General features: G+C 56.9%; 42 protein-coding genes and 1 tRNA gene (1 of these 43 running past the window's edge). 16 read left to right on the forward strand and 27 right to left on the reverse strand.

Annotated features, from left to right (window positions below; all coding sequences use genetic code 11):
- On the forward strand, positions 1-192 hold the end of the coding sequence (locus OHL16_RS14725) for a peroxiredoxin (RefSeq protein WP_263367930.1). Its footprint begins 273 nt before the window's first position; 192 of the gene's 465 nt are visible here — the last part of the coding sequence; its start codon lies beyond the left edge, outside the window; its stop codon occupies positions 190-192.
- A 6-nt stretch (positions 193-198) separates the two neighbouring features.
- On the forward strand, positions 199-852 hold the full coding sequence (locus OHL16_RS14730; protein WP_263367931.1) for a class I SAM-dependent methyltransferase: 654 nt from the start codon (positions 199-201) through the stop codon (positions 850-852).
- Positions 853-946: 94 nt separating this feature from the next.
- On the opposite strand, the gene OHL16_RS14735 is transcribed toward OHL16_RS14730, so the two are convergent.
- Positions 947-1,636 (reverse strand): DsbA family protein, encoded by a 690-nt coding sequence (locus tag OHL16_RS14735; protein WP_263367932.1) that lies wholly within the window; start codon positions 1,634-1,636, stop codon positions 947-949.
- A 155-nt stretch (positions 1,637-1,791) separates the two neighbouring features.
- On the opposite strand from OHL16_RS14735, the gene OHL16_RS14740 reads away from it, so the two are divergent.
- Positions 1,792-3,270: a TolC family protein gene (locus OHL16_RS14740; protein WP_263367933.1), complete on the forward strand. Its 1,479-nt coding sequence runs from the start codon at positions 1,792-1,794 to the stop codon at positions 3,268-3,270.
- 6 nt (positions 3,271-3,276) lie between these two features.
- Here OHL16_RS14740 and OHL16_RS14745 read toward each other — a convergent pair whose 3' ends face one another.
- Positions 3,277-3,681, reverse strand: coding sequence for a hypothetical protein (locus OHL16_RS14745; RefSeq protein WP_263367934.1), 405 nt, complete (start codon positions 3,679-3,681; stop codon positions 3,277-3,279).
- A 90-nt stretch (positions 3,682-3,771) separates the two neighbouring features.
- Between OHL16_RS14745 and OHL16_RS14750 the strand changes: the two genes are divergently transcribed.
- From OHL16_RS14750 to OHL16_RS14765, 4 genes are all read left to right on the forward strand, one after another.
- Positions 3,772-5,106: an MFS transporter gene (locus tag OHL16_RS14750; RefSeq protein ID WP_263367935.1), complete on the forward strand. Its 1,335-nt coding sequence runs from the start codon at positions 3,772-3,774 to the stop codon at positions 5,104-5,106.
- Between the two features lie 354 nt (positions 5,107-5,460).
- A complete protein-coding gene (locus OHL16_RS14755) occupies positions 5,461-6,540 on the forward strand; it encodes a ScyD/ScyE family protein (RefSeq protein ID WP_263367936.1) in 1,080 nt (359 codons plus the stop codon).
- 529 nt (positions 6,541-7,069) lie between these two features.
- The gene (locus OHL16_RS14760) at positions 7,070-7,810 is read left to right on the forward strand and encodes a hypothetical protein (protein ID WP_263367937.1); all 741 of its coding nucleotides are present in this window, start codon (positions 7,070-7,072) and stop codon (positions 7,808-7,810) included.
- A 6-nt stretch (positions 7,811-7,816) separates the two neighbouring features.
- Complete coding sequence (locus OHL16_RS14765; protein WP_263367938.1) at positions 7,817-8,857, forward strand: metal-dependent hydrolase; 1,041 nt, start codon at positions 7,817-7,819, stop codon at positions 8,855-8,857.
- Here the strand turns inward: OHL16_RS14765 and OHL16_RS14770 are convergent.
- Complete coding sequence (locus OHL16_RS14770; protein WP_263367939.1) at positions 8,854-10,665, reverse strand: TonB-dependent receptor plug domain-containing protein; 1,812 nt, start codon at positions 10,663-10,665, stop codon at positions 8,854-8,856. The two genes, OHL16_RS14765 and OHL16_RS14770, sit on opposite strands and share 4 nt — an antisense overlap.
- Before the next feature lie 151 nt (positions 10,666-10,816).
- Between OHL16_RS14770 and OHL16_RS14775 the strand changes: the two genes are divergently transcribed.
- Positions 10,817-11,221, forward strand: a complete 405-nt coding sequence (locus tag OHL16_RS14775) for a MarR family winged helix-turn-helix transcriptional regulator (RefSeq protein ID WP_263367940.1) — start codon at positions 10,817-10,819, stop codon at positions 11,219-11,221.
- Here the strand turns inward: OHL16_RS14775 and OHL16_RS14780 are convergent.
- The 10 genes from OHL16_RS14780 to OHL16_RS14825 form a co-directional block, all read right to left on the reverse strand.
- Positions 11,218-12,525: a dihydroorotase gene (locus OHL16_RS14780; protein WP_263367941.1), complete on the reverse strand. Its 1,308-nt coding sequence runs from the start codon at positions 12,523-12,525 to the stop codon at positions 11,218-11,220. The two genes, OHL16_RS14775 and OHL16_RS14780, sit on opposite strands and share 4 nt — an antisense overlap.
- Positions 12,522-13,514, reverse strand: a complete 993-nt coding sequence (locus OHL16_RS14785; RefSeq protein ID WP_263367942.1) for an aspartate carbamoyltransferase catalytic subunit — start codon at positions 13,512-13,514, stop codon at positions 12,522-12,524. The genes OHL16_RS14780 and OHL16_RS14785 overlap by 4 nt, the downstream gene beginning before the upstream one ends.
- 11 nt (positions 13,515-13,525) lie before the next feature.
- The gene (gene pyrR / locus OHL16_RS14790) at positions 13,526-14,101 is read right to left on the reverse strand and encodes a bifunctional pyr operon transcriptional regulator/uracil phosphoribosyltransferase PyrR (protein WP_317891070.1); all 576 of its coding nucleotides are present in this window, start codon (positions 14,099-14,101) and stop codon (positions 13,526-13,528) included.
- A gap of 36 nt (positions 14,102-14,137) precedes the next feature.
- Positions 14,138-14,833, reverse strand: a complete 696-nt coding sequence (locus OHL16_RS14795; protein WP_263367943.1) for a zinc ribbon domain-containing protein — start codon at positions 14,831-14,833, stop codon at positions 14,138-14,140.
- Positions 14,834-14,900: 67 nt separating this feature from the next.
- Complete coding sequence (gene hscB, locus OHL16_RS14800; RefSeq protein ID WP_263367944.1) at positions 14,901-15,509, reverse strand: Fe-S protein assembly co-chaperone HscB; 609 nt, start codon at positions 15,507-15,509, stop codon at positions 14,901-14,903.
- Between the two features lie 38 nt (positions 15,510-15,547).
- Positions 15,548-16,048, reverse strand: coding sequence for a HesB/IscA family protein (locus tag OHL16_RS14805; protein WP_263367945.1), 501 nt, complete (start codon positions 16,046-16,048; stop codon positions 15,548-15,550).
- Between the two features lie 73 nt (positions 16,049-16,121).
- Complete coding sequence (gene iscU, locus OHL16_RS14810) at positions 16,122-16,541, reverse strand: Fe-S cluster assembly scaffold IscU (RefSeq protein ID WP_263367946.1); 420 nt, start codon at positions 16,539-16,541, stop codon at positions 16,122-16,124.
- Between the two features lie 347 nt (positions 16,542-16,888).
- Entirely contained in the window at positions 16,889-18,328 is a 1,440-nt protein-coding gene (locus OHL16_RS14815; protein WP_263367947.1) for a zinc dependent phospholipase C family protein, read from the reverse strand.
- A gap of 135 nt (positions 18,329-18,463) precedes the next feature.
- A complete protein-coding gene (locus tag OHL16_RS14820; protein ID WP_317891071.1) occupies positions 18,464-19,744 on the reverse strand; it encodes an IscS subfamily cysteine desulfurase in 1,281 nt (426 codons plus the stop codon).
- 54 nt (positions 19,745-19,798) lie between these two features.
- A complete protein-coding gene (locus tag OHL16_RS14825; RefSeq protein WP_263367985.1) occupies positions 19,799-20,260 on the reverse strand; it encodes an RrF2 family transcriptional regulator in 462 nt (153 codons plus the stop codon).
- 245 nt (positions 20,261-20,505) lie between these two features.
- On the opposite strand from OHL16_RS14825, the gene OHL16_RS14830 reads away from it, so the two are divergent.
- Positions 20,506-20,637 carry a hypothetical protein gene (locus OHL16_RS14830; protein WP_263367948.1) on the forward strand — a complete coding sequence of 44 codons (132 nt, stop codon included), beginning with the start codon at positions 20,506-20,508 and terminating at the stop codon, positions 20,635-20,637.
- Between the two features lie 67 nt (positions 20,638-20,704).
- Here OHL16_RS14830 and OHL16_RS14835 read toward each other — a convergent pair whose 3' ends face one another.
- On the reverse strand, positions 20,705-21,277 hold the full coding sequence (locus tag OHL16_RS14835) for a CDP-alcohol phosphatidyltransferase family protein (RefSeq protein ID WP_263367949.1): 573 nt from the start codon (positions 21,275-21,277) through the stop codon (positions 20,705-20,707).
- A gap of 181 nt (positions 21,278-21,458) precedes the next feature.
- Here OHL16_RS14835 and OHL16_RS14840 point away from each other — a divergent pair.
- A tRNA-Val gene (locus OHL16_RS14840) sits at positions 21,459-21,535 on the forward strand.
- 6 nt (positions 21,536-21,541) lie between these two features.
- On the opposite strand, the gene OHL16_RS14845 is transcribed toward OHL16_RS14840, so the two are convergent.
- The 12 genes from OHL16_RS14845 to OHL16_RS14895 all read right to left on the reverse strand — a co-directional run bounded on the left by OHL16_RS14845 (position 21,542) and on the right by OHL16_RS14895 (position 36,637).
- Positions 21,542-22,528 carry a tyrosine-type recombinase/integrase gene (locus OHL16_RS14845; protein ID WP_263367950.1) on the reverse strand — a complete coding sequence of 329 codons (987 nt, stop codon included), beginning with the start codon at positions 22,526-22,528 and terminating at the stop codon, positions 21,542-21,544.
- Between the two features lie 511 nt (positions 22,529-23,039).
- The gene (locus OHL16_RS14850; protein ID WP_263367951.1) at positions 23,040-23,414 is read right to left on the reverse strand and encodes a hypothetical protein; all 375 of its coding nucleotides are present in this window, start codon (positions 23,412-23,414) and stop codon (positions 23,040-23,042) included.
- Positions 23,405-24,721: a protein rep gene (locus tag OHL16_RS14855; RefSeq protein ID WP_263367952.1), complete on the reverse strand. Its 1,317-nt coding sequence runs from the start codon at positions 24,719-24,721 to the stop codon at positions 23,405-23,407. Before OHL16_RS14855 ends, OHL16_RS14850 begins: the two co-directional genes overlap by 10 nt.
- A 442-nt stretch (positions 24,722-25,163) precedes the next feature.
- Complete coding sequence (locus tag OHL16_RS14860) at positions 25,164-25,916, reverse strand: hypothetical protein (RefSeq protein WP_263367953.1); 753 nt, start codon at positions 25,914-25,916, stop codon at positions 25,164-25,166.
- A 23-nt stretch (positions 25,917-25,939) separates the two neighbouring features.
- The gene (locus OHL16_RS14865; RefSeq protein ID WP_263367954.1) at positions 25,940-28,540 is read right to left on the reverse strand and encodes a DEAD/DEAH box helicase; all 2,601 of its coding nucleotides are present in this window, start codon (positions 28,538-28,540) and stop codon (positions 25,940-25,942) included.
- Positions 28,540-30,102 carry a site-specific DNA-methyltransferase gene (locus OHL16_RS14870; RefSeq protein ID WP_263367955.1) on the reverse strand — a complete coding sequence of 521 codons (1,563 nt, stop codon included), beginning with the start codon at positions 30,100-30,102 and terminating at the stop codon, positions 28,540-28,542. The genes OHL16_RS14865 and OHL16_RS14870 overlap by 1 nt, the downstream gene beginning before the upstream one ends.
- Before the next feature lie 172 nt (positions 30,103-30,274).
- Positions 30,275-32,437, reverse strand: coding sequence for an ATP-binding protein (locus tag OHL16_RS14875; protein ID WP_263367956.1), 2,163 nt, complete (start codon positions 32,435-32,437; stop codon positions 30,275-30,277).
- Positions 32,438-32,961: 524 nt separating this feature from the next.
- Positions 32,962-33,546, reverse strand: a complete 585-nt coding sequence (locus tag OHL16_RS14880) for a tyrosine-type recombinase/integrase (protein ID WP_263367957.1) — start codon at positions 33,544-33,546, stop codon at positions 32,962-32,964.
- Entirely contained in the window at positions 33,437-34,126 is a 690-nt protein-coding gene (locus OHL16_RS14885; protein ID WP_263367958.1) for an N-terminal phage integrase SAM-like domain-containing protein, read from the reverse strand. Before OHL16_RS14885 ends, OHL16_RS14880 begins: the two co-directional genes overlap by 110 nt.
- Before the next feature lie 11 nt (positions 34,127-34,137).
- The gene (locus OHL16_RS20335) at positions 34,138-34,416 is read right to left on the reverse strand and encodes a helix-turn-helix domain-containing protein (RefSeq protein ID WP_396127205.1); all 279 of its coding nucleotides are present in this window, start codon (positions 34,414-34,416) and stop codon (positions 34,138-34,140) included.
- A gap of 389 nt (positions 34,417-34,805) precedes the next feature.
- Positions 34,806-35,318: a PadR family transcriptional regulator gene (locus tag OHL16_RS14890; RefSeq protein ID WP_263367959.1), complete on the reverse strand. Its 513-nt coding sequence runs from the start codon at positions 35,316-35,318 to the stop codon at positions 34,806-34,808.
- A 29-nt stretch (positions 35,319-35,347) separates the two neighbouring features.
- The gene (locus tag OHL16_RS14895; protein ID WP_263367960.1) at positions 35,348-36,637 is read right to left on the reverse strand and encodes a hypothetical protein; all 1,290 of its coding nucleotides are present in this window, start codon (positions 36,635-36,637) and stop codon (positions 35,348-35,350) included.
- A 17-nt stretch (positions 36,638-36,654) separates the two neighbouring features.
- On the opposite strand from OHL16_RS14895, the gene OHL16_RS14900 reads away from it, so the two are divergent.
- The 6 genes from OHL16_RS14900 to OHL16_RS14920 all read left to right on the forward strand — a co-directional run bounded on the left by OHL16_RS14900 (position 36,655) and on the right by OHL16_RS14920 (position 47,575).
- Positions 36,655-36,975 (forward strand): hypothetical protein, encoded by a 321-nt coding sequence (locus OHL16_RS14900; RefSeq protein WP_263367961.1) that lies wholly within the window; start codon positions 36,655-36,657, stop codon positions 36,973-36,975.
- 638 nt (positions 36,976-37,613) lie between these two features.
- Positions 37,614-39,002, forward strand: a complete 1,389-nt coding sequence (locus tag OHL16_RS20340; protein ID WP_396127202.1) for an Eco57I restriction-modification methylase domain-containing protein — start codon at positions 37,614-37,616, stop codon at positions 39,000-39,002.
- A gap of 631 nt (positions 39,003-39,633) precedes the next feature.
- Positions 39,634-41,307, forward strand: a complete 1,674-nt coding sequence (locus OHL16_RS14905; protein WP_263367962.1) for a hypothetical protein — start codon at positions 39,634-39,636, stop codon at positions 41,305-41,307.
- Positions 41,300-44,722: a helicase-related protein gene (locus OHL16_RS14910; protein WP_263367963.1), complete on the forward strand. Its 3,423-nt coding sequence runs from the start codon at positions 41,300-41,302 to the stop codon at positions 44,720-44,722. The genes OHL16_RS14905 and OHL16_RS14910 overlap by 8 nt, the downstream gene beginning before the upstream one ends.
- Positions 44,715-46,748 carry a DUF1998 domain-containing protein gene (locus tag OHL16_RS14915; RefSeq protein ID WP_263367964.1) on the forward strand — a complete coding sequence of 678 codons (2,034 nt, stop codon included), beginning with the start codon at positions 44,715-44,717 and terminating at the stop codon, positions 46,746-46,748. Before OHL16_RS14910 ends, OHL16_RS14915 begins: the two co-directional genes overlap by 8 nt.
- Positions 46,749-47,152: 404 nt before the next feature.
- Positions 47,153-47,575, forward strand: coding sequence for a phospholipase D-like domain-containing protein (locus tag OHL16_RS14920; protein ID WP_263367965.1), 423 nt, complete (start codon positions 47,153-47,155; stop codon positions 47,573-47,575).
- A gap of 383 nt (positions 47,576-47,958) precedes the next feature.
- Here the strand turns inward: OHL16_RS14920 and OHL16_RS14925 are convergent, their stop codons facing one another.
- Positions 47,959-48,249, reverse strand: coding sequence for a hypothetical protein (locus tag OHL16_RS14925; RefSeq protein WP_263367966.1), 291 nt, complete (start codon positions 48,247-48,249; stop codon positions 47,959-47,961).
- Positions 48,250-48,505: the final 256 nt, after the last annotated feature.

The raw sequence follows: 48,505 nt of genomic DNA on the forward strand, positions 1-48,505 counted from the left end.
GACGAGATGACCCTCATCAACCGCTACGACCTCATCAAGCCCAAGAACATGTATGGCAAGCTAGTCAAAGGCGTGAAGCGCACTACCTATCTCATCGGTCCCGACCAGCGCCTCATCCATACCTTCGAGGACGTCAAGCCCGAAGGCCACGCCGAAGAGGTCCTCGCGCTCGTAAAATCAAACAACAAGTAGGCCGCCATGCGCCGCTACCTCGCTGTACTCCTCGCGTCACTGCTTTTGCCCATCGCCCTTCCTGCCCAGACGGCGCCGCCGGCGGAGCACCGCGCGACCAGCAGACCCTATACCGGCGACCTCTCCATCTTCGACTACCCTGACCGAGCCAGAAAGCTCCAAATCGACCGCGTAATGGACCTTCTCGGCATCACCGCAGGCAAAAACGTGGCCGACATCGGCGCCGGCTCCGGCTGGTTCTCTGTCCGAGCCGCCGCGCGCGTCGGAAGCACCGGCACCGTCCTCGCCGAAGACATCAATCCGCCCTCCATCGAATACATCGGCAGGCGAGTCAGCCAGGCTGGAATCAAGAATGTCCGCACCATCCTCGGCGCACCCGACGATCCCGGCCTTCCGCCCGGCAGCGTCGATGCCGTACTTCTGCTCAAGGTCTACCACGAAGTCGCCAACCCAGTAGCCATGATGAAGAAGCTGAAACCCTCTCTTCGCTCAGGCGCGAAAATAGGCATTATCGACCGAAACGGCAACGGCGAAAACCACGGCGTCAATCAGGACGTGGTCGTCAAGGAGATGGACGAAGCTGGCTACAAGCTCACCGGAACTTACGACTTCACCAAGGCCGACGGCGAAGACTACTTCCTCATCTTCACTGCCAGGTAGAGCAGGTTCTTCACTGAATCACCCTAAGCAGCCGCCGCAAAAGCAAGAGACCCAGTCACCCTGGACCGGGCCTCTCTTTGACAATTCGGCAATCTTACTTCTGCGTCCCCACAGCGTGCCGCAGCTTAGAATTCGCCGGCGTCGACGACGCGACCTGAGCCTCCAGGTTGTCGATCGTCGAATAGAGCTGGCTCACATCCGTCACCTGGACCCAGTTCTTCTGCGTCACCACCCAGATCGTCGGCGTCTGCACGAGCCCGATGCGCTCGCCCAGCGTGTAATCGGCGTTCACCTCAGCGGTGAACAGGCCCGCCGGATCGATGACGAACGGCCGGTTGATCTTGTGCGACTGGAAGAACCGCTGCGTGAAGTTGTTCAGGTCTTCCTTACTGGCAATCGACGTCTGCGCAACAAAGACTGCGCTGCGGAACTCATCGGCAACCTGCGGCGAAACCTTGTCCTGCAGGTAGCGCGCCGTAATGGCCGCGTCGCGGCTCCAGATGTGCATCTTCAGCGGAAAGTCGTAGCGGATGACAGGAATCTTGTACCGCTCGCCTGCGGCGTGCACGATGGGATTGGCATGCGCGCAGGCCGGGCACTCCAGGTCCTCAAACTTGATGATCGCGATCTTCGCCCCGGCTGGGGGCTTCAGCATCGACGTATCTTTAAAGGTGTTCCCCGTTCCCGGAGGCGCCGAAGACTGGGCCTGGGAAGAAGCGGGAACGGCGATAAGCAGGGCTGCGGCTAGAGCGAACGCAAAACGGGTGCTGGATAGAAGGCGCATAGGTTCTCTACTTATTTTAGACGAACCGCACCCGCAAAACGTCTTTCAAACTCATGAAAGAAAGCTCTTTGGCCTCCGGCTCCTCCGCCAAAGGTCGAGATATTTCGCAACTTCCTGAGCCTGTGGGTAATCTAAATTGCAACGTGAATGAACTTTTGGCACACTTTGCCTCCAGAGCGGCCTTTTACGCTCTGACCGCGGCCTGCCTTGGCGCGAGCGCGCTGGCCCAGACCGCCCAGACAAGTGCCCCACCGAGCACACAGAAGACCAATGACCTGCCGCAGGCTCCCACTCCCAACCCGGCCGTGCTCACGCTGCCCGGAGGAGTGACCGTCGAGCGCGCGAACCCCACTGCGCTCCCCCTCAGCCTCGATGACGCCATCGCCCTCGGCTTCAAGCGCAACCTCCAGATGGAGCTCGACCGCCAGAACGAACTGCGGGTCCACGGCCTTACGCTGACCGTCGAAAACAACCTGCTTCCCAGCTTCACGGCCGAAGCCAAGAGCTCGGCGCAGCAAGTCGACCTCCAGGCCCTGGGCTTCAAGCCTGCCTCGTTCGCGATGGTAGGCATCAACCCCAGTTTCTTCAAGCCGATCGTCAAGGTCGACGTAACCTCGGCGCAGCTCAACGTCGAGCAGCAACTCTTCAACGTTCCCGCCTACTACCTCTACCGCGCCGCGCAGAAGTCCAACTCCGTCGCAACGCTCACCACGCTGAACACTCGCGGCAGCGTCGCACTTGCCGTCGGCACGCAGTACCTGCGCTCCCTGGCCGACGCCGCGCAGATCGACAACGCGAAGGCGCTCCTCAAGGCCGATCAGGTCGCCTTCGAGCAGGCCCGCGCCTCCCACGAGGCCGGAGTCGGCACCAATCTCGACGAACTGCGCGCGCGCGTGCAGCTTCAGACCCAGCAGCAGGCCCTCATCAACGCCGAGAACATCTTCGCCAAGGACAAGATCGCGCTGAACCGGCTCATCGGTCTGCCGGCCGACCAGGAGCTCACCCTCACCGACACGGCTCCCTTCGCCGAGTACGAGACCATGCCGATCGAGCAGGCCAAGGCCATCGCCTTCGAGCACCGCAAGGACTTTCTCAGCCTGGAGGCACAACAGGAGGTCGCCGGCCGCACCCTCAAGGCCGTGCGCGCTGAGCGCTATCCCTCGCTCGAGTTCAAGGGCAACTACGGCGTAATCGGCGAGACCGCGGGCCTCTACCACGGCGTCTTCTCCGCCCTGGGCAAGGTGAGCTTCCCCATCTTCGAAGAAGGCAAGCTTCGCGGCGAGCGCGAGGTAGCCCAGGCCCAGCTCACCGGCCTCAACCAGCAAATCGACAGTCTCCGCGTCACCATCGAGCAGCAGATTCGCTCTGCAATGCTCGATGTGCAGTCGTCCAAGGAGTTGGTTAGCGTCGCTCGCTCGAACGTCGATCTCGCCACCCAGGTGCTTCAGGATGCGACCGACCGCTTCCAGTCCGGAGTCAGCGACAATCTTCCCGTAGTCCAGGCGCAGGCCTCGCTGGCCGACGCCCAGAGCCGCCTCATCGAAACGCTCTATCAATACAACCAGTCAAAGCTCCAGCTCGCCCGCAACACCGGAGTCGTCGAAACCCAGTACAAGATCTACCTCGGCCGCTAGTTTGTTCTAACTGTTGCCTAGTCGAAATAGCCAATAGACGATGGTGCAAAAGCCAACAATCAAGCAGGCTAAGATCGAAAGCCCGATTGAAACGCCAAGGATGTTCCCGCGAAGTTTCTGCCATTTGCTAAGCGGACTCCGTAAATAGATACGTGCGTCTGCATCCGGCGTTAGGCCAGCGATTTGCCAGTCATAATCCTCAACCCCGAACCAAGGCTTGTCTTTGAATGTTTGCTTCTCTCCTATGGCAGCATGAAGCGAAGCTATCGCCAGATGAAGAAATCCACCCTGATTCCCGACAAGAAAACTCTTCGAATCGGGCGGCATGACGACCAAAGCAGGCTGATCGAAGGCCAAGGGTTCCTCCTCTAAAATCGCCAGGGCTTGCTGAATTCTTTCGCGATTATTCATAAATTTGAGCCGGTCACTCTTTTCACGACATTTTGGCAGACATTCTTCACATCATGCCTAGTCATGATGAAAATATGAAACCATATTGTTATGTCTGAAGAAGGCGAAACGACGGCACCGGTTCTCACGGCCGGTGCCGCGCTCCAGTCGAGGGACTTCCGGCTCTACCAATGCGCCCGCCTCATGGTCATCGTTGGTGCGGAGGCGCAGTCAGTCGCGGTCGCCTGGCAGGTCTACGAGATCACCCGCTCCGCGCTCGACCTCGGCCTCACCGGCCTCGCTCTCTTTCTCCCCGGACTCTTCTTCATGCTCGCCGCCGGCCACGCCGCCGACCGTTACGACCGGCGAAAGATCATCCTCTGCTGCTACGGCCTGCAGGCCGTCTGCACCGCAGTTCTGCTGTGGCTCTCCATGAGCGCGACCGCTCTTGCGAACGGCCGCATCTGGCCCATCTACGCCGTGCTCATCGGAATCGGCCTCGGCCGGGCCTTCAGCGGCCCGGCCGCCAGCGCGATGCTTCCCAGCCTCGTCCCCAAGGACCATTTCGTCAACGCCGTCACCTGGGGCGCGACCGTCTACCAGATCGCGAACATGTCCGGCCCCGCGGTAGGCGGCCTTCTCTTCACGCTGCCGCTTGCCGGTGCGCTCGCCGCGTGGAAGGGAGCACCCGTCGTCTACCTCTTCACCCTCGCCATGCTGCTGAGCTTCATCGTCCTGGTCGGCATGATTCGGACGCCCATGGAGCGCTCCAGCAAAAAGGCCTTCAACGTGAGCACGATGCTCGCCGGCCTTCGCTACGTCTGGCAGACGAAGCTGCTGCTCGGCTCCATCTCGCTCGATCTCTTCGCCGTGATGCTGGGCGGCGCGACGGCCCTGCTACCCATCTTCGCGATCGACATCCTCCACGCCGGCCCGCGCGGCCTGGGCCTCCTTCGCGCCATGCCCAGCGTCGGTGCGCTCGCCGTCTCGCTCACCATGCTCGTCTATCCCATCAAGCGCCGCGCAGGAGCCACCATGCTCACCTGCGTCGCCATCTTCGGCGCAGCCACCGTCGTCTTCGGCCTCTCGCGCAACATCTGGCTAAGCCTGATCGCGCTCATCCTCGTCGGCGCAAGCGACATGGTCAGCGTCGTCGTCCGCTCCAGCATCCTGCAGCTCGCCACGCCGCCCGAGATGCGCGGTCGCGTAAGCGCCGTAAACTGGCTCTTCGTCGGAGCCTCCAACGAGTTCGGCGAGTTCGAAAGCGGCGTCACTGCAAGCTGGTGGGGGGCCGTCCCTGCAGTCGTCATCGGAGGCATCGGCTCGCTCCTCGTAACCACCGGAGCAGCTGCGCTCTTCCCCCGCCTCCGCAACGCAGACGCACTAACCGCCGAGTCCCTCCGCGGAGCCGAGCAAGAACTGGCCGTTGCCGAGCCGGTCGACTAAGCGTCGGCGTATCGCGCAAGAACACAGTACCCTCCATTGCGAAAAGAGCAGAATCTTTCACCTTGACAAGTGTTTGGACATGGCCTTAGCTTTTCTGCTGCTTTAGACCCCACGTAGCTCTGTTGACGTTGACATCCTTGCAGTGCCTCCGGTGTGTCACTCCGAGCGAGAGATACAGCAGCGTAGAGGTCTGCGATCCAGTAGCTGATTCCTTCACGGCCCATCGGTCCCTTGAACACGGTCGATTTAGGCACACAGCGACCTGGCTGTTGCCCAATCGCGCGAGAGGTGTCTTATGCACTTCCGCGCCGCATTCCTTGGCGTATTTCTCACCCTAAGCAAGGAGCGTTGCGTATGAATCGGTATTTCATGTCGAAGGTACCTATTGCTATGGTGGTTCTGCTGCTGACGTGCTCAGCTTGGGCACAGTCGGTGACGACAACTGTGATTGCCACCGGCCTGAACCGGCCAAGAGGTCTCAAGTTCGGCCCCGATGGTGCCCTCTACGTGGCTGAAGCCGGAACTGGTGGTCCCAACGGGCCGTTCAACTGCCAACAGGTTCCCGCACCGGTTGGACCAACTCACGGCGGTCCAACTGCCCGCATTTCAAAGATCACCGGCATCAATCAGAGAACCACCGTGGTCGATGGATTGCCTTCCGGAATAAACAGCCTACACCCACCTGGCGTTCTCGGAGTGGCGGACGTAGCTTTCATCGGCGATACGCTTTTCGCACTGCTTGTTGGTGGTGGCTGTTCGCACGGAAATCCTGCAACCCCAAATGGCGTAATCAAAGTTGATGTCGATCACGGCACTTTTAGCTACGTTGCAAACTTGTCGGCATTTGAAATGGCAACCCCGATCGCGAACCCAGGTCCATCTCTTGACGATTTCGAACCTGATGGAACTTGGTATGGCATGGTGGCCGTCCGAGGCCAACTCTACGCCACAGAGCCAAATCACCAGTGGATTGTTCGCATTTCCCCGGACACCGGTGAGATCCAACTCCTCGCGGATATCTCGGGAAGCAGCCAGGATTGGGTCGGACCAACCGGGATCACGTATAAGGGCAACTTCTTCTTCGGCAACCTGGCGACGTTCCCTATTCATCCCGGGAGTGCGAATGTCTTTAAACTGACGCCCAGTGGCAATTTCAAAACATGGGCGGAGGGTCTCACGACTGTAGTTGGGCTTGCCTTTGACAGTCGCGACAGGCTCTACGTGCTTGAGTTGTCGGATGCACCTGGTAATCCGACACCCGGCGCCGGCAAACTCGTTCGCATCAGCCCATCAGGCCAGGCGGAAGATATAAAAACCGGACTGGTACTTCCTACTGCAATGACTATCGGCCCAGACGATGCAATTTACATATCGAATTTTGGCGCTGCGGCGCCTGGACTTGGTCAAATCCTTCGAGTGGAGGTCAAAGATTGAACCGTCCACCAGCAGGCCGGCGGGCCCACGGCCGGGTCCCCGGCCAGCTAGCTGGGGTTGGAAGGCGCCAACCGGCCGCAAAGCGGCCCACCATCCTGCCGGAGGCCGGAGCGAAGCCCGAAAGGGCGAAGCGACTTCGCAGGATGCCCCGCCAAGCCCTCAACAATGCAATCGCTTAAAAACTCAGCAAAATCGCGTGTCAAGCCCCAAAACCACCTAACCCATTCAAAATAAACCCTATAACATTGGCAATCTAGTTCCGGTCAATCTGCTACGCTTAAAGCAGCACAGAAGAAATGGCCTCGCTAACCCAGCCGAGGCCATTTTCTTTGCCTCTTCACTTCGAATAAATCATTTATCTACAATACTTTACAGATAACTACCTTAGAAAGAATACTTTGCAAAGCCGGTCCGGACTTAAGTCTAATTTTATGAATATTTTGTACAAAAGGAGGGGGAGGGGGGAGGTTACCCGTATCTTCGGTTGAACACCCGGCATCATTCGGTTAGGTTCAAGGAGGGGAGGCGTATGGACAACACAAAGAAGGCGGCCATAGGCGGGACGCTGCTGCTGCTGGCAGTCGTCGGCGTACGTATCGGAATGATCTACCGGGAGCGAAACGCTCCTGCGGCCCCGACGGCGGCGCCCGCGCCGGCGAAGATCGCCGAAGACGACCTGGTCTTCCTCAAGAAGAAGCGACCCTCGACACCAGCCGACCTGAAGGAGCTCGTCGGAACCACGCTCTGGGTCTCCGCCGGCGGCCAAATGGACTACTACCCTTACGCCGCGCACCACGCCGACTACGGCAAGTCCCAGGGTACGCTGCTTGGCGCTGAACCTCTCCTCGTGAAGCAGTACTTCGAGCAGGTCGCGCCGAAGTCTTCGCGGTCACGAATCCCAAGCGGCGACCGGCAAGTGCTTCTCGCCTTCACCAAACCGAAGTCCGACGATCCGGCGAAGGAGTACGCCGTGCCCGTGGGATACCACGACGCCAACGGATACACCTTCTACACCGACGAGATCTTCTTCTACGACGACCCGCACGAACTCTACAAGCACTGGGGACCGGACGTCTGGAAGGCGATCGACTCGCACCAGGTCATCCTGGGCATGAGCGAGCGCGAGGTGCAGATGGCGCTTGGCCAGGTCAGCAGGAGCCTCAGCAACGACTACGGCAACCGCCTCGTCGTCTACGACAACCTCGGCAAGCCCCTGGCGGTCACCTTCGTCAAGAACAAAGTGACCTCGTTCCGTGCGGACTCCCAGTAAACGCCGATGGAGCCAGTCACTCACTTACTCACCGGAGCCGTGCTGGCGCGCACAGGCTTCAACCGCAAGGCAGCCTACGCCACGCTGGCGATGACGCTCGCCGCCGAGGCTCCGGACCTCGATGTGCTCTGGGGATTCAAAGGGCCCGTCGCGGCGTTAGAGCATCATCGCGGCTGGACCCACGCGCTCATCGGCCTGCCCTTCGAGGCAGCCATCGTCGTCGGAGCCATCTGGCTCGTGCATCGGTGGCGTCGAAGCAGCAAGTCCGAGACAAAGGCGCCCGTGCGATGGGGACTGCTCTATTCCTTCTCGCTGATCGCTCTGCTGAGCCACCTGCTGCTCGACTGGACGAACAACTATGGCCTGCGCCCGTTTTTCCCCTTCGATCCTCGCTGGTTTGCAGGCTCGTTCGTCTTCCTCTTCGAGCCGGTGATGTTTCTGTTGCTGCTGATGGCGCTGCTCGCGCCGCCGCTCTTCGGTCTGGTGAGCAGCGAGGTCGGCGCGCGCCGCCAGCCCTTCGGTGGACGAGGCTGGGCCTTCACCGCGCTTGCAGGAATCGTGCTGCTTTGGGGCCTTCGAGCCTATGAGCGGCAACAGGCGATGGCTCTGGCGAAGAGCTTCGACTACGGCGCGCCGGTCATGCGCGTTTGGGCCGACCCTTATCCGGTCAATCCCTTCCGCTGGCAGACCATCGCCGAGACGGCGACGACCTACCACATCGCCGCCGTCGATACGCTCTCGGGCAACGTCACCTCAAGCTCGCAGGCCGACGTCTTCTACAAGCCGCCTACGACGCTCGCCACGCTCGTGGCCAAGCGAAGCTGGCTCGGCCAGGTCTACCTCGACTGGTCCAAGCCGTTCACGCTGGTGACCGACACCGGCGTGAACGCTGACGGCCTGACAGTAGTCACCTTCCGCAATCTGCGCTTCGTCAATGACACACCGCTGATCGCAGGCAGCGAAAGAACACCGTTGACGGGCTCCGTCTACATCAACGAAGACCGCCGCCTGGACCACATGGAGATGGACGGACACGTGCAGCACTAACGATGCTGCGCAGACCAATTGACTTCCGCCCCGCCCATGATCGTGCGTCCCTGTAACGGAACGCCGGGAATCTCCTGATAACTCGTGTTGCTGAGATTGAGCAGGCGCAGATAAGGGCGAACGCGGCCGGAGTTGCGCGCGAGCGCCACATCCCAGAGCGCGTAAGGCGACTGAGTCGTCTTCTGAATGACAGCGAGCTGCGTGCGCGCTGAGATCTGCGCCGGAAGGTCCGCACTCCAGGCAAGCAGTGCGCTCTGCGCGGCGTAGTTGAAGGCGTACTCCGAGATCAGCCCATGCGGAGGGGAGGTCGCCTGCACCGCGGTGTAGCTCAACTGCAGTCGCTGCGAGCGAGGCAGATGGACGCGAAGGTCGGCCTCGGCTCCGTTGTAAGCGAAGTTGGCGACGTTGGTCGCCTGCCACGGCCTGGAAAGATCGAACTTCGAGTAGTCGATGCCGTTCTTCTGGTGAAGGCTGAATCCGGTTGCCGTAAGGGTAAACGGGGCGCGCGACGGGCTCCAGTCGATGCCGCCCTCGTAGCTCCACGAAGACTCGGGTTTGAGATTGGGATTTCCGATCGTGGTCGGATCCGAGTAGTAGAGATCGAGGTAGGTAGGAAGCCGATAGCCGTGTCCCACAGACGCCCGCGCGCGAAGCGTTGAAGTCATAGCATAGGCCGCAGCAATCGACGGCGAGAAGACAGAGTCGCCGCCCGAAAACACCTGCTCCCTCGCGCCGATCGATAGCGAGAGCCGGCCCAGAGAACGCAGCGAGAGGTTGGCGTATCCTGCTCCCTGATTGCGCGCGTGCACGCCGAGATTGGTGCTGTGGATAGAGTCGCCAGTGGCCTCGAGCCCGTAAGAGAGCGTCGTGTTCGCGCCAAACGAGTCCGCGCGGCGCGCCGCCGACTGCCACGCGCCGGTGATGTGGTTGTTGCGATAGTAGTCCGGGTTGTCTTGCAGCAGCACAAAGAGGTCCGTGTGACGCCGATACGCAAACGACGCCGACGTGCGCTCGCCGAGCTGCTGCTGGATCGCCGCAAACCATCCCTTCGTGCGCTCCCACGAGTCGTACGGGCCATAGAACTGATTGGCTCCATAGGGCCGGTCGCTTGCAGCGAGGAGAACGTCGGTCGTATTTTTGCCGAAGAGCGTGAACCAGCTCTCCGATGCAGCGGCGTTGCTGGAGTAGTTGCGGTCCGCCATGAAGCCGTCAGAGGTATCGCGGCCTGCCGTGAGTTCCTCCGCGAAGCCCGCACTGGAGTAGTCTGCGCGGAGATGCTGCTCCAGCGAGCCGTAGTTCCCTGCTCCAGAGCGCGCAACGATGCTCATATGGTCCGGCCGGGCCGTGAGGAAGTTGACCGCGCCGCCGATCGCGTCCGAGCCGTAGAACGTCGAACCAGAGCCATGCAGCACCTCGATACGCGACACCGCATCGAGCGGCACGGGGATGTCGAGGTTGAGATGGCCTGTCTCCGGATCGTCCACGCGAAGCCCGTCGACGAGAATCAGCGACTGCTCGAAGGTTGTGCCGCGAATCGAGAGATCGGCTTGCACACCAAGCGGAGCGCGCGCCTGTACGTTGAGTGAGGTGTCCTGCCGCAGAAAATCGACTACTCCGGGAACGAGCAGCGGCTGCTCGCGAGTCTCGATCGTCTGGACAGCGCGATTCGACTCCGAAAGCGGAATCGGAGGGATGGAGGTCGTCACCTCAACCGACTGCTGAACGGGAGCTGGGGCGGGATGAGAGCCCTGCTGCGCGGCTGCGATGGCGGCGCACAGAAATAAAGAGGAAATGTACAGTTTCGTCACGTAAAAATGATGAAGCCTGGAACCGTGCTTGCGAAGCTAGTTTTGTCTGATTGTAAGTAGTTGAATAAGTCAATTATAGAATCATCCTATGCGGATTGAATTTTTTCTGCGGCAGAGCCCTGTGTTTCAGATCAGCCGGGCGGCTCGACGGATGGAGGCATCTCTCAATGCCATCCTTCGTCAGGAGGAACTGACGTTCTTCGAGTCATTGACGTTGGCGGCAATCTTTTTTGAACAGACGGGAGAGATCAAGCCCTCGAATCTGGCGGAGACGTTCCAGACAACACGCGGCAATGTGAGTCACTGCATCTCGTCCCTTGAAGCGAAGGGACTGGTCAAAAGAAAGATTGACCCGGACGACGCTAGGGCGCTCAAGCTTGTGCTCTCATCCACTGGAAGGAAGCGAGCTGTGAGGGTCGCGGGGATTCTGGACCGTATGCAGTCGCGACTCGAGGAGGCGATCGGCGAGGTAAAGCTAGAAGAAATGCTGGCTAGAATGTCTGCTGTTGAGGAACACTGCTCGCGGCTCGCAGTCGCGGCGAGAGGCAAGGATTAGCCCCAGTTGCGGTAGACAACACGGCCCTCGCAGATCGTGGCGCGCACGCGGCCTAGCATCCCGGCTCCGTCGAAGGGTGTGTTTCTCGACTTCGACCGCGTAGCCTTCGCATCGAACACCCACTCCGCGCCGGCATCGAAGATCACGACATCTCCGAAGTGGCCCAGCCCCAGCGTGCCGCGGCCGGCCAGCCCGAGAGTCGAGGCCGGCGCAGCGCTCATCAGCGCCATGATGCGAGTGAGGGAGAGGCCGTGCTCGCGATGCAGCACGCGCAGCGCGAGGCCCAGCGCGGTCTCAAGCCCCGTAATGCCGTTCGGTGCGCGCTCGAACTCCTGCTCCTTCTCGTGGGAGGCGTGCGGAGCGTGGTCCGTCGCGATGCAATCGACTGTCCCATCGACAAGCCCCGCAATCATGGCGAGGCGATCGCCTTCGGCACGCAGCGGAGGATTCATCTTCGCGTTGGTGTTGTAGTCGCCCACTGCTTCGTCCGTAAGAGTGAAGTGATGCGGCGTCACCTCACAGGTCACATGCAGGCCCTCACTCTTGGCCTCGCGGATCAGTTCCAGAGCGCGCGCCGTCGAGACGTGCTGCACATGGAGATGCGGCCGCAGCCCTTCGGTGCGCTCAATCTGGCGCAGCAGTTCAATGTCGCGCTCGACGATGCGTGACTCGGCTCCAACCGTCATGCCGCGCAGCCCGAGCCGGAAGGCCACCGTGCCTGCGTTCATGCTGCATCCGCCTGTCAGCCGCGTATCCTCGGCGTGCTGCGAGACTGGGACCTCGGCTCGCGCAGCCGCGATCAGCGCGGCACGCATCACCTGGTCTTCGAGGACCGGCTTGCCGTCGTCGGTGAAGCCCACGGCCCCGGCCTTGCGCAGCGCTTCGAAATCCGTCAGCTCGACTCCCATGCTGCCTTGCGTCGCCGCCGGCATTGCAAACAGCCTGACGTGAGCTCCGCGCGCGCCGTCGAGCATCCACTCAAGCCCTGCGACGGAGTCGTTCACTGGCGTAGTGTTCGGCATCGCCACAACGCTAGTGAAGCCGCCCGCGGCCGCCGCCAGCGTTCCCGTCGCGATCGTCTCCTTGTACGTCTGCCCCGGTTCGCGCAGGTGGACGTGCACGTCGATGAGTCCAGGAGCCACAATCATTCCAGCGGCATCGATGGTCTCGGCCTCGACGCCATCAAGCGTTCCCGGCGGTTCCACTGCTGCCACGCGTCCCTCGCGCAGCAGCAGATCACGCGGCGCGTCCACGCCATTGGCGGGATCGATTAGTCGACCATTGCGAATCAGCAGATTGCTCATGCCACCCTGCCTAGAAAGCCGCCAGCGCCCAGAGCGCGCACCAGCAGCGCTGAACGAACCGCGAGCCCATGGCTCACCTGCTGCTCAATCGCCGACTGCGCTCCATCGGCGACCTCGCCCGTAATCTCAAGTCCGCGGATCATCGGCCCCGGATGCATCACCAGAGCCTGCGGTGCGCTGGCTGCCAGCCGATCCTCGTTGAGCTGGTAGCGCGAGATATAGTCCGCGAGATCGAGCTCAAGCCCCGCCAGCCGCTCACGCTGAATCCGCAGCATCATCGCGACGGCACGGCCGTTGGTGCCGGCTCGGCGCAACGCAGCATCGAAGTCCCGCTCGATCTCGACTCCTTCGCCAAGTCCCAGCGCCTCCTTCGGCAGCAGCTTCTCCGGGCCGCACAGAATCACCTTCGCGCCCAGCCGGGGCAGTAGCATCGCATTCGAGCGCGCCACGCGGCTATGCAGAATGTCTCCCGTAATCACAACCGTCACTCCTGCCAGAGTCCTCTCATGCACGGTCGTCGCATTGAGCCCCAACCGCGTAAGTATCGCTCGCAGATCGAGCAGGGCCTGTGAAGGATGCTCGTGCATGCCGTCGCCTGCGTTCAGCACCGGCAACCCTGTCATCCTTGCCAGCAGCGACGGCGCTCCAGAGGACGCATGACGCAGGATGATGCACTCCGCTCCCAGGGCCCGCAGTGTCAGCCCTGTGTCCTTCAAGCTCTCGCCTTTTTCGATTGACGAAGACTTGTCGCTCACCAGCGTCGTCGTCGCGCCCAGCGACTTTGCAGCCAGTTCAAACGATGTCCTCGTCCGGGTACTCGACTCGTAGAACAAGAGCGCAATCGTGTGTCCCTCGAGCATCCGGACGCGGTCTGCGTGGGCCGTCTGCTCGATCCTCGCTGTCTCGCCCAACACCGCCGAGACCTCAGCCACCGACAGGTCGGCCACGCTGATCAGAGAGCCCTGCGCGTATCCCGGTCTTCCGCTCATCGGCTCGTCCGTCAATCTACTCGCTCGACCAGCAGAACCTGCTCCTGCCCATCTATCTCGTTGAGCTTCACCTCGATGATCTCGCGGCTCGAGGTCGGGATTGACCGGCCCACAAAGGTGGCCTCAATCGGAAGCTCCCTGTGGCCGCGATCGATCAGCACCAGCAGCTGCACGCTCTTCGGGCGGCCGTGGTCGAACAGCGCATCCAGCGCCGCGCGGATCGTCCTGCCGGTGTAGAGCACATCGTCCATGAGGATGATGTCGCGCCCATTCACATCGAACCCAATCGCGCCCGGAACCACTTTGGGGCGCGGCCCTTCGGTCGAGAGGTCGTCGCGGTAGAAGCTGATGTCGAGCACGCCTGTATCCACGGGATGCCGCTCGATCTTCTCAATCATCGTTGCGAGCCGCTGCGCCAGCGGAACGCCGCGCCGCTTGATGCCGACCAGCCCCAGGTTGGTGCCGCCATTGTTCTTCTCTACGATCTCGTGCGCCAGTCGCACCAGCGTGCGCTCGATCTCCGACGCCGACATCAGCCGGCCCTTCTCGCGTATCTTTGGCTTCTCGCCTGTCGTCTCTGTGCTCATACCGTTCCGCTAGATGATACCAGCCAATCCGTGGCTCTAGCTTCTGCTCCCGGTGAAGTAGCTGCCTCTGTTCCCCAGCATCCCGCCGACTACTCCACCCAGTGTAGACAGTGCCAGCACAATGCCTGCGCCCATGCCAAATCCCGCCAGCATCATTCCCACCTGAAACTCGGGCAGGTAAAGGTAACCCCACGTCTCCTTCGGCTGAGGATTGGCCGCCGCTGTACGCTCAATCGCCGTGCGGAACTGCTCCGCCATCTGCGCATCGAAGCCCGCCAGATTGTGCAGCCCGTATCGCGCCACCAGCCCCGCGGCTGCCAGCGAAACCGCAAGCCAGCACACGACCACCAGCCCGACCACCAGCCCGATCCGCGCGCCGATGCGGCCGTCCATCCGCGCCTGCGGACGCCTCCTCTGATACAGCCCCAGCGCGATCAGCGACGCGCTGGTCGTCCATAGCAGGCTCAGCATTGAGAACGCCGCAAGGCGCATCGACGCCACGCTCAGCACCGCTGCCACTCCGCCCACCAGAACCGCACAGCGGATCGCCGTCTTCCACTCCACGTCGCGCGGCTTCGGCGGAGGCATCGCGCCGGTCGTATCCACGGCCCCCGACTCCCCCTGCTCCGAACTCAGGAAGTAAAGCTGCTGCGCGCCGCAGTGCGGGCAGAACGAGGAAGCCCCCTGCTGCTCCGGCAGGTCTCCACCGCATCGGTGACAAAATTCTTGCATAAGCTAAAACCTATCCCACTGTGAAACCGGCGGCAAGCTGTGCCCGTAGAGAGAACAAACACAAGGGCTATTCCAGCGCCTCGTTGACGTCGCGGACCAGGTTCCGCAGATAGCTGCGCTTGTTGAGCAGAGCGACCATTCCGTCCCGGGCCGCGGCCTTCCCGGCCTCGTCGCCTGCGTCCAACGTGTGATCCCAGCGCGCCCACAGCCCTTCCAGCTCCGCCTGCGTCTCCACCATCTTTGCGTCGAAGGTGTCTTTGGCCGTCATCAGGTCACGGCGCAGCTCCGGTTCATCCTCGCCCATCTGTTTGGCGGCGCGCATCTCCTGGAGCTGCATGTTGAGCTCAAAGACCTCTTCGAGCAGCTCAGGCGGGACGACCTGCTTCTTCTCCACCCCCGTCGCACGCGCGGCGTCGGTCGCGGCCTTCGACTGCTCCTCCATCTCGATCCCTTCAAGCTTCAGCAGATACTGTGTCCGCAGGATGGGGTCCTTCAGGGTACGGTATGCATCGTTGAGGTGCGAGGACTGCGCCAGCGCGGCCTCCTGCTCGGCCAGCGGCTTGCCGGCGAAGCGGTCGGGATGCAACTTGCGGCTCAGCGTGTAGAACTGCCTTTCGAGCGCGGCGGTGTCGAGCGCGAGCCTCGGCGGGAGAGAGAAGACCTCAAAGTACGTCATCAATCTCTATTGTAGGGAGTTCAGGGTGCTTTTCGAGACTAGGCCGAAAAACTCGATCCGCACCCGCAGCTCTTGGTGGAGTTGGGGTTGATGAAGTTGAAGCCCTGGCGCATCAGCGCCTCTTCAAAGTCGAGCACCATGCCGGCGAGATAGAGGAAGCTCTTGGGGTCAACGAAGAGTCGGATCGGCGCGCCGTTGGTGGGGTCACCCGCCGTCTGGACTCCAGCACCGAAGACAAATACGCGGTCGCGCTCGCGAGGCTGCGAGTCGAAGCGAATTGAATAGCTCAACCCGGAGCAGCCGCCGCCCTGGATGCCTACGCGCAGCCCGCCTTGCTCCGGCGAGACGCCCTCCTTGGCCATGGCGATGCGGATGCGCTTCAGCGCCTTTTCGGTGATCTCGATGGCTGCCTTGGCGCGGGGCTGCCGGCCCTCGGCGGTCAACAGGGTCATCCCGGCGAGAGGATTCTTCTCCGGCTGCGCAGCCTGGTTCCGGCTGGCCTCCATCTCCGCCGCGGTTTGTAGTGTCACCATCGCCATATCGTTTGTTCCTAAAGCAAGACGGTAGGGCGCGGTCGTCCCGCACCGCTACCGTCTGGATGTTTCGTCGAGCTTAGTGGGCCGCTGCAGTTGCGGTTGCCGCCTCGACGACGTTGTTCTTCTTCTTCCAATCGCCGATCGCCGCGCGGATCGCATCCTCAGCCAGCACCGAGCAATGAATCTTTACCGGAGGAAGCGACAGCTCCTTCACGATGTCGGTGTTCGAGATCGCCAGCGCCTCATCGACCGTCTTGCCCTTCACCCACTCGGTCGCGAGCGAGCTGGAGGCGATGGCCGAGCCGCAGCCGAAGGTCTTGAACTTCGCGTCCTCGATCACCTGAGTCTCGGGGTTCACCTTGATCTGCAGGCGCATGACGTCGCCGCACTCGGGGGCGCCGACCAAGCCGGTACCAACCTCAGTCGCGCTCTTGTCCAGCGTGCCGACGTTACGGGGGTGATTGTAGTGGTCTACGACCTTGTCGCTATATGACATGATGTGATCCTCGCTTAGTTAGATGATAACTCGGACTGTTTTGGTGCGCCATAGCCTCCCCTTCCAAAAAAATTCTGGCCCTTTTGTTTCCAACAACTCCCGGGAATGCTTCCTTACAGCCCGCCCCTCCAAACCCTCTGCCCGGCGTCCCATCCCGGGCGTCCCTATCCAGGAGACCGCCTTGTAACCCCGCCCATCCACCCCTGGCACCTCTGCAGCCGCCTTCCTCGCCTCCCAGGCCTTCTTCCTCAACGGCGGCCAGCCACTCTATGTCTCCCGCGTAACACCCTCCAGCGGAAGCACTTCCGCCCCCACCCCCGACCACTACGCCTGCGCCCTCATCGCCATTACTTCGTGCCCTCCTCTACCTCCGGCCCATACGTCGGGAACGGCAGCGGCTCATTGCTCGTCGGCATCCCGCGAAGCGTCGTCAGATCGGCCTGCAGCGCCTGCCATTCCTTGTCGTGCTTCTTTGTCGCGAACTCCACGTTCATATCTGCGTAGTACGCCAGAATGTCCTCTTTGATCCCGGGAGGAATCGGCTGCGTAGGCTTTGCCGCCAGCACGTGCACCAGCTTGCGGTACGTCTCATCCGTCAGCGGATATCCGCCCGGCTTCACCACCGCGCCCGTATCCAGGTCGCGATTGCGAAGCGGATGCCGCGGATCGCCGCTCCCCGGAACCACCGCCTGAGAGGCCCCGGGCTTCGCCGGCAGTGGATCCGAAGGTGGAGGCTGCGAGTGCGTATCCGTCGCCGCCGCCTGCTTCGCTCCCTCCCCAGTAGCCGGTGGAGGCGTAAACCGTCGCAGCGTCGCGTTCAATAGGTCCGTCGACTGCAGTAGCGAGTGCACATACTCTTGGTCCGTACCCACCGTCGGACCCTTCACCGCCGTAAACTTGATCGGCCCCACCTTCGGCATAATCCAGATCAGCCCCGCCAGCGAGTACGTCCCGATCCCCGGCTTCGCCCGGTATTGCTCCCAGTTATTCTCCGCATCCACCTTCGCCAGCTCCGCCGTCAGTCGCTGCATCTCCGGCGAATCCATCACCGGCGGCTCGTGCTTTTTGTGCAGAACAGTCACCGCATACGACACCCGCGGGATAAAGCTTCGCACCGCGAACCGATACCCCTTCACGTTCACCTTCCTCCCCTTGCCCTTTGAGAAGTCCTCCGCAAGCCCATACGTCTGGTAGAACGCCAGCTCCAGCTGCCGCTGCGGAACCTCCAGCCCCACATGCTTCAGGTAGTACATCGGAGCAAACCTTCGATGCGCAATCTCGTTAATGTCGAACGCATACTCCGTCCGCACATGCTCCGACGGTCCTTGCGCATAGTTCACCGTGCCTCCGTAGCGCTTCGCCAGCTTCGGAAACTCTACCGGCACTGCATGGTTCGTCGCCTCCGAGTGACCAATACTGTCCCCGATAAAGTGCGACAGCGCTCCCACCGCGAACGCCAGTTCGTCCGCGTTCCCCGCATTGCGAAACAGGTTCACTACAAAGTCCCCCGACCGCACATAATGCGTCAGGTTCGAGAAGAACGAATCGCCAAACGGATAGTAGCCAATGTCCTGGATCACGCACCCGCCGTACGCATACGCCCGCGCATGCTCGATCTGGGCGTCGGTCAGCGTGGGGTACCTGCTCTTCAGCAGAGGAACAATCGACGCGTCCCACGTCAGGTCGATCAGCTGCTCGTGCGTCAGCAGCGAGTAGCCGCCTGCGGAAGGCGCCGCAAACAGACAAAGGAGAAGAACCGCAGTACGAACCCGTGAGATCGTTTGCATTCGTTCTGCCGCACAGTATCGGAGAGGCGGCTTTTCCTATGACGATAAAAGCGGCTCTCGCGATGGCCGTTCGCAAACAAACAAAAGGGCGCAGCCGAAGCCGCGCCCCTCCTTCGCAATCCGAATGCCGAACTCTTAGTGCGCCGCCCACTCGATCTTCGAGAGGTCGATGCCCTCCTTCACCATCTCGTACAACGGGCTCAGTTCACGCAGCTTCTTCACGACGTCGATAACCTTGTCGGCCACATAATCGACCTCGGCCCTGGTGTTGAAGCGTCCCAGACCAAACCGGATCGAACTGTGCGCCACATCGTCACCCAGACCGAGCGCTTTCAGCACGTAGCTCGGCTCGAGCGTCGCGGAGGTGCAGGCCGAACCCGACGAAACCGCGACGTCGTTGATGCCCATCAGCAGGCTCTCGCCCTCGACGTACACAAAGCTCATGTTGAGGTTGCCGGGCAGGTGGTGCTCCATGTTGCCGTTGACGTGGACGTAGTCGAGAGCGGACTCAAGCTTGTTCTTCAGGTAGTCACGCAGATCGGTCTCGCGCTTCGCCTCGGCCTCCATCTCACTCTGGCAGATCTCGGCCGCCGCACCCAGGCCAACGATTCCCGGCACGTTCAGTGTGCCCGAACGCATGCCGCGCTCATGGCCGCCGCCGTTAATCTGCTCGGAGATCTGCACTCGCGGGTTACGCCGGCGAACATACAGCGCGCCCACGCCCTTCGGCCCGTAGATCTTGTGGCCCGAGAGCGACATTACGTCGATGTTGTCCTTCTGGACGTCGACGGGAATCTTGCCCACGGCCTGCACGCCGTCCGTGTGGAATAGGATGCCCTTCTCGTGGCAGATCGTGCCGATCTCGCGGATGGGCTGGACGACGCCGATCTCATTGTTCGCAAACATGATCGAGACGAGGATCGTCTTGTCGTCGATGGCGCGCTTGAGGTCTTCGATGTCGATTAGGCCGTCGTCCCCGACAGGCAGGTACGTCACGCGGTAGCCCTGCTTCTCGAGCTTCTTGCACGTGTCGAGTACGGCCTTGTGCTCGGTGACCTGCGTGATGATGTGGTTGCCACGCTCGCGGTACATCTCCGCGATGCCCTTCAGCGCCAGGTTGTTCGACTCCGTCGCGCCGGAGGTGAAGATGATCTCCTTGGCGGTCGCGCCGATCATCTTCGCCACCTGCTCGCGGGCACGCTCGACGGCCTTCTCGGCCTCCCAACCGAAGGAGTGGTTGCGGCTGGCTGCATTGCCGAAGGTCGAGGTGAAGTACGGCATCATCGCCTCAAGCACGCGCGGATCGAGCGGCGTCGTCGCGTGGTTGTCCATGTAGATCGGCAGATGCACACCCTCAGGCAATGACTTCGATGACTCCGTAACCACGACTCCAATTCCGTTTCCATTGGTGCTCATATCGTTCCCACTCCCATTTGTTCGTCTCAAACTTGTGTGCTGCCTGTGCCTTCGCTAAATCGCAATACTCACCAGACCGCCGCCAACCGGCGCTGCCGGATGTTCAGCCTCGCTGGTCTCCACCAGGTCTGCAATATAGATACCGCTCAGCAGCTCTTTGATGCTGTCGTTCACCTTGCGCAATGGTTCTTTGATGGTGCAGGTGCTTGTCAGGTCGCAGGCTCCGTGAATCGTGATGCAGCTTGTAATAAAAAGCGGACCGTCGATCACGCGGATGACCTCAACCGCCGAGATCTCTGTGGCAGGTTTCGCCAGAGCGTATCCGCCGTTGGTGCCGGCATGCGAGACCAGCAGTCGGGCCTTGGCCAGCGTCTGCAGGATCTTCGCCAGAAGCTGCGGCGGAATGTGGTACGCCTCCGCGATGTCCTTGGCGCTGTGGGCGCTGCCGCCCTTCTGCTCCGCCAGGTACTTCAGAGCCATCAGGCCGTAATCCGCTTTTTTGGTAAGCCTAAGCATGATTGCGTTGCGGATGTCGAATGCCGACAATTCCAGTCCTAGATAGTGTACGTCGATCAGGGCCATCAGGCAACCGGCTTTCTCGCAGCGACCTCCGTTCCCGGCAGAAGATTCGGCCACTTTTGTGCTTCTGAATTACGGCCGAAAAAACGTGCTCAAACCCTGTTGACAAGGCATCTTTGGACGGGCAGAATCCTTCCCATCACTAACTCCCCGTCATGACTGCCACCTGCAAACACCCTATCGTGAAGATCGTCTCCCGGGACGAGGACGCTGAGTTTGTCGAATGCCAGAGCTGCGGAGAAATCTTTGATTCCGCAGAGTTTAGCGACATCGCCATCGAAGAGGAAGAAGGGGTCGAGACCCCCGACGATTAGCCCATCCGGCTCACTCCGCGGCTTGGAGATTCTCCCGTGCCGCAAGTGTGTGTCTCTCCGCCCGACGCTAAACTGCGGTCGGCTGCTGGGAGTTCACCCGCCGAATCACGATCCACGCGTACTGCGCGGCCGACACCGGCGCCAGCACCGCAATCGCCCGCAGCAGCCCATCCCGCACTGCCGCCAGGTGAAGCGACGAAGACAGCCGCTCAATCATCACTACGACCACACCGGTGATCTGCACCAGCGTATTGAACTTGCCGAGAATGCTAGGCCGGAAGTCCCGCAGCGTGCTCGTAGCAAATAGCAGCGTCGAGATCAACAGAATCCCCAGGTCGCGGCTGAACACCAGCACAGTCACGTAGCGCGGAATCAGCCCCACGTGCGTCAGCACCACAAAAAGCGTGCTCAAAAGCAGTTTGTCCGCGATCGGATCAAGATACTGTCCCAGCGTCGTCCGCTGGCTCAGCCACCGGGCCAGCAGCCCATCCAGGGCATCGCTCAGGCCGGCCAGCATAAAAAGCCCAAACGCGACTCGGTAGTTGTTATCGAGTATCTCGATGACGAGGAAAGGAATAATAAACAGCCGCATCAGCGTGAGCAGATTCGGCGCGGCTCGAAATTGATCAAGGAAAGTCACGTACGGCAGGCAGGTTCATCCTACCATTGTCACATTGCCAAATCGCTTTCGGCTCGATTTGCCGGGAACCGCCCGGGACATATACACTCAACAGAGCGGGAACGCCTCCCAGGCGCCGCTTCCCCATGGCATTGCTCCTCTGGAACCACGGACGAAGCAGATGCGATCGGGAAAAGATTACAGGCGCGTAGCTCAGTTGGTTAGAGCGCTACCTTGACACGGTAGAGGTCAGCGGTTCGAATCCGCTCGTGCCTACCACTCAAATCATTGAATACACAGGGAGCCCAGGGGCGGCTCTGGCTGTGTTGCGGCCAACTCGTCACCATTCGTCACCAATTGCGACATTCTTTCGACCGCCGCACGCTGATGGCTGGGAATGGGTTGCGTGTAGATATCCATGGTCGTGGACATGTGTGCGTGCCCTAGCTGCGCCTGAGCCTCCTTGGGAGAGGCTCCCACGTGCGAGAGCAGGGTTGCGTGAGTCCGTCGGAGGGTATGCCAACTGAGCCAGGGACTGCCGATCTGCTTGCCCGCCGGTTTGATGAAGCGGGAGAGCAGAGTGCAGTCGCTGAAGGGCATACCCGTACGGGTAGGAAATACCAGTCCATCCCGCTGCGGAGAGGCGTCGTAATGACGTCGGAGAGCCGCCGCGAGGGGTGGTGGTAGGGGTAGGGTACGTTTGCTGCCTTTGGTCTTCGGCGATCCAATCGAACCGCGATAGGCGGCCTGTTGAATCCGAATCTCCCGCTTGAGGAAATCCACGTCCTGCCAGCGCAGGCCGAGAATCTCCCCGACGCGCAGACCGGCATGAATGCCGACCTGGGCCATCGTTCGAATCGGTTCCGGAAGCACGGCCAACAACTTTTGGCACTGCTCCCAGGTCAATGCGTTTTTCTCGCGGACTTCGACCTTCTCCGGTAAATCGATTCCGGTCGCAGGATTGTCCCCCGCGAAATGTCCCCACTTCTTCGCACAAGCAAAGATCTTCGACATAAGGTTGCGGAGATGGTTGCAGACCTCCCATCCCGAACCAGAATCGAATTTGCTGAGCACGAAGGATTGGATATCGAGGGTTGAGATATCGCACAAACGTTTCTGACCAAATGCAGGTTTGAGGTGATAGTTGAGCGTGGTTTGATAGCGTTTCCGCGTGGATTGCTTCAGTGTCGGCAACGCATTCGGGACGAAGTATCTTTCGATAAAGTCCGCGAAGGTGATCGTTGCCAGTGGGGTCAGTTTGCCTTGATTCAACGGAAGCAAGAACTCCATAGCAAGTTTTTGGGCTTGCTTGCGAGACAAGTCGGCAACGTAACCGAGAATCTTCGATTCCCGTTTGCGGCCGATCTTGCCATCCGTTGTTAGGTAATCCGCCCACCATTGAAGCTCCCACACGGGGTGCCGCTTGCCACGTTTACGAATACTTCCCGTTTGATAACGTCGGCGAGCCAAGTCTTGCCAGCCTCCTTGCTGGGTTGACCTGCCTTGCCTTTCCGTACCGGGAATTATACGTATCATTCGCTTTCTGGATAGGTATCAATTTGCTATCGCGATACCTTTGATCTCGGTTTGGGATACGTATCGCGTGCTGCATGTTGATACGTATCGACGTGTCGTGAAAACGTTCAAATAAACGATTGGAACGAATGTTTGAGCGTCTTTTTAGGACCTAAAGACGTATTCGCGGTGCTGTGATAAACGTTTGTCGAATCGATTGGAACGAACGTTTCGAACGTTGCGTTCGCAGTGCCATCAGAACGTTTTGCTAGAAAGGTACGTCGTCCTCTGTGACGGCCACGTTGTGTTGATTCGTATTCGTTTCAGGGGCCGCGTCGTCAACCATGACAGTGAACGCCTTTGGATAGCTCCAACCCGCCTGGACAGACTTGCTCTTGTCTTCGCCGTCATAGCGAACGGCAATGTCCTTGCCGATATCGGCGGGGCTCAAAAATACGTTCAACCGAGAGGAACCCTTGAACCGAATAACCTCCCCTAACTTCGTTCCGCGCACCGTGTAAACCAAACCGATACCATCGCGGTAACGTACCGACTCGATTTTCAGAAGACGGCCCTGAACGGTCAAACCTTCGTTCTCCTGGCTCCAATCAATCTCAACTATCTTGCGTTCGATCAACCCCATATATCCCCTCCGTGGGTAAGTGAACTGCCGCGACAACTCCCCTGCCGCCCTCGCGTCAGTCGCAATAACCAACGCCCGTCTTCGCCCATCTCCACGTCATGCATCGCATAAACGCCAAGACGTTCAAACTTGTTTTTTCCGCAGTCGCATCGCAGAAACGCCGCCGCCGTCGCCCCTGGCGAAACCTTTGTGTCGAGGCCTGCCGCCGCCAACGCGTCAATGTCTTCCTGGGTGATCGGAGCTTCAAGCTTGGAATTGAAGTTGTAGAACGTGCCGAACGTCTGGATTACGCGCACACCGCGCACGGCCCGCAAAAACTCTTCAACGGCCTGGGGAATATCCAGGAACCGAGAAGACTTCGTAACGTACTTGATGACTTCATAAACCGCGTTATCGCCTTTGACGGGCCGCAAGTGAGTCACGCGTCGAAAGCGACGGTTCCAGTCCTGAGAGTGTGCGTTTGCTGCGCTCTCCCGCAGCCACCGCTCAAACTCACTCCGCTTGTAATGTTTGCGGGCCTCCTTGGATACCGATCGGAGCCAAGCAAACTCAATCATGCGTTTGAGCCGGACGAACTGTTCACGCGGTATCCCCGTTGTTGGCCAGGGGAAATCAACAACCGCGTGAATGTGTGGATGCCAATCCAAACGCTCACGGTTGAACGTCGTTTCCATCGAATAGAGGCCGCCTGTAATCCAGCTCTTGTTTGAACGCTGGAAAGACTTCCACTGCGCTCTCAGCTCTTTGTATGTCTTCGCCGTCAACCGCTGCTGATTCGGAACGGTGAGCGTGAGAAACGTTGGATTCTTCATCGCCGCAAGAATCTCGCGGGCGGGTTCCCGATAGTGCTCCAGGCGGGCCGCGTTGCACAACGGACAAAGACGGTGATTGCAACCGATGGGAACCGCCACCACCCGCGAGTTGCAACACGTCGGTTTGAAGCCGATCCACTCCGATTGACAGGCCGAGAGCCGCCGATAGTCCCTGGCTGCGCTCCAGGGGCCTTTATCGGCCTCAGAAACCCCCTCCCAGGCCCTGGAGAGGTCTTTCTCCTGATTCCTTATGGCAACGCCCCGTAGCGTCTCCCTGAGCTGAGCGTGGAGCCGTTTTTTGCCCGCCCACTTGCTGGCAGCCTCCAGGCGGGCCGCTAAAGATTGGCCAAGACTCAGTTTTGTATCACTTGTTGCTAGATAAATGCATTTATCAAGTGAACGCGTTGCGGAGCCGCTCTTAGGCGTGCGGGGGCTGCGCCGGGGGTTCTGGTTCCGGTACAGCCCTGGATGAAGTTTGCGCTCTACGAGAGCCATGCGCCCTCCGTAGAGCCGTTCTTCCGCGCCAACGGCGCGGGGACAGCTTTTTTATTCCGACTCCGGCAGTGAGGAAGACCGCAAAAGCGCAGAGCGGTGCTTCCCTGGGCGTGCGTGCCGTCTGTCGTCGCCAGTTGGTGAGCTGTCCAGGAACACCAGAGCTGACACTGAGGGGTCACACGCCCAGGAAACTTATGGCGCTGAGGATGCAGATCCGCGGGTTTTGTAGTGACCGCATTCCGCTTGAATGAAACTGATGCAGATAATTTTGGCTGCTGCGCGTTCGCTAAACTTCGCATGAGCCATCGATATCAGGCCAGCTCAAGAACAAAGAAAACGAATCAATTTTCTGCCTTGAAAAGGCCGAGTGGCGTTAGGAAAATATGGAGTTTTCTGCGAAATAATGCAGCAACTGAATCAGAAAATTCGAGAGTTTTCTGATTTATTGATTCCGCGTCGCGCTCCTAGCCCTTGCTGCCTGTTGTGTTGCGTATTTCGCAGTTAGTTTGAATTGCAAACCCGCAAGCGCATCCGCTAGACGAACGTTGCGTGCTTTCGGAGATTTCACTCTTGAAAGAAATGTACGATCTGAGAGCAACACCTTTGCCTGATCTAAATATCTCCACAAAAACTCAACTGCTTCAGGAAAATCCGGCTTTAGATAGCGAAGGTTGTCTTCCAAACTGCGACTCTTGGCATATCGCTCTAATCGAGTGAGAGCAAGGCAAAGCGGTCTCAGCCGCTCTGAAGTTTCGAGCAAGACCGGCCAATCCGATCGATCCAGCTTGGCGGGACGACCGGCCTTTTGTGCAGGCAAAAGCGTCTTCACCGCTTCCTTCATCAGGCCGCGCACTATCCCAGGCTCTTCTAGTTGAGCGCGAATCGCGCGGGATGCCTCGACCATTTGTTCCGCGCTTATCCCAGATTCGGCAATTACTTCGTAAAAGTAATCTTCGAGAATCGCTGGATTTCCCCTCGCTTGGAGTATGACGGACGCCATCGTGGGGGTAACTTTGAATGACAGACGATCCGGGGTCAACAACTCACTTGCGCTAGTGACCATGGTTAGGCCAAGAGCTGCCAGGTCTAGCAGGGAGAGCTCACCACGAAAGCCATCCATAAGGTGCGCTGGAAACATTTGCAGTTGCAGCGCGGCAAGCGCTTTTGCGGTTCGTCGAACCTCAGCTTCATTCACTATTACACCCATGCAGAAGCAGACTAGTGCTGCCGTCCAAGTTTTTGTCGAATTTGAGCAGAGACATCCATGCTGTCGAGCTTCTTTTCAGCAAAGAGAAAGAGGCATCTTCCGTTGCTGCGCTTTTCCCATAGTTCGCCGAGCGCTCGCTTCTCATTCGAGTCATCGTTGGTAGCGAAGCCATCGCCCTTGTATTCCACGACCAAGACGCGGCCATCGGTAAGCTGCGCTACAAAGTCCGGATAGAAGCGATCCGTGGCTGTCTGCAACCAAAAGGAGGCCGTCGGCTGCTTTGAAAGATTGCGAACCCAGTATTTGACGTTCGGCTCTGCGTCGAGTGCCAGCGCACAATCAAACTCTTCGCCGCTCGACTTCATCTCTCCCGGCAACGGATAAAAATGTTTAGTGAAGCGATACGAACCCTGATAGAGCGAACTTGCTGGGTAAATCAGCGGGTCGAAATGAAATGCGTATTCGTCTCGATCATCGGTCACAGACAAATCCAACAAGGCTTGATAGTCCTTGTTGTAGGCCGCTTGTCGGGATTGCTCGATCAGTTCGCCCAGCTTTCTTGCGAGAATGAACTTTGCCCGTACTAGCGCTGGGAGGCCGAGTCCGTCTTTTTGCAACAATCCTCTTACTGCTTGGAGCAGCCAAGCCGCCAATGTTCCTTGATTCACGTCTTGCTGGCGAAGCTGTCTATCCAGCCAGCGCACTAGATCGGCATCAGTCCAATCAGCAGCCAGCAGATTTAGGTCTAGCTGCTGCTCCCCCATTAGCTTGTAGACGACCCGGCTTCCCTCTACGTCAAATTCGAACGTCTTGGAGGAATCGTTGAATTGGAATGCGCTCAGGTCTGCTGGATAGTCGAGCAGGTTCCAATTCGTTGCGTTGAGCACCAATTCTTTATCGAATAGCTCTAGCTCGCCCTGGTATTCAACCCAAAGGCGCGGTACTGAAAAACTCTCACCTCGATCCGATGGCGACGGCTCACGATGGAGCAGAGCGTTATGGTCGTCAATCTTCTCCTTCACCATTGCCCTCGCAGCTTCCGAGACAACCGCCAACACTCTTTCCTCTACTGCCTCTGTTACCTTCGCTGTCAGCTTGATTTGAGTCTCGCCTGATTCGTTTGTGATGACGACGACGGCTTGCTGCTCCTCTGCTGACAGGCCGGATAGATCGGGAGCCTTTTCCACCACAAAGATCGGCGTAAAGAGTGAATCGCTCGGCTGATACGTTTCGATCAGTTGCGGAGCTTCTGCTGCTTCAAAGCCCATATCAATCAAGCTGTCTTTCAAATTCTTTGCGGCTTCCCCAAAGTGAGCACTGGCAACATGGGCATATGCCTTATTCAGTTCCAGAGCCTTGCGACGGCGAGCATAGGGCATACGCAACACTCGGCCTAATAGCTGCTCTACGTCGCGGCTGTTGCTGATATTTGCCGTGGAGCAGAAGACGTATGCGAACGAACAATCCCAGCCCTCTTTCAGTGCTTGCACGGTGATGACAACTTCAATCGGGCAGGTCTGAGCAAACAGGTTGATCTGGTCCAGTTCGCGCTGATCTCCTGTTGCGACCGCGATGGACTCAGCCGGAATCTGCTCACTTTCCAGAAGGTGCTGTTTCACGGCATCCACGTTTGCAGGCTTGTCTCTGCTCTCTGCCTGTATCAAAAGGATTGGGCGGATATAGTCCGGCTCACCTGCTGCCAGTGTTGCCAATCGCTTGCGTGTTCGAAGCGCATCTCCGATAGCTTGCTGCCATCCAGCATCATGCACGGTCAGCGCGATAGGCAGCTTAATCATCGCCTCTGCTTTTAGCTGCGCGGCAGAGACGCGATGAAGCACGTTGCTTCCATTCTGGGGATGCGTGCTCGGTGTTGCAGTCAGTTCGACAATGCAGCAAGGGGACAACCGTTGCAGAGTGTCGAAAGTGAGGGGAGTCCGCGCATTGTGCGCTTCGTCCATGATGATGAGGGGGCGATGCACCTTGAGCAGATTGGCAAACGAATACTTCACCTTGCCTGCGTTCTGATTGCCCCCTTCAATCTTTTCCAGCCCAGGCGTCGCAAGGGCAGCGGACGTGAAGTGACCTTCCAATGCCTCTTTATGCGCGTATACGTCGCGCCCTGCGGTCTGCTCCACTCTTAGGGTTTGAATGGTCGCAACAACGACGCAAACGCTCTGCGCTATGTCTGCCGGCCGGATGTTCTCAATCTCCGAGATGTCAAAGACTCGCACTCGACCATCAAACGCCTCATCCAGAGCCATGCGATAGGGATGCGAGGTGTTCTTCAACGCATCGGCGGTCTGGAGGCGGATGGTGTTCGAAGGAACCAGCCACAAAACGACGGGGAAATCTTTCTCGATGTAGCTTTCAGCCGCAACCCGAATCGCATACGCGCCAACAATCGTCTTTCCACCGCCCGTGGGCAGACGTAGGCACACATAGGGGATTGATTCCAATCCTGCGATCTTGTTGTAGCGCGGAGTGGCGCCGTTCTCCGTGCGGGCAATCTTTAGAAAGGCCTGCTCCGGGTCGTTACTGAGCCGAACGGCTCCCAGATACTCGCGCAACTTGTTGAGCGTGGCCGTCTGAAAGTCTTTGAGCTGAATATCCATTAGCGCGCCTTCACGTCGTAGGGTGTCTGTTTGAAGGTGATGCCGAGCTGCTTCAACGCGGCGCTGCTCAGGCGCGAACTCTCGCCATAGATGACCTTTGGCCCGTCATGCGCCGGAAGTTCGGCAACTATTTTGCGCGTGAGGACGTTGCCGCCATCGGGCCGCTTGTCACCTAGAATGCCGTTGTAGAGCAGGTAGTAGGCCATGTCGCCGTGCACCCCAAGCAAGGGTGAGCGCTTGCGTTTATGGTGCAGCGGTGTGCGCGTCTCGGCAAACCAGATGTGTGCGGCTAGATGGTCGAAGCGGATTGCAGGATTGATGTGGCCCTGCACGTCGAAGACCTGGCTTCCCAGCCGGTAGAAGCGAAAACCGCCGCCACCCTTCCAACCCGTCGCCTCGGAGATGCCGCCCTGTTCACCGTCCACCACTTTCTTCATGCGCGGAACGCAATGCGTCGCCGCATGTTCGCCCATCTCAATACCGATGTAGCGGCGGCCCATCTTGTGAGCTACGGATGTAGTTGTACCGGAACCTAGAAAACTGTCGAGGATGAGGTCGCCGGGGTTGGAGGCAATGATCACAACCCGTTGAAGAAGAGATTCCGGTTTAGGAGTTTCAAAGGCGGCCTTTTCTCCAAACAGTCTCTCCATTTCGCTGCTGGCGTGTTGATTCAATCCCACGTCATCCCAAATTGACGGCGAAGACATACCCTGTTTTGCCTCTGAGGTGAAGAGCTTTCGCATCGGCGTTTTCCCTGTACCCTTCACTCCCCAATAGAGCCGGTTGTCATCTTGCAACCGTTGCATTTCTTCCTTGTTATGACGCCAACATGTGCCCTTTCTTGGCCAAACATCTTCGCCGGTGTGCGGGTTTCTTATTGCGTAAAACAGACTCTCTACAAATCGTCCACCCTTGCCATTTGCTGTGGTGTCGATCTTTCTAAACGCACCTCTGGGGTCTGGCCCTGAAGGCTCTGTAAAGATTTGGTATTGAGCATCGGCCTTTTCCGTTCGTGGCATCAAGTTGAATGCTTCCTCGGCTACGGATTTTTTCGATTCCCCTAACCGCGCCTTTGCCCATACAAGTATGTGGTCGTGCGTAGAAGCTATTTTTCGGTCGTTTGGTGGGCCATCTCTTTTGCGCCACGAAAGATCAAGAATGAAATTCTTGCGTCCAAAGATTTCATCGCCGAGAACTTTGAAATAGTGGGCTTCGCTGTCGTCCAAGCTGACCCAGATGCTGCCGTCCTCGGTGAGCAGTTCCCGGAGCAACTCCAGGCGGGGATACATCATGCCCAGCCATTGCGTGTGCTCCAGATTGTCGTCGTAGTGCTCGAACGCGCTGCGGGTGTTGTAGGGCGGGTCGATGAAGATGCACTTCACCCGGCCAGCGTAGAAGGGGAGCAGAGCCTTAAGCGCCTCCAGATTGTCGCCCTGAATGACCATGTTTTCAGTCTGCGGGTCGCCATAAGAAAGGTCTGGCACGGACTCCAGCAAACGGTAGGGAACATTCGCAGCCGTTTTTTCGTCTTCGGGGCGTGTAAGCCAATCCAGCTTGGGCATTCAGTGATCAGAACTCTCTAAGGGATGATGCTCGATTGTTGCAAAGCAGGAGGTGTTTTGGCGAATGACAGGGACTTCTCAAACTCGATAATGGCGTTTGCCATAGCAGGCAGAAGCGTGGCCTCTCTTTTCGCCGATTCGGGCGGCTGATTCGGATAAGCTTTTTCATCATCTATTTCAGGTTCAGAACTTTGGTATATAGCTTTCGTAAATGATCGTCAGACATATCCAATATGGGTTCGTACATAAATGAGTTCAAGTGGATATTTTCCGGTGTCATTAGCAGAACCTGTTCGATACCTTTCCTAGCCTCTATTTCCGCGGGAAATTTATCAATGAATTTTTTTAGCAATGCGGTTGTCTGCTTAAGCCCGATCCCTGCCACAAAGGGCGGGTCGTTAATCTTTTTCGTCATGTATTCTTCCGCCGCCAAGCGGATCGCGATAGAAAGTACAACCTTGTTCTCAAAGTTGATACCTTCAGCAGCCCCCAAGCATTTTTTGGCCTCTCCGTGAATCCATCCGATTACCTTTTGGGTGGGATTGGAGAAGCGTGAAGTGCCGCCAAACATTCTGTTGTAAATAGTGTCTAAATCCTCTTGAGTTATCGTCGCTGAGTTTGATTTGAGATGCAGAAGCGAAGTTAGCGTTAGGTAATCGGGATCGTTTTCCCCTTTTGTGTATTCGACCATATTACGTAGAAATGCTATAGAAGCGATTCTCTTTTTCGGGTCAGTAAAGAATGCATTCTTCCAGTCGTTTACAAATACATTACGAAATCCTGTCAATGGGGTCAGGGAAAGGCCGTCAGCTTTCTTCAAAGCCATAAGGCAATTCTTGTATGGAACAACAGATCTGCTTTCTAACGTCCGAAAGAAGTCAAAATTGTGTGTGAGGATAATCAGCTTGAACGTCGGGTCCTCGCTGATCTCTCGAAGGTATTCGATGATGGCGTACTTGTTTTTATAGTCAAACGAGTCGGCGATGTCATCGACAACTAGAAGTGTCTCTGTGCCCGTTTTTCGACGGACTTGGATTTCGAAGATGATGTCCAAAATATATAAGGCTTTTGCTTCGCCAGTGCTAAGCACCTTCAAAAGCTCATTTCGTTGAACCGGAGCATTTTCGTTTCCATCACGAAACGTGAACTTTAGAACCAGAATCTCTTCACCGAGTATTGCCTGTGTGCGGTTCTCGACATCCAGTTTGAATGGAACAAAAAAACGCTCGTTGAAAATATTGATTACTTCTTCCCACTGTGTTGTCTCGGTGCGGGCGGCCTCCTCTATCTTCAGCCTTTTCTCTTTCGCTGCCTCGCAGGTATCTAGATACTGCGAATATAGCTCGAAGTGAGCCTTTAGATAGTTCTTCCATAGAACTTCCCTAAATAGCTCTATGTTGCCGAGCTGGGGAAGAATCGTGTCATCCTCAGACAAGTATGAGTTGAATTCTCGGACGGTTTCGTTCTTGTAAAGGAGCTTGTCAAGTTCACTGAATTTCTTCCTCAGTTGAACGTCCTTAGTGATGCTGTCCTTCTCTTTCTGTATCAGGTCCTCTAGCTGTTTTTGACTGGTTATTTCAAGCGTTTCCGTCGCATTGAGGTGAACTGTATGTTTGGCTTCAAAGAAGCCATTATCGGCTAAACTCTTGGCTATCGTGGAAGCTTGATGATAATTGAAGATGCCTTTTCTGAAGTACGTCGAAGCAGCAAGCAATTCGTTGTACTTGCGAATGTACTCGTCGATCACTGTCTTGACATCGCCCTTGCCGAGAGCATCAATAACCTTGTCATTAAAGATTTTGTCGTACTTCACATCTTTGAACGGAGCGTCCTTCATCGCAGCAACCTCGCTGCGAATACGAGTAAGGGCTGTTTCGAAATTGTTGTCTTTGGTAAACGTCGAAGACAATTCCTGTTCGAGATTTTTCTTAGAGCCGGATTGATGCTTTAGGGAGGTCAGCAATCTTTCTTTTGCTGCGTCAATGTCTTTGTACAATTCTTCGTATTCTTTTCGAAGAGCGTTGTTGACCAACAAAGTTGCAGTTTTGGTTGATTGCCCGAATTCGTCGCTGTATGGGCGCACCGCCACAACGGACTCTTCAGGCAGGTCCGCCCCTAATTCATCTTTCACTTCGCTCTTGCTAACGCGGGCTGGAAAGATGTTGTCCTTTGATTTTTTGCCTTGTGAGATGTCCCTAAAAACGGACGCAAACGAGGACTTCATGGAACCATTTGGAGCATAGATCGAATATGCCCGAGCCGTTGAAAAGTCGAACCGATGTCCGAGCTTTTTGATTCCGTAGCAGTTCTCCAGATCAACCGTTACCCTATTCATCACCAAACCTCGACGGGAAAGGATTAATCATACTTGCAGCCCTTCAATTCGATTGGATGATTTTCTGTATATGTGCGAGGAGAGAACGACGGAACCGGAAATGGACCGGCTTCTGGAATTCTTTCAGTTGTTGGACAGATGGGATAGGGATGAGACTGCGGCAAAGCGATATTTGGCCGGTAAACGAACACGTCACCAACTCGTCACCGATTCGTCACCAAAACTGAGCATTTTGGGGACGAATCGGGCGGGTCTAAATCACGGAAAGTAAGGCAGGCAAAGGGTTATACTGCACCTTTATCAAATTTGACACGGTAGAGGTCAGCGGTTCGAATCCGCTCGTGCCTACCACTTCTAAGTCTCACAACAATAATGACTTGTGAGCTGGTCGACACTTCACGAAATCGATCAAACGAGGGCACTAAAAGGGCACACTCGCAATATTAGCCTTTGAGTAAGGCCTGAAACAACAGCAGAAAAGGCCCTCCTTTTGAGGAGGGCCTGACTATTGCTTGTCGAGATGTTCAGCTTGCTTTTCGTTCGACCAGGAAGAGATCTCTGGTGTGAATCTGGGCCGCACGCTTCGCTTCTGCATCAGCTTGTTGGTAGAGCTCGATAGTGGTGGAGGACTTGGCGTGCCTGAGCAGTTCCTGAACGACCTTCACCTTTTCACCCTTTGCCGCCAGGATGGTGGCCAGAGACCTACGGAAGGTATGCCATCCGATCGATTTGCTGATTCCAGATGCAACCGCAGCTTGGCGGATTTGATTTCGAAGAACCATATCCAACCAGAGTGGCGTCCTGCCATTGGTTTTTACTGATGCGAAGACCCAGTCCTCATCCGCTCGATAAAGCGACTCGGCACGCCAGCCTTCCAAAGCATCCAGAAGGTCCTGCGAAATAGGTAGTCCCTTCCGGCTTTCTTCTGTCTTAAGGCGAGTGGAGTGGCGCCCGACCTTGCCTCGCCTCAGACTTAGCCATAAAGCTTCTCTGTCAATGTCAGCCCACTTCAAACCGCGAATCTCCGACCGGCGAAGGCCGGTTACGGCTGCTACCAATACTGCGGTGCGTATGGCTGTCGAAGACACCTTGCATAGGATGGAACACATCTCTTCCGATTGAGAGAAAGTCGGGTATCTTCACCCGCTTTGCACCTTGACGAACCGATTTGATCGGGTTCATCCTGTCGTACATTTCGTGCCGAATTGTATGGGAGTAGAGCGCGCTCAGGTGATTCCGCAGCTTGCTCTTGGTTGCTGGGGCCATGGCCAGGCTGCGAAGCCATTTCTCAACATCTACCGCCTTGAGATCCGTCAGGAAGGTATCGCCCCACCGCGGAATGATGTGGGCCCTGAAGTTGATCAGGTAAAGATCGATGGTGGTCGGGGAACGATCAACGTCGGGATCCCGAAGCTCATGGGCTTGAAAGTGCTCCCAGGCTTCGAGGATTGTAATCTTGCCGACCTTCTCCTGCTCGGCGTTGATCGCGATGCGCAGGCCTTCTACAGCACGCCGGGCCGCAGCCAAAGTAGGATGACGGTCGAGCGTACCGATGACGCGCTTCTTCTGAACCCTACGGCCGTCGGGCTGTTGCTCCCGCCAGCGGTAGACCCAGACGTGTGGGCCCTTCGCCCTGGGGACGTGCTCGAGGGAACCCCCTTGATATCGAACATTACGAGTGATGGGCATTGGATCTCCTATCACTCGGCAGGCTGGCACGCCGATTTTAGCTTCAGGTCTGTCCACTCGGTCAAGTCGGATACGCGAAACCGCCAGTGCTTTCCGATCCGGAGGGCTGGAATCTGTCCCTGGCGAGCGAGACGGATAACGGTTTTGGCGTGGACCCGGAGGTAGTCCGATGCCTCATGGGGTGTGAGCAGGGGTTCGAACTCTCTTCGTTGCCGTTGGTTCGGTTCCCTGCACATCTTCGGCTGCGTCAACATCTGGCCTGGATGGTTCATTAGTTCTCCTTGCTGCATGTATTGAATCTTGCGGGTCACGGCTCGCTCTGCCAAAGCATGTGGGATTGTGAAGCTTTGGAATCCTGTCTGTGACCATGTAACGCGAGCTTATGGATGTCCGGTCGTCTACCAAACAGTGCGCGGCAGTCTGGGCAAATTGGACGTGAAGTGGTCTCGGTGATCTGTAGTCTGTGCCACGGCTCTTGCGATCGGAGTAAGCAGCAGGCTCCCCTCTCGTCTCTCGGGTCCATCCACTAGAGCACGGCAACATGTCTCTGCCAAAACATCGGGGCGGCGATTTGATTCTGAGGGCTTGACCTAGCCAAGGGAGGAACCGTACCGGCGGAAGGATCAAAAGGCTACTTCAGGCTTTTGGGCGGGATTAGACACAGTAGCAGGAAGCGCCGTTACCGTCGCCGTTTTGCAACCTTCTTGTACTCTTCCGCCAGGCCGGCGAGAAATTTAGCCTCGGCTTCGAGTCGAGCCCGGTTCCACCGGCTTCTGGTTGTGACGTACTTCTGTGGTTCGTCTGCTGCCAAGCTATCGCCTTGCGTCCGTGCGGCCTCCAAACGGGTTCGACTGGAACGCTCCAGAAACTCCCTGATTTCCGCAGACTCCACGCCATTGGCACGAGCCATTTCCGCGATCCGAAGAATCGCGTCAAGATCGTCAGCGCGTCCTGGATCGAAGAGTGGCTTCCATCCGCTTCGAGCGAGTTTCTTCCCCGCTGGGGTTAGTGCAAAGCTGTGCTTGGGACGGGCGCCAAGAGTGAGAGTCTCCTGTCGCGTAATCAGGCGCCGTGCCTCGAGGCGGCGCAGAGCGGGCACGGTTGAACCCAGAGATAACCCGGCCTGCCGTTGCAGGTGATAGGTGGTCTCGTAGCCACGGTCCAGCAAGGACAAGATGAAGATGTCAAGCACGGATGGTTCCAACGTCGGCTCCTCAGTCACTATAAGGTATAGCTGGCACTATGCCGCGATTTCATTGCCCCGGCATATCCGGCGCCAATCAGATTGAAGATGCAGTTCAGGTCAGAACGAAGTGCCAGCATCCATCCAAGCAGCCAATCTATATAACCGTTAGTGCATTCACGAGATTCACTGGAATCGATGATGGGACGAACCTCCTGAATGAGATCACGCAAGGACTTCGATATCGTATGTTTCCGATATAAGCACGGAGAACGGATTACCTGATGTCGTGCCTCTTCGCATACGTCCTGCCAAAAGGTTGGATGGACATTCTCCGCAAACCACAGGCTGACCGCTTTGACTATCTCCTGATCGGTAAGACGAATTGAAAGCTGCGGCTTGGCTTCCTCTGAGGTGCTAGCTAGAGGTTTATCCGCAGTACTAACGTCGGTGCCATCCGTACGTAGAGAGCCGGCAACGCCTCGATCGGCCTGCTGCTGTCTTTTCATGGCTTGCCCAAGACGTTCTGCCCTCTTGAAATACTGTTCCCAATAGGTCAGCGGAGCATCGGGCCCCTTCTTGAGTTCAAACCGCTTCGTGATGAAGGCGATCAGAAAGTCCTTCGCCGCGTCTGAACCTGACAGTACAGTGTTCAGGGTCAATTCATGCCTGCCGCGCCGCAAACTAGGTATAACCAGTTGGCAAATCCGGTTCACCTGCACTTCATTGAGGTCAAAGTCGTAGCGTTCCTTGACGGCGACCTTGATAAGCTCTGCCATTCGCACACGATTATCACGCCACAAATATTTAATGAATGGGGTTCCTCTTCGAGGCACCTTCGAGTAGAGCGGGTTATACCGCGCCCAATCGCTGAAGCGCCTCCAACGAGCTGCGGCCTCATCATAGCTCTGCTTTCCATGCGCACTGATCGTGCCGCGCTTCGTTCGCTTCCGGAATCTTTCCAGTTTTTGAGCAAGTGCCGGGACGGTAGTGTGAAAGTCTTCCTTGGGAAGCAACGTATCCGCGGCGCGTAGTTGGCGGAGAGCGAACGCCAGGATGCTGAGGTCGATAAAGTTTACATAGATCCGGCGCGAAGACGGGAGATCCCAGAGCTTGGCTCGCACCTCGATCAACCTTGCGGCCATCGACTCGTCGAAGGCTCGATTCCGATAAATGTTCGAATCAAGAAAGTCGATCCTGTGCCAGGGATGACGATAGTGAAACCGACCTGCGCGGGCATCGGCAAGCCTATTCGCGAGCAGGTCGAGGCCCGGTTTGAGCAGGCTGTACTCAGCCGGGTTAATTGCGATGCGAAGAGTCGGCAACATCAGTCGCACCTCACCCGGTGTGGGAGAACGCAGCGGACGATGAAGTCCGTAAAGAACAGGTCCAGTTCTTCCTTGTCAGGATCGTGAAGAGCGGCGGCGAAGAAATGCCTCCGGCTCTCGAGGGCCTCTTCCACGATAAGGGTGAGACGTTGGTGATCTTCGAATTCGACACCGTGATCAGACAACGTTTGGAGAGCCTTCGATATATATGGAGCAAGTCGGAGATTGGCGGATTCTCCCGCACCATGGTCGACAATGGACGCGGCGTTGTGGAAAAGCGGGGTGCGGTAATGGCTCTGGGGCATAATCTTGGCGTTGTCATGGGTGGGTTAGTATAGATTTTCCTTTCGCATCGAAGAAGCTCGTTGTCTACTTACAGCGTGGTCAGCAATCGATCAGTCAAGTCGCTGTATCTGAATCGCCCGCACAGCGGCGCCACCATCAACTGTTGAATGTCGGCGATTCAGATACAGCCCTAAGACGTCCCGATACCAATCCGAGCTCCACGTGAGATTGCCGCTGGCAACCGCTGTTGGTTGGGGCACGTCCTGGTTTGCTCGCTCGCGCGGAGTGTTCTGTCAGGCGCCGTGGCTAATGCTGCCAGGTGGCACGTTTCGGAAATTCCTGCGCAGGTAGGGCCGAACTCCGATGAAGAGGCAGCTCGATCCGCGCTCGGCCTAATCCTCGAGCAGAGTGGCGCCGATGATGCGCTGACACACACCAAAGAAAGCTGTCGCCGCGAACGCGGATGAATGAGGTGTCCCCTAGACCTTAGCGCCGGTGGGCGGTGAAAAGTGCATCTTGCGATGCGCGAACTCGCAATACGCTTTGCTCTCGGGAAAATACAGAGTATCCTTACTTTACATAAACAATAAAGCCTTTGTTTTCTTTCTGATAAGGGAAATTATCGCGCAACGTGACTCCTCTGCCGCCATCCGCTTGTAAGGTTTACACCCCCCCCGACCTCGCCGGTGCGATGGTGCAGGCGTTAAATCCGATAGGGGACGAGATATGGCTCGATCCATGTATTGGTCCTGGTGCCTTTGTGAGGATCCTGAGGCTGCGTGGTGTTCCCCGTCAACGAATCGTGGGAATAGACATCGATCCCGTATCGAGCCGTGAGGACTCATCGGCAACGACCATTCGAGGCGTCGATTTCTTTGATTGGTCTAGGTCTGCTAAAGGACGGTTCTCTCGAATCATTGCCAATCCGCCATACGTGGCTATTCGGCGGCTCCACCCAAAACTACAAGCGAAGCTAAAAGACTTTGATAAGAAGGACCCCACCTTCTCTCTCAGCTCCAATTACTGGGCTGCTTTTCTTTCGGCATCGATTCGGCTTTTGTCCGAAGGCGGCAGTTTGGCATTCGTGCTTCCGGCTGCATGGGAGTACGCCTCGTATGCGAAACCGCTTCGGGAGACCGTAAACCTTAGCTTCGCGAGTGTAGCTGTGCATCGCTGCTTGAAACCTCTCTTTCCCGGCGTCCAGGAAGGCTGTGTCGTGTTAATCGCACAACGGTACAGAAGCGAGGGAAGACACTCCGTTAGCAAGACACATTTGGACGCACCCGCTCTGATCCGAGACCTCAATCAACCGGTGAGGCAGGTGGCGACGGAGCCGCGGAAAAAAACCACATCCGCGCGGGAAACATCGAGTTTCTCGAAACTTTTCAGCCTGCGCATCGGTTGCGTAACGGGGGACGCTCAATATTTTCTACTTACGGAATCCGAACGTGTGGAATTGCGACTACCGCTCTCCTCAGTTCAACCGGTGGTCTCGAAGGCGAAGCACCTTCAAAGCGATCGCCTTTCGCGAAGCGTTTGGACTAAGCTACTCCGAGCCAACGAACGGATCTGGATGTTCTCTCCAAACAAAACAGCCATGCGATCGAAATCGGTGCAGGATTACATCGAGTATGGAAAGAGCACATGCAATCTGCAAGGCTACAAGCTTCGAAATCGCGAATTCTGGTACGTCGTTCCGGATGTCAATACTAATGCCCTAGGTTTTTTGTCAGGAATGTCGAAGGTGGGACCGTGGATATCCTTCCGAGCAATGCGAGGGCTTGCTGCCACAAATACTCTATATACGATCGTAACGAATGAGACTATGGGCGCCCAGCAGCAAAGAGCCTGGGCCCTATCTCTTTTATCCACGCCGGTACGTGATCAATATCAGGAGATCGTTCGACGGTATGCGGATGGACTACCAAAGCTTGAACCGAGCGATATAAACGCGCTAGAACTCCCTCGACCTCCCAGTTGTACAGGCGCGATCGAGTCCTACGAAAATGCAGTCGAGAAGCTGTTACAAGGTGACCTGGATGGAGCTGTAACGATTGCAGATGCATTCATCGGAGTCTAAAAACGGCGGTGGAATCCTTCAAGAGCTGGCCTCCGCCACTTCGAGCGATGCAGTGCGGGTTCTCGCGTCTCCCATTGAGGATGGGCTGGGGTCCAGCGATTCGGATCTCCTTCCTCTTCTGGACGCGATAGAGCAAACCGTCAAAATGGGCGGCCGGAGGGGAATCCTTTCAGCGTGGAAGCACATCCCGACCTATCCGCTTATCGCATCGCACTTGCACTTGCGCTGGCCTGGCAAGGTTTCAGTACTGCCTCTAACCCCTCGCATTGGTATCTACCCTTTCCTGCATGCTGAGAATGAACTCCTTTCGCGGAGTTTCTACTCAGTTCAGACAGCGAGTGATGCTCGAAAAAAAGCGAGAACGAAGCGTCTGCACGAGAACACTCCTCTTGGGAAAGACTCATTTGCGGATTGGGAGCAAGCTGTAGATCGCCGTCGACAACGATTCTCATCACTCGTTCTCCCCGCTCAATCCTATATATCGATCGATCGAGTCTCTGCTAGCGGCGAGATCAAAGCGGGAAACCGAAAAGTGATTGGACGATTTGCACCCAGGAACCTACCCAAGCCACGTGTCTTGGTCCCGGCACGGACAGAAATTACGCGCCAACAGGTCAGAGCTTTCGGGCATGTGGACATCGTGCTCGTGAATATCCAGCAGATTGGTGGCAGACACCTAGCCGATGCAATCTCATTCTTTCTGCGGGAGTCCACTCATACACTTCCGGTCTTGATCATCGGATCAAGCCCGGCCGATTTCGCAGCGATTGAGGATGGCACATTCGGAGCTATACCAATCGACACTCTTTCTACGCTTCCAAGGTATCCAGACGTAGAGGTAATCACAATTGGCAAGGACCGAGCCTTGGCTGACAGACAATTCGCTCTTGCCACTGAAGGTCTTTCTGAGAAGTCTCTGCTACTGGCGCGCTTGGCCTCGCAAGCATTGAGGTCGTGGTGGGCTACAAGACAGTCACTATCCGATGGCACTCCTTACGAGGCGTCTGCTTTCACCGCACTGTTCGGAGAATTGACAGGGCGACCGAGCGGTTCAGACGAGCTCGAATTGCTCAGCCAAGCTAATAATCTGATCGCCGTTGAAGCTGAAAACTCTGGACTTCGTAGTGAGCGCCGAGATGCGGTAATCGACGCTGTCCTACACAAGGGAGGGTCCGGATCGCTCCTTGTTGCAGTCCGTTCAGAAATTGCGGTGGCAGAACTGCAGTGTCAATTTGCAAAATACCTGGACGTTAGCACAAGAGATCTTGTCGATTTAGGCATTACGATTCAGTCCATATTTGCGCCATGGCCAAAGACGCAATTCGATAGGTGTGTCTGTGCCGGATACTTCGGCACCCGTTCAATTGACGTCGTCTTTGCCAGCGGAGCCTCGGAGGCGCTCATGATTCTGGATCCGGTGGAGGCCAGAGTGGCAGTGTGGGACCTCGAGAAGAAGTATCTCTCTCTTCCCAACTTGCCGGCCGAGATCACGGCTAAGCTAAAGCTACTCACGTCGCGACTTGAGATACACGCCGCAGTACATGCGGACGCTTTATCGGTAGGGGGCCTATTCGGGGAGTCTCGGAATCGACCTCAGATCGGGAGCCAATCGGTTGAGCACATGCAGTCCGCGAGCCACGTCATCGCGTTCTTCACTGACGGATCGCACCAGCAATTCACAGCAAAAGCACGCATGGAAGTCCTTAGCAGAAAGAAACTTCGTTTACAAACAGTAGCTGCAAGAGATCTACAAATAGGCGATCAAGTTGTCCTTCTCAAGGAGGGGGAGAGAGAAGCATTTTCCGAGGCACTCCTCGACCTACTTGATGAGACATCCCTCGCAGAGTTCAGTTTGAAACGAAGGCTTTGGCTCCAGTCTGTTCAAGCTCTAGGTTTGGAGAGGCCTATCAACCCTGCAGAAGTCCGAAGAGGCTTGAGCATGCTTGGCCACGATATAGACCTGCCTACTATTCGTAGTTGGATACCACATCGAACCATCGAGGATTGCGGCGTGCCGGAACGCGAGGACACTTTCCTCGCATTCGCGAGCGCTCTCGGGATACTTCTGCCAAACGAAATCCTCGTTGAATGGTTTACAGGGATCCAGGACCTTCGCAAGAAGCATCGCCTCGTTGGACGTCAGCTTACAGCAGCTATTCGGGGCGCATATCTAGGCCGGCTCGAGCCTAGGACGGTAGCTCGATTAGAGAAAGACTGGGGCATTGAGACGCGAGCTCTCCTTGAGGCAGCTCGCGTCGCGATTGTCGACAACCTAATTCCATTGGGGATTGAAGAACATGATTGACGACCAAACCTTCAATAGATTCGCCTTACTGCTTTCAGAAGACATTCGAGGGCGCGCTAAGGGCCTCGATTCAGAAAGTGAAAGGCTCGTGCATAGCCGGCCTATGGATCACATTCTCTCTGGCTTTCTGACGCCGCGTTCCGAGGAAGTTGCGAATGCCATGGCGGATGAACAAGACATCGACGGAGCGATCGACCTGCCTCGGGATTCTTCGTTCACGATGAGCTCTCTGGGCCTTGAATGTATGGTTTCAGCTGCTGAGTTGGCAAAGTTAGACCATATTTCTGTGTCGGTAGAAAGCGCGATCTTTCTACGGACGCTGCCTTCTTTGGAGGAGCAGAAACGTCATGGCATTTGGAGCCGCCAAAAGATCGATGGGCTGCTGGAAACACAGAAGGCTCAATCGATAGTTGACGTCTGGCAACGCTTCGTCCTTCCCAGATTCAGTGTTCGGTTCTTGGTGAGAGAGCTCTTGGACAAGAGGAAGGCCAGGGTCGATGTCTCAGAATCCGTTCGCCCGTTGCCTGAACAGTTGGTTGTTGGCATTCATACTGCGAGGCGTCCGGTCTATCTGCACGAAGCAGATGTTGCGACGTCCGAAGCTTTCGCGACCGCACTCTTGAGGGCCTCGAGAGGTTCTCATCTATCACCGTGGAAGGTACTCGTTGACGCCCGTCTGATCCGAGTGCCTACTGACCCGAAGCTGTGGCGCCTTGCAGTACGTGTCGTCAATGACGCAGAAACGCCGAAGGTTTCGCAGGCAGATTACGTCGATCCGAATGTCTATGGCGTGAAGCTTTGCGTACGACTTCCAGAAGGTGTTCATCAGCCGACTATCTTTCAAGAGCTTCCCGAGAGTTTCCGATACGACCGGCGGATGCCGGGAGTAGGAATCAATTCACAGGTAGAAAGTGCAACTTTCGAAGGTTTTGTAGAACTGTCTGCGGAAAGCGTTCCAATCGCAGAGACCCCTCGGCTTGAGGCTCGGGAGTTCTCCGATGTGGATCCCAGCTTCGCCACGATGAGCCAACAGCCGCTCCCCAGTCTGAAAGCTCTCCTTGGCCACATGGAAACCTACCGTGATAAGGACTGGACGGAGAAGATTGGCTCCCTGGTCGGAACCGAAGAGGGCGATGCGATCAAAGCCGCTGAGGACTTCAATAAGGAAATTGTGCGCTTCAAACGTGGCTTCGAGCTATTAAGTGACCCCAAATATCCGGACATTCTGACGGCGTTTCTCCTCTTGAACAATGCGATGGGGAGAGCGAACAAGACTCATACGAAGTGGCGTCTTTTCCAACTAGGCTTCATCGTGTCTCAACTACCTGAGCTCGCTTCCCGAGAGTACGGAGGGCTGGCTTCCAAAGATGACGGGCTAGTGGAGCTTCTGTATTTCGCGGCAGGCGGTGGTAAGACGGAAGCATTCCTGGGCCTTATGCTTTGGCAGGCCTTCTTTGACCGGCTACGAGGCAAGACGTTCGGCAACACGGCGTTTGTTCGATTCCCACTCCGCTTGCTCACCTTCCAACAGCTCCAACGGTTGGCTCAGGCTCTAGCCGCTGCCGACCAGGTCCGAAAAGACGCTAAGCTCAAGGGCGCGCGCTTCAGCATCGGATATCTGGTGGGAGGAACAGTCACGCCGAATAAAATTTCGCCAGATTTACACCAAAAACTACAACGCGACGGAGTTGATTCTAAATTCCAGCGAATCTTTTCTTGCCCATACTGTTCTTCATCCGAGATCGAGATGCGCTATAACAGCTCTCTTTGGTTGATCGAGCATCGTTGCACGAACCGAGACTGCTTCTCTTTTGGCGAGAGACTCCCAGTTTACGTAACAGATCAGGATATTTACCGATTCATCCCGACCATCATTGTTTCCACCGTCGATAAGCTAGCTCTTCTCGGACAGAATCATCGATTCTCTAACATTTTTGGGAGATTTGATCTTGTTTGCGGTGCGCATGGAGCCAGTTTTCGAAAGTCGAATGAGATCTGCGAGGCGGCGCGAGAATTTTCGAGAGGGGGACATCCAGAAACCTGTTCAGGCAGCCCTGTGTTCTACGGCCCATTTTATGATCCATCGCCAGCCCTCTTGGTTCAAGACGAGCTCCACCTCCTGAATGAGGAGCTGGGAACTTTCGATTCCCACTACGAAACAGGGGTGATTGCGCTCCAGAGGAGCTATCGCGCTCGCCCTTGGAAGATCGTTGGTGCGACGGCGACGATTCAGGATTTCAGGCGTCAGGCATGGGAGCTCTATCTAAGCGGCTCCCGTCAATTTCCGGCTCACGGCACCGAGTCGGAGAGCTCTTTCTACTACAGAGCAAGTGAAGACCGTACCGGCCGCATTTTCATTGGCTTGCTCGGTGTGGGCAGGAAGCATACACCGTCCGTTACAAAGGCGTTGGCCATCTTTTACCAGCAGGTGCAACGGGCGCGTGAAGCTGTTGTCGATGATCCGGCCGGTCGCGGGTCCCGTTATGAGCTTGCTCACCTATCGGAGGAGGACAAGAGAGACCTTTTCTTCCTGTATGAACTTGCGCTCACGTATGTTCTAACGAGAAAGGGATCCGACCAGGTTGCCGAGGCAATCGAATCTCGCGTGCATAGTGATCTTCAGCACAGTTCCCCCAGACATGGTGAATTGCTCGTTGAGATGTTCAATGGAGGAGTTGACGTCTCCAAGATGATTGAAAGTATCGATGCTCTGAAGACGATGACAAGCGAAAGTGATCCAGCGAGTCGGACAAGGGGCATTGTCACCACAAACATCATCGGGCACGGCGTTGACGTAGATCGATTTAATGTAATTCTGTTCGCGGGATTTACACGACTGGTAGCTGAATACATTCAGGCTTCGGCTCGTGTAGGAAGAAGGTTTCCAGGCATATCGATTTTCGTACCCACGCCCCAAAGCGAAAGAGACCGCAGCATCTTCGATCGTTTTGCAAAGTTCCATCAGTATTTGGACCGGCTAGTGGATCCGGCGGCCGTAACGCGCTGGCCCGAACCGGCAATGCGAAGGACTCTTCCGGGTTTGCTATGCGGTTATCTCATGGGAGTCGCGTCCGCCGAAATCGGGCGCCCTCTGGCTACCGTAGAGGCCGTTCGCGAGGCTCATGGCGGTCAGGAGGCCGCATCTCTGACTCAGGATGCGATCGTCAGCTGGATGCAAGAAGCCTATGGGGTGAGGCACGCGCCTTCTTCGGCTACGTACAACGAGCGTCTTAGCATTGGGGTAAAGAATGCTTTCAGTTCGATTGTGAACGCCCCAAAACATCATGGAAGGGTGAATGCCCTCAACATGCAACTTGAGGCAATGAACAGTTTGCGAGATGTGGACGAACCCGCCTTCATTAGGGTTGCGAACTCAACGGAGGCGAAAATCCTTAGGAGGCTGATGGATGCCTAGAAGAACTTTCGAGCCCGATTCCACGGCCGATTCCGAGATCGAACGGCTCCCCTTCATGCAACGAGGAGTGTCACAGCTGCTCTTCAATTACCTCCCAAGTCGTACTGTAGATTGGGAAGACGGACTTGCAATCGTGCAGTTGGGCGCAATCCGGTTTTCGTCGATTTGGGACGAGGACAAGAAGTCGACATTACTCAACGAGATGGAGGAGTCGTTTGCCCGTTGGTCCCGGCGAGGTGGGCGAATCGATCCTACCTTCCCAAATCGCAAGCACGAGAGTACACGCTATACGGTCGGCATGCCAGAGTCGGTAGAGGCGACAGTGCTCGACGCGGCATTGATCTGTCAACGTTGTGGGCAGCTGATCTTTGAAAAGCGCGTGGACTACTCGAGTAAGCTCACTTGTCCCAACTGCGGTGGACTTCGAGTTCATCAGATTCCATTTGTCTTCGTGCATGGTTGCGGCGAGCTAGTTCCGATTACTGAGTGGCTGCCTGCAACCAAACGAAACACTGAAAGCGGTCGCATAGAACCGACGAAGCACCCGATACGCTGTCCCGAGTGCAATACCTCTGCAAACCTTTATATCCCCGGAAAATCTGACCGTGTGAAAGACATGAAAGTCTTGTGTCGCAAGTGCAACGCGGAAGCTCGCGACAGGCTCACGGCTCGTTGTCACCGCTGTCTAAGGCGTCTGATGCGCGGCCCTCAATTTGAGGAAGCCAAGGATGGTGGGAAAACGATAGTTCAAGAGATTGCGATGCGACTGGCGAGATATAGCGCAAGTGATGCGTACTATCCCTTTAGCATGTCAGTTCTGCGACTGGATAAGCCGAAACTGAACAGTGGAGAAGATGAAATGTCCACTGTGCTCTATAAAATGCTTCCGCAGAACCTACGGCCTGACGCCGACTTCTCTGTGTCGGACACCATCATGGCCTTGTCCGAGAAGCTGAAGCTGGCGAAGAGCATTGGTGATCACTCAGAGGAAGTGAGGATCATGAGTCGGATCGCGGAGATCGTGACCGGGAAGGCACAAGCGGCTCCCCCAAAAGTGGCCGGGTTCTTCCCGTCCGTTCCTCCAGAATTGGAAAAGGGTATCCGCGAGAGCCTGGCCTTCCGCACGACCGTGACCTCGCTTCCAGCAGAAGATAGGGCCGAGCGAGATGGTGGACTCTCGGACCTTCTGCGTCTCGAGATTGCGCGATTAAAGAACTCGCTTGGGATTGCGGAGCTTCAATACGTGGAAGATCTTCCGATCATTTCAGCAACCGTCGGTTATACCCGCCGTGATTTCAATCCGACTTATGAAGAACTGGGAGCACAAGATCTTCCAGTTGAAGTGCGGGCCTTTCCGTCCCTTCAGAAAGACGCCGCCCAAAGGCTGGCGCGGCCCGAATTGGTTGGCACGATTCCAATTCCTGCCCGTGAGGCGGAGCATGAGGGGATCTTCATTTCCCTTGATGCCTGCAGGGTGCTTGCGTGGCTTGAGGTAAATGGGATTAGGTTACCCTCTTCGGACATCCCGACGATTGCAAGGATCATGCAGGCGCTGGAACCGATAGATCATGACCGTTACTATGACTCAATTTGGCAGTGGGAAGTTCGGCGACTGGTCTTTGGGCTTATCCATAGCTTTTCTCATGCGGCCATGCGAGCGATCACGCGTTATGCTGGCATCGATCGGACCTCCGTCGCGGAGTATGTCTTTCTACCGATGTTGGGTTTTGTGGTGTACGACAACTCAAACACTTTCAAGCTCGGGGGGGTAGCCACGCTTGTGCGAGACCACCTCGCTGCTTTTCTAGAGACCATGGCGAATGAGTCGGTGGAGTGTCTCTACGACCCGGATTGCGCAGACCACACAGGAGCATGTCATGGTTGTCTGCACTCGCCGGAGATCGCGTGCAGAGTCTTCAACCACGGCTTGAGTCGGTCGTTCCTTATGGGCGGACATTCACCGTGGGTCGATGTCGCATCCGATTATCGCGTAACCGGATACTGGGAGACGATGTCGCGACCGTGAAGCGCTACATTCAAACCGTCCGTTCCCATATGTGGCTGCTTGACTGCGTAGAGGATGCTCTTGTTCGAATGAACCCGCCACGGACGGGCCTCGATAGGGCAATCAAGGCGCTGGTCGCAGGCTCGGGCAAGCCATTGTCAAGAGATGAAGCGCTCTTGGCGATATCCGCTCTGAGGGACATTGGCGTCCTAAGTGGACCCACCGAAGCCCTCTCGCTAGATCGCAGTCGACTCGCGACGACCGAAGAACTGCGACAAGCTATACGTATCGGTGTGGATACTTCTAGTTCAGTGACACAACATTCCGACTCGCAGATTTGTGTTTCCACGCCGCCTAGCCTTCCGCCCGCGGCAAATCACGTTATCCGTGGAGTTTGTATCGACCTTCGGAGTGCCCTACTTGACTTGATAGCCACGGCGGACAAAACAATCGTCATCGCTTCACCTTTTTGGGATGCGGCGACGAGCGACGAGCTAGTTGGCATTTTGGCAAAGCGTCTCAAAGGAGGTGTAGCAGTCTCAATTCTCGGTCGCTTTGAGAACGACCTGCCTTTTGATGTCCGCACCGCATTGAAACGAATCGAAAAGCGTTCCAGCTATAACGTTTTCTCTTGGTATGAGCAGTCGGACAGAGGGACGGAAACGTTCCACTTCAAGGCACTCACCATCGACAAGGGAAGGCGTGGCTATCTTGGTAGCGCCAATATGACAGCTTCGAGCCTTCGCTCCCGGATGGAGTTGGGCATCATATTGAGCGGTGAGCCTGCAATCCAACTGGATAAAGTGCTCCGAGTTGCTATGTCCGTTGCGAAGCCAGTCGTCCTTTGAATGACCTGACAAGCCAGATATGATTACCATCGACATGGAGAAAGCGAAGCTGGTATCAGAGTTCGAGGAGCTTGCAGTATTCTTTGATGGCCAACGGCGATCTGCACGTTTATAGCGTATCGCGGTAAAGCTGCTTTTAAGCAGCACGGGATGCAGACTCACCGTTATTTCCTTTAGTGTGTGTCTTTCTGTCAGGCCGGGGCGCGTCCTGCCTCGTGCGGATTGTGCTTGAGATAGGCGGTTGTTCATGTCTTCACCATCCATGAGATGGATAGTCTTGCATAGCTGCCTTCGCTTTGGGATCTGGGTTCGGCAACGACTCTCAGCAGTCATCCCTAGTCGGTCAGTTCAGGCGGGTGTTGTAGTCACTGGGATTGGTAATGCTAAACGCGCATGTGTGAAGTTGGTTTGCGGACGATCTTCTGTGACGCATCGGCGTGTCCGATATGGAACCTGAGGCAGTCATAGCACTGGTAGGCGAGGATGAGCTCTCCGGTCTTGTAGCTGGCTTTTTCGGCGGCGGTCTCGGCCAGAGTGATGGAAGGATAGCGGCGCTTGCCGTGGCAGCGGCGCTGTGAAGCGGGGTTGGTCCAGGGTGGTTGGATAGGCAGGGTGTTGTTCTCCTTTTTGGGAGGAGAGTGTGTCAGTGTTCGGTGTGTTCTCCAAAGGCCCACCCAGGCGCCTTTTTGAACGGGTGGCAGGGAGGAGGCGCGGGCGTAGGAAGAGTTCCTGTCCCACAACCCCTACGAGCAAGAGAACCCAGCTATATAGAGAGAACCCATCCCCTAACCCAAGCCCAGCAGCCCAGACCGAGAGCCAGAACCCCTCCTCCAGACTGTCGCCTAAGTCCCACAAAAATACCCCACCACCCACTACTCCGGCAGTAGATCCACGAACTCGGCAGGCATCTCAGGCCACCCAGGAAGCCAG

The sequence above is a fragment of the Edaphobacter bradus genome (assembly GCF_025685645.1).
GTDB lineage: Bacteria > Acidobacteriota > Terriglobia > Terriglobales > Acidobacteriaceae > Edaphobacter > Edaphobacter bradus.

Coding starts and splice junctions, on each gene's coding strand:
- OHL16_RS14880 (WP_263367957.1), bottom strand. CDS start 33,546: ATGTGTTCCATCCTATGCAAGGTGTCTTCGACAGCCATACGCACCGCA.
- OHL16_RS14815 (WP_263367947.1), bottom strand. CDS start 18,328: ATGCAAACGATCTCACGGGTTCGTACTGCGGTTCTTCTCCTTTGTCTG.
- OHL16_RS14760 (WP_263367937.1), top strand. CDS start 7,070: ATGGACAACACAAAGAAGGCGGCCATAGGCGGGACGCTGCTGCTGCTG.
- iscU (WP_263367946.1), bottom strand. CDS start 16,541: ATGTCATATAGCGACAAGGTCGTAGACCACTACAATCACCCCCGTAAC.
- OHL16_RS14750 (WP_263367935.1), top strand. CDS start 3,772: ATGTCTGAAGAAGGCGAAACGACGGCACCGGTTCTCACGGCCGGTGCC.
- OHL16_RS14780 (WP_263367941.1), bottom strand. CDS start 12,525: ATGAGCAATCTGCTGATTCGCAATGGTCGACTAATCGATCCCGCCAAT.
- OHL16_RS14910 (WP_263367963.1), top strand. CDS start 41,300: ATGATTGACGACCAAACCTTCAATAGATTCGCCTTACTGCTTTCAGAA.
- pyrR (WP_317891070.1), bottom strand. CDS start 14,101: ATGAGCACAGAGACGACAGGCGAGAAGCCAAAGATACGCGAGAAGGGC.
- OHL16_RS20335 (WP_396127205.1), bottom strand. CDS start 34,416: ATGCAGCAAGGAGAACTAATGAACCATCCAGGCCAGATGTTGACGCAG.
- OHL16_RS14735 (WP_263367932.1), bottom strand. CDS start 1,636: ATGCGCCTTCTATCCAGCACCCGTTTTGCGTTCGCTCTAGCCGCAGCC.
- OHL16_RS14765 (WP_263367938.1), top strand. CDS start 7,817: ATGGAGCCAGTCACTCACTTACTCACCGGAGCCGTGCTGGCGCGCACA.
- OHL16_RS14825 (WP_263367985.1), bottom strand. CDS start 20,260: ATGCTTAGGCTTACCAAAAAAGCGGATTACGGCCTGATGGCTCTGAAG.
- OHL16_RS14870 (WP_263367955.1), bottom strand. CDS start 30,102: ATGCCCAAGCTGGATTGGCTTACACGCCCCGAAGACGAAAAAACGGCT.
- OHL16_RS14850 (WP_263367951.1), bottom strand. CDS start 23,414: ATGGGGTTGATCGAACGCAAGATAGTTGAGATTGATTGGAGCCAGGAG.
- OHL16_RS20340 (WP_396127202.1), top strand. CDS start 37,614: ATGGTGCAGGCGTTAAATCCGATAGGGGACGAGATATGGCTCGATCCA.
- OHL16_RS14775 (WP_263367940.1), top strand. CDS start 10,817: ATGGAGGCATCTCTCAATGCCATCCTTCGTCAGGAGGAACTGACGTTC.
- OHL16_RS14805 (WP_263367945.1), bottom strand. CDS start 16,048: ATGGCGATGGTGACACTACAAACCGCGGCGGAGATGGAGGCCAGCCGG.
- OHL16_RS14795 (WP_263367943.1), bottom strand. CDS start 14,833: ATGCAAGAATTTTGTCACCGATGCGGTGGAGACCTGCCGGAGCAGCAG.
- OHL16_RS14820 (WP_317891071.1), bottom strand. CDS start 19,744: ATGAGCACCAATGGAAACGGAATTGGAGTCGTGGTTACGGAGTCATCG.
- OHL16_RS14730 (WP_263367931.1), top strand. CDS start 199: ATGCGCCGCTACCTCGCTGTACTCCTCGCGTCACTGCTTTTGCCCATC.
- OHL16_RS14745 (WP_263367934.1), bottom strand. CDS start 3,681: ATGAATAATCGCGAAAGAATTCAGCAAGCCCTGGCGATTTTAGAGGAG.
- OHL16_RS14885 (WP_263367958.1), bottom strand. CDS start 34,126: ATGCCCATCACTCGTAATGTTCGATATCAAGGGGGTTCCCTCGAGCAC.
- OHL16_RS14895 (WP_263367960.1), bottom strand. CDS start 36,637: ATGTTGCCGACTCTTCGCATCGCAATTAACCCGGCTGAGTACAGCCTG.
- OHL16_RS14755 (WP_263367936.1), top strand. CDS start 5,461: ATGAATCGGTATTTCATGTCGAAGGTACCTATTGCTATGGTGGTTCTG.
- hscB (WP_263367944.1), bottom strand. CDS start 15,509: ATGACGTACTTTGAGGTCTTCTCTCTCCCGCCGAGGCTCGCGCTCGAC.
- OHL16_RS14785 (WP_263367942.1), bottom strand. CDS start 13,514: ATGAGCGGAAGACCGGGATACGCGCAGGGCTCTCTGATCAGCGTGGCC.
- OHL16_RS14865 (WP_263367954.1), bottom strand. CDS start 28,540: ATGGATATTCAGCTCAAAGACTTTCAGACGGCCACGCTCAACAAGTTG.
- OHL16_RS14915 (WP_263367964.1), top strand. CDS start 44,715: ATGCCTAGAAGAACTTTCGAGCCCGATTCCACGGCCGATTCCGAGATC.
- OHL16_RS14875 (WP_263367956.1), bottom strand. CDS start 32,437: ATGAATAGGGTAACGGTTGATCTGGAGAACTGCTACGGAATCAAAAAG.
- OHL16_RS14855 (WP_263367952.1), bottom strand. CDS start 24,721: ATGGCTCTCGTAGAGCGCAAACTTCATCCAGGGCTGTACCGGAACCAG.